At 61.1% G+C, this 53,330-nt stretch carries 65 protein-coding genes and 1 tRNA gene (2 of these 66 running past the window's edge); 42 read left to right on the top strand and 24 right to left on the bottom strand.

Features of this window, described 5'->3' with window-relative positions:
- Together V8J82_RS06585 and V8J82_RS06580 are read left to right on the top strand one after the other, a co-directional pair.
- On the top strand, nt 1-413 hold the 3' portion of the coding sequence (locus V8J82_RS06585; protein WP_339973380.1) for a DUF1643 domain-containing protein. It extends 109 nt beyond the left edge of the window; the window shows 413 of its 522 coding nt (coding positions 110-522); its start codon lies off the left edge, out of view; its stop codon occupies nt 411-413.
- The gene (locus V8J82_RS06580) at nt 403-1,293 is read left to right on the top strand and encodes an alpha/beta fold hydrolase (RefSeq protein ID WP_339973378.1); all 891 of its coding nucleotides are present in this window, start codon (nt 403-405) and stop codon (nt 1,291-1,293) included. Before V8J82_RS06585 ends, V8J82_RS06580 begins: the two co-directional genes overlap by 11 nt.
- Nucleotide 1,294: 1 nt before the next feature.
- Here the strand turns inward: V8J82_RS06580 and V8J82_RS06575 are convergent, their stop codons facing one another.
- Complete coding sequence (locus V8J82_RS06575) at nt 1,295-2,110, bottom strand: hypothetical protein (RefSeq protein WP_339973374.1); 816 nt, start codon at nt 2,108-2,110, stop codon at nt 1,295-1,297.
- A 364-nt stretch (nt 2,111-2,474) separates the two neighbouring features.
- Here V8J82_RS06575 and rpsO point away from each other — a divergent pair, with 364 nt between their 5' ends.
- The 7 genes from rpsO (at nt 2,475) to V8J82_RS06540 (ending at nt 8,055) form a co-directional block, all read left to right on the top strand.
- Complete coding sequence (rpsO, locus tag V8J82_RS06570; protein ID WP_339973372.1) at nt 2,475-2,744, top strand: 30S ribosomal protein S15; 270 nt, start codon at nt 2,475-2,477, stop codon at nt 2,742-2,744.
- Nucleotides 2,745-2,899: 155 nt separating this feature from the next.
- The gene (locus V8J82_RS06565) at nt 2,900-3,262 is read left to right on the top strand and encodes a hypothetical protein (protein ID WP_339973370.1); all 363 of its coding nucleotides are present in this window, start codon (nt 2,900-2,902) and stop codon (nt 3,260-3,262) included.
- Nucleotides 3,259-3,822, top strand: a complete 564-nt coding sequence (locus tag V8J82_RS06560; protein WP_339973368.1) for a TetR/AcrR family transcriptional regulator — start codon at nt 3,259-3,261, stop codon at nt 3,820-3,822. Before V8J82_RS06565 ends, V8J82_RS06560 begins: the two co-directional genes overlap by 4 nt.
- Nucleotides 3,819-4,190, top strand: a complete 372-nt coding sequence (locus tag V8J82_RS06555; RefSeq protein ID WP_339973365.1) for a hypothetical protein — start codon at nt 3,819-3,821, stop codon at nt 4,188-4,190. Before V8J82_RS06560 ends, V8J82_RS06555 begins: the two co-directional genes overlap by 4 nt.
- Nucleotides 4,191-4,222: 32 nt before the next feature.
- The gene (locus V8J82_RS06550; protein WP_339973362.1) at nt 4,223-4,906 is read left to right on the top strand and encodes a polysaccharide deacetylase family protein; all 684 of its coding nucleotides are present in this window, start codon (nt 4,223-4,225) and stop codon (nt 4,904-4,906) included.
- A 228-nt stretch (nt 4,907-5,134) separates the two neighbouring features.
- Entirely contained in the window at nt 5,135-7,264 is a 2,130-nt protein-coding gene (gene pnp / locus V8J82_RS06545) for a polyribonucleotide nucleotidyltransferase (RefSeq protein ID WP_339973360.1), read from the top strand.
- 167 nt (nt 7,265-7,431) lie between these two features.
- Complete coding sequence (locus V8J82_RS06540) at nt 7,432-8,055, top strand: L,D-transpeptidase (RefSeq protein ID WP_339973358.1); 624 nt, start codon at nt 7,432-7,434, stop codon at nt 8,053-8,055.
- A gap of 73 nt (nt 8,056-8,128) precedes the next feature.
- Here the strand turns inward: V8J82_RS06540 and V8J82_RS06535 are convergent, their stop codons facing one another.
- The gene (locus V8J82_RS06535; RefSeq protein ID WP_339973356.1) at nt 8,129-8,389 is read right to left on the bottom strand and encodes a hypothetical protein; all 261 of its coding nucleotides are present in this window, start codon (nt 8,387-8,389) and stop codon (nt 8,129-8,131) included.
- 72 nt (nt 8,390-8,461) lie between these two features.
- On the bottom strand, nt 8,462-9,115 hold the full coding sequence (locus tag V8J82_RS06530; RefSeq protein WP_339973354.1) for a peroxiredoxin: 654 nt from the start codon (nt 9,113-9,115) through the stop codon (nt 8,462-8,464).
- Nucleotides 9,116-9,335: 220 nt separating this feature from the next.
- Between V8J82_RS06530 and V8J82_RS06525 the strand changes: the two genes are divergently transcribed.
- The gene (locus V8J82_RS06525) at nt 9,336-10,769 is read left to right on the top strand and encodes an aldehyde dehydrogenase family protein (protein ID WP_339973351.1); all 1,434 of its coding nucleotides are present in this window, start codon (nt 9,336-9,338) and stop codon (nt 10,767-10,769) included.
- Nucleotides 10,770-10,936: 167 nt separating this feature from the next.
- Here the strand turns inward: V8J82_RS06525 and V8J82_RS06520 are convergent, their stop codons facing one another.
- The 4 genes from V8J82_RS06520 to V8J82_RS06505 all read right to left on the bottom strand — a co-directional run bounded on the left by V8J82_RS06520 (nt 10,937) and on the right by V8J82_RS06505 (nt 13,257).
- On the bottom strand, nt 10,937-11,590 hold the full coding sequence (locus V8J82_RS06520; protein ID WP_339973349.1) for an RluA family pseudouridine synthase: 654 nt from the start codon (nt 11,588-11,590) through the stop codon (nt 10,937-10,939).
- A 10-nt stretch (nt 11,591-11,600) separates the two neighbouring features.
- Nucleotides 11,601-11,867 (bottom strand): hypothetical protein, encoded by a 267-nt coding sequence (locus tag V8J82_RS06515; protein ID WP_339973347.1) that lies wholly within the window; start codon nt 11,865-11,867, stop codon nt 11,601-11,603.
- A 213-nt stretch (nt 11,868-12,080) separates the two neighbouring features.
- On the bottom strand, nt 12,081-12,722 hold the full coding sequence (locus V8J82_RS06510) for a ChrR family anti-sigma-E factor (RefSeq protein ID WP_339973345.1): 642 nt from the start codon (nt 12,720-12,722) through the stop codon (nt 12,081-12,083).
- 28 nt (nt 12,723-12,750) lie between these two features.
- Nucleotides 12,751-13,257 (bottom strand): sigma-70 family RNA polymerase sigma factor, encoded by a 507-nt coding sequence (locus V8J82_RS06505; protein ID WP_339974542.1) that lies wholly within the window; start codon nt 13,255-13,257, stop codon nt 12,751-12,753.
- Between V8J82_RS06505 and V8J82_RS06500 the strand changes: the two genes are divergently transcribed.
- The 6 genes from V8J82_RS06500 (at nt 13,201) to V8J82_RS06475 (ending at nt 17,957) form a co-directional block, all read left to right on the top strand.
- Complete coding sequence (locus V8J82_RS06500; RefSeq protein ID WP_339974579.1) at nt 13,201-13,497, top strand: hypothetical protein; 297 nt, start codon at nt 13,201-13,203, stop codon at nt 13,495-13,497. The two genes, V8J82_RS06505 and V8J82_RS06500, sit on opposite strands and share 57 nt — an antisense overlap.
- A gap of 61 nt (nt 13,498-13,558) precedes the next feature.
- Complete coding sequence (locus V8J82_RS06495; protein WP_339973343.1) at nt 13,559-14,851, top strand: NAD(P)/FAD-dependent oxidoreductase; 1,293 nt, start codon at nt 13,559-13,561, stop codon at nt 14,849-14,851.
- A complete protein-coding gene (locus V8J82_RS06490; RefSeq protein ID WP_339973341.1) occupies nt 14,848-15,612 on the top strand; it encodes a DUF1365 domain-containing protein in 765 nt (254 codons plus the stop codon). The genes V8J82_RS06495 and V8J82_RS06490 overlap by 4 nt, the downstream gene beginning before the upstream one ends.
- Nucleotides 15,609-16,835: an MFS transporter gene (locus tag V8J82_RS06485; protein ID WP_339973339.1), complete on the top strand. Its 1,227-nt coding sequence runs from the start codon at nt 15,609-15,611 to the stop codon at nt 16,833-16,835. Before V8J82_RS06490 ends, V8J82_RS06485 begins: the two co-directional genes overlap by 4 nt.
- The gene (locus tag V8J82_RS06480) at nt 16,835-17,572 is read left to right on the top strand and encodes an SDR family NAD(P)-dependent oxidoreductase (RefSeq protein WP_339973337.1); all 738 of its coding nucleotides are present in this window, start codon (nt 16,835-16,837) and stop codon (nt 17,570-17,572) included. The genes V8J82_RS06485 and V8J82_RS06480 overlap by 1 nt, the downstream gene beginning before the upstream one ends.
- A 67-nt stretch (nt 17,573-17,639) precedes the next feature.
- The gene (locus tag V8J82_RS06475) at nt 17,640-17,957 is read left to right on the top strand and encodes a DUF3775 domain-containing protein (RefSeq protein ID WP_339974540.1); all 318 of its coding nucleotides are present in this window, start codon (nt 17,640-17,642) and stop codon (nt 17,955-17,957) included.
- An 80-nt stretch (nt 17,958-18,037) separates the two neighbouring features.
- Here the strand turns inward: V8J82_RS06475 and V8J82_RS06470 are convergent, their stop codons facing one another.
- Nucleotides 18,038-18,739, bottom strand: a complete 702-nt coding sequence (locus V8J82_RS06470) for a response regulator transcription factor (RefSeq protein ID WP_339973335.1) — start codon at nt 18,737-18,739, stop codon at nt 18,038-18,040.
- Entirely contained in the window at nt 18,736-20,646 is a 1,911-nt protein-coding gene (locus V8J82_RS06465; protein ID WP_339973333.1) for a hybrid sensor histidine kinase/response regulator, read from the bottom strand. The genes V8J82_RS06470 and V8J82_RS06465 overlap by 4 nt, the downstream gene beginning before the upstream one ends.
- A 240-nt stretch (nt 20,647-20,886) precedes the next feature.
- Between V8J82_RS06465 and V8J82_RS06460 the strand changes: the two genes are divergently transcribed.
- The 4 genes from V8J82_RS06460 (at nt 20,887) to V8J82_RS06445 (ending at nt 24,482) form a co-directional block, all read left to right on the top strand.
- Nucleotides 20,887-22,830, top strand: a complete 1,944-nt coding sequence (locus V8J82_RS06460; protein WP_339973331.1) for an AMP-binding protein — start codon at nt 20,887-20,889, stop codon at nt 22,828-22,830.
- 73 nt (nt 22,831-22,903) lie between these two features.
- On the top strand, nt 22,904-23,158 hold the full coding sequence (locus V8J82_RS06455; protein WP_339973329.1) for a hypothetical protein: 255 nt from the start codon (nt 22,904-22,906) through the stop codon (nt 23,156-23,158).
- Complete coding sequence (locus V8J82_RS06450) at nt 23,159-23,980, top strand: ABC transporter ATP-binding protein (protein WP_339973326.1); 822 nt, start codon at nt 23,159-23,161, stop codon at nt 23,978-23,980.
- Nucleotides 23,973-24,482, top strand: a complete 510-nt coding sequence (locus V8J82_RS06445) for a hypothetical protein (RefSeq protein WP_339973324.1) — start codon at nt 23,973-23,975, stop codon at nt 24,480-24,482. Before V8J82_RS06450 ends, V8J82_RS06445 begins: the two co-directional genes overlap by 8 nt.
- On the opposite strand, the gene V8J82_RS06440 is transcribed toward V8J82_RS06445, so the two are convergent.
- Nucleotides 24,457-24,918 carry a hypothetical protein gene (locus tag V8J82_RS06440; protein ID WP_339973322.1) on the bottom strand — a complete coding sequence of 154 codons (462 nt, stop codon included), beginning with the start codon at nt 24,916-24,918 and terminating at the stop codon, nt 24,457-24,459. The two genes, V8J82_RS06445 and V8J82_RS06440, sit on opposite strands and share 26 nt — an antisense overlap.
- Nucleotides 24,919-25,068: 150 nt before the next feature.
- Between V8J82_RS06440 and V8J82_RS06435 the strand changes: the two genes are divergently transcribed.
- From V8J82_RS06435 to V8J82_RS06410, 6 genes are all read left to right on the top strand, one after another.
- Nucleotides 25,069-26,055: a branched-chain amino acid ABC transporter permease gene (locus V8J82_RS06435; RefSeq protein ID WP_339973320.1), complete on the top strand. Its 987-nt coding sequence runs from the start codon at nt 25,069-25,071 to the stop codon at nt 26,053-26,055.
- A 273-nt stretch (nt 26,056-26,328) separates the two neighbouring features.
- Nucleotides 26,329-27,414, top strand: a complete 1,086-nt coding sequence (locus tag V8J82_RS06430; protein ID WP_339973318.1) for a branched-chain amino acid ABC transporter permease — start codon at nt 26,329-26,331, stop codon at nt 27,412-27,414.
- 77 nt (nt 27,415-27,491) lie between these two features.
- Entirely contained in the window at nt 27,492-28,772 is a 1,281-nt protein-coding gene (locus V8J82_RS06425; protein WP_339973316.1) for an ABC transporter substrate-binding protein, read from the top strand.
- Between the two features lie 116 nt (nt 28,773-28,888).
- Entirely contained in the window at nt 28,889-29,725 is an 837-nt protein-coding gene (locus tag V8J82_RS06420) for an ABC transporter ATP-binding protein (protein WP_339973314.1), read from the top strand.
- A 39-nt stretch (nt 29,726-29,764) separates the two neighbouring features.
- Complete coding sequence (locus V8J82_RS06415; protein ID WP_339973312.1) at nt 29,765-30,145, top strand: cupin domain-containing protein; 381 nt, start codon at nt 29,765-29,767, stop codon at nt 30,143-30,145.
- A gap of 41 nt (nt 30,146-30,186) precedes the next feature.
- The gene (locus tag V8J82_RS06410; protein WP_339973309.1) at nt 30,187-31,395 is read left to right on the top strand and encodes a phenylacetate--CoA ligase family protein; all 1,209 of its coding nucleotides are present in this window, start codon (nt 30,187-30,189) and stop codon (nt 31,393-31,395) included.
- Nucleotides 31,396-31,404: 9 nt separating this feature from the next.
- Here the strand turns inward: V8J82_RS06410 and V8J82_RS06405 are convergent, their stop codons facing one another.
- Complete coding sequence (locus V8J82_RS06405; protein WP_339973307.1) at nt 31,405-31,716, bottom strand: EF-hand domain-containing protein; 312 nt, start codon at nt 31,714-31,716, stop codon at nt 31,405-31,407.
- Nucleotides 31,717-31,928: 212 nt separating this feature from the next.
- On the opposite strand from V8J82_RS06405, the gene V8J82_RS06400 reads away from it, so the two are divergent.
- Entirely contained in the window at nt 31,929-33,608 is a 1,680-nt protein-coding gene (locus V8J82_RS06400) for a peptidoglycan-binding protein (protein ID WP_339973305.1), read from the top strand.
- Nucleotides 33,605-34,144, top strand: coding sequence for a DUF4329 domain-containing protein (locus V8J82_RS06395; RefSeq protein WP_339973302.1), 540 nt, complete (start codon nt 33,605-33,607; stop codon nt 34,142-34,144). Before V8J82_RS06400 ends, V8J82_RS06395 begins: the two co-directional genes overlap by 4 nt.
- 65 nt (nt 34,145-34,209) lie before the next feature.
- Here V8J82_RS06395 and ykgO read toward each other — a convergent pair whose 3' ends face one another.
- On the bottom strand, nt 34,210-34,335 hold the full coding sequence (gene ykgO, locus V8J82_RS06390) for a type B 50S ribosomal protein L36 (protein WP_012177066.1): 126 nt from the start codon (nt 34,333-34,335) through the stop codon (nt 34,210-34,212).
- Nucleotides 34,336-34,497: 162 nt separating this feature from the next.
- A tRNA-Val gene (locus V8J82_RS06385) sits at nt 34,498-34,572 on the bottom strand.
- A 180-nt stretch (nt 34,573-34,752) separates the two neighbouring features.
- Here V8J82_RS06385 and V8J82_RS06380 point away from each other — a divergent pair.
- Entirely contained in the window at nt 34,753-35,610 is an 858-nt protein-coding gene (locus V8J82_RS06380; protein WP_339973300.1) for an N-formylglutamate amidohydrolase, read from the top strand.
- Between the two features lie 106 nt (nt 35,611-35,716).
- On the opposite strand, the gene V8J82_RS06375 is transcribed toward V8J82_RS06380, so the two are convergent.
- Entirely contained in the window at nt 35,717-36,970 is a 1,254-nt protein-coding gene (locus V8J82_RS06375) for a DNA polymerase IV (protein WP_339973298.1), read from the bottom strand.
- An 89-nt stretch (nt 36,971-37,059) separates the two neighbouring features.
- Between V8J82_RS06375 and V8J82_RS06370 the strand changes: the two genes are divergently transcribed.
- On the top strand, nt 37,060-37,371 hold the full coding sequence (locus tag V8J82_RS06370) for a DUF6958 family protein (protein WP_339973296.1): 312 nt from the start codon (nt 37,060-37,062) through the stop codon (nt 37,369-37,371).
- Here V8J82_RS06370 and V8J82_RS06365 read toward each other — a convergent pair.
- Nucleotides 37,351-37,827 carry a GNAT family N-acetyltransferase gene (locus V8J82_RS06365; protein ID WP_339973294.1) on the bottom strand — a complete coding sequence of 159 codons (477 nt, stop codon included), beginning with the start codon at nt 37,825-37,827 and terminating at the stop codon, nt 37,351-37,353. The genes V8J82_RS06370 and V8J82_RS06365 overlap by 21 nt on opposite strands.
- A gap of 85 nt (nt 37,828-37,912) precedes the next feature.
- Between V8J82_RS06365 and V8J82_RS06360 the strand changes: the two genes are divergently transcribed.
- From V8J82_RS06360 to V8J82_RS06350, 3 genes are read left to right on the top strand one after another with little or no spacing between them, the layout of a single operon-like run.
- Nucleotides 37,913-38,797, top strand: a complete 885-nt coding sequence (locus V8J82_RS06360) for an SPFH domain-containing protein (protein ID WP_339973292.1) — start codon at nt 37,913-37,915, stop codon at nt 38,795-38,797.
- Nucleotides 38,797-39,075 carry an NfeD family protein gene (locus V8J82_RS06355; protein WP_339973290.1) on the top strand — a complete coding sequence of 93 codons (279 nt, stop codon included), beginning with the start codon at nt 38,797-38,799 and terminating at the stop codon, nt 39,073-39,075. The genes V8J82_RS06360 and V8J82_RS06355 overlap by 1 nt, the downstream gene beginning before the upstream one ends.
- Nucleotides 39,068-39,859 carry a hypothetical protein gene (locus V8J82_RS06350; RefSeq protein WP_339973288.1) on the top strand — a complete coding sequence of 264 codons (792 nt, stop codon included), beginning with the start codon at nt 39,068-39,070 and terminating at the stop codon, nt 39,857-39,859. The genes V8J82_RS06355 and V8J82_RS06350 overlap by 8 nt, the downstream gene beginning before the upstream one ends.
- On the opposite strand, the gene pyrF is transcribed toward V8J82_RS06350, so the two are convergent.
- The 3 genes from pyrF to V8J82_RS06335 form a co-directional block, all read right to left on the bottom strand.
- Complete coding sequence (pyrF, locus tag V8J82_RS06345; protein WP_339973285.1) at nt 39,856-40,575, bottom strand: orotidine-5'-phosphate decarboxylase; 720 nt, start codon at nt 40,573-40,575, stop codon at nt 39,856-39,858. The genes V8J82_RS06350 and pyrF overlap by 4 nt on opposite strands.
- Nucleotides 40,576-40,630: 55 nt before the next feature.
- The gene (locus tag V8J82_RS06340) at nt 40,631-40,819 is read right to left on the bottom strand and encodes a hypothetical protein (protein ID WP_339973282.1); all 189 of its coding nucleotides are present in this window, start codon (nt 40,817-40,819) and stop codon (nt 40,631-40,633) included.
- A gap of 61 nt (nt 40,820-40,880) precedes the next feature.
- Complete coding sequence (locus V8J82_RS06335) at nt 40,881-41,537, bottom strand: helix-turn-helix transcriptional regulator (RefSeq protein ID WP_339973280.1); 657 nt, start codon at nt 41,535-41,537, stop codon at nt 40,881-40,883.
- Nucleotides 41,538-41,610: 73 nt separating this feature from the next.
- Between V8J82_RS06335 and V8J82_RS06330 the strand changes: the two genes are divergently transcribed.
- The 4 genes from V8J82_RS06330 (at nt 41,611) to clpB (ending at nt 45,669) form a co-directional block, all read left to right on the top strand.
- The gene (locus V8J82_RS06330; RefSeq protein ID WP_339973277.1) at nt 41,611-42,027 is read left to right on the top strand and encodes an SRPBCC family protein; all 417 of its coding nucleotides are present in this window, start codon (nt 41,611-41,613) and stop codon (nt 42,025-42,027) included.
- Nucleotides 42,024-42,428 (top strand): DUF6855 family protein, encoded by a 405-nt coding sequence (locus V8J82_RS06325; protein ID WP_339973275.1) that lies wholly within the window; start codon nt 42,024-42,026, stop codon nt 42,426-42,428. The genes V8J82_RS06330 and V8J82_RS06325 overlap by 4 nt, the downstream gene beginning before the upstream one ends.
- A 32-nt stretch (nt 42,429-42,460) precedes the next feature.
- On the top strand, nt 42,461-42,967 hold the full coding sequence (locus V8J82_RS06320) for a hypothetical protein (RefSeq protein WP_339973273.1): 507 nt from the start codon (nt 42,461-42,463) through the stop codon (nt 42,965-42,967).
- A gap of 86 nt (nt 42,968-43,053) precedes the next feature.
- Complete coding sequence (gene clpB, locus V8J82_RS06315) at nt 43,054-45,669, top strand: ATP-dependent chaperone ClpB (protein ID WP_339973271.1); 2,616 nt, start codon at nt 43,054-43,056, stop codon at nt 45,667-45,669.
- 72 nt (nt 45,670-45,741) lie between these two features.
- Here clpB and V8J82_RS06310 read toward each other — a convergent pair whose 3' ends face one another.
- The 4 genes from V8J82_RS06310 to V8J82_RS06295 form a co-directional block, all read right to left on the bottom strand.
- Nucleotides 45,742-46,068, bottom strand: coding sequence for a hypothetical protein (locus tag V8J82_RS06310; RefSeq protein ID WP_339973269.1), 327 nt, complete (start codon nt 46,066-46,068; stop codon nt 45,742-45,744).
- 2 nt (nt 46,069-46,070) lie between these two features.
- On the bottom strand, nt 46,071-46,229 hold the full coding sequence (locus V8J82_RS06305) for a hypothetical protein (RefSeq protein WP_339973267.1): 159 nt from the start codon (nt 46,227-46,229) through the stop codon (nt 46,071-46,073).
- A 137-nt stretch (nt 46,230-46,366) separates the two neighbouring features.
- The gene (locus tag V8J82_RS06300) at nt 46,367-47,113 is read right to left on the bottom strand and encodes an SDR family NAD(P)-dependent oxidoreductase (protein WP_339973265.1); all 747 of its coding nucleotides are present in this window, start codon (nt 47,111-47,113) and stop codon (nt 46,367-46,369) included.
- A 54-nt stretch (nt 47,114-47,167) separates the two neighbouring features.
- Nucleotides 47,168-47,998 (bottom strand): LysR family transcriptional regulator, encoded by an 831-nt coding sequence (locus tag V8J82_RS06295; protein ID WP_339973263.1) that lies wholly within the window; start codon nt 47,996-47,998, stop codon nt 47,168-47,170.
- 90 nt (nt 47,999-48,088) lie between these two features.
- Here V8J82_RS06295 and V8J82_RS06290 point away from each other — a divergent pair, with 90 nt between their 5' ends.
- Nucleotides 48,089-48,346, top strand: coding sequence for a hypothetical protein (locus tag V8J82_RS06290; RefSeq protein ID WP_339973261.1), 258 nt, complete (start codon nt 48,089-48,091; stop codon nt 48,344-48,346).
- Here the strand turns inward: V8J82_RS06290 and V8J82_RS06285 are convergent.
- Nucleotides 48,318-48,824: a fasciclin domain-containing protein gene (locus V8J82_RS06285; protein WP_339973259.1), complete on the bottom strand. Its 507-nt coding sequence runs from the start codon at nt 48,822-48,824 to the stop codon at nt 48,318-48,320. The two genes, V8J82_RS06290 and V8J82_RS06285, sit on opposite strands and share 29 nt — an antisense overlap.
- 84 nt (nt 48,825-48,908) lie before the next feature.
- Nucleotides 48,909-49,382 carry a fasciclin domain-containing protein gene (locus tag V8J82_RS06280; RefSeq protein WP_339973256.1) on the bottom strand — a complete coding sequence of 158 codons (474 nt, stop codon included), beginning with the start codon at nt 49,380-49,382 and terminating at the stop codon, nt 48,909-48,911.
- 319 nt (nt 49,383-49,701) lie between these two features.
- Between V8J82_RS06280 and V8J82_RS06275 the strand changes: the two genes are divergently transcribed.
- The 4 genes from V8J82_RS06275 to V8J82_RS06260 form a co-directional block, all read left to right on the top strand.
- Nucleotides 49,702-51,192, top strand: a complete 1,491-nt coding sequence (locus tag V8J82_RS06275; RefSeq protein ID WP_339974538.1) for an FMN-binding glutamate synthase family protein — start codon at nt 49,702-49,704, stop codon at nt 51,190-51,192.
- A 134-nt stretch (nt 51,193-51,326) separates the two neighbouring features.
- Nucleotides 51,327-52,247, top strand: coding sequence for a protein-methionine-sulfoxide reductase catalytic subunit MsrP (msrP, locus tag V8J82_RS06270; protein WP_339973254.1), 921 nt, complete (start codon nt 51,327-51,329; stop codon nt 52,245-52,247).
- A 6-nt stretch (nt 52,248-52,253) separates the two neighbouring features.
- On the top strand, nt 52,254-52,871 hold the full coding sequence (msrQ, locus tag V8J82_RS06265) for a protein-methionine-sulfoxide reductase heme-binding subunit MsrQ (RefSeq protein ID WP_339973252.1): 618 nt from the start codon (nt 52,254-52,256) through the stop codon (nt 52,869-52,871).
- A 9-nt stretch (nt 52,872-52,880) separates the two neighbouring features.
- On the top strand, nt 52,881-53,330 hold the beginning of the coding sequence (locus V8J82_RS06260; RefSeq protein ID WP_339973249.1) for an MFS transporter. The gene runs 702 nt beyond the window's last position; 450 of the gene's 1,152 nt are visible here — the first part of the coding sequence; the start codon lies at nt 52,881-52,883; its stop codon lies off the right edge, out of view.

The following is a 53,330-nucleotide window of genomic DNA, read 5'->3' as shown; positions in this document are numbered from 1 at the left end:
GGGTGGCGTTTGTCATGCTCAATCCCTCCACCGCGACCGAGGTACAGAATGACCCCACGGTTGAGCGTTGTGAGCGCCGCGCGCGCGCGTTGGGTTTTGGCGCGTTTCGGGTGCTGAACATCTTTGCCTGGCGTGCGACCGATCCGCGAGACATGCGCGCAGCCGCCGATCCTATCGGGTCAGAGAACGACGCGGCCATTCTCGCGGCCCCGGATTGGGCGGATCGCGTGATTTGTGCCTGGGGGACCCATGGCGCATTTTTAAATCGGGGTCCCGAGGTGGCCGGTTTGCTACACGCCACCGGAGTGCCACTCTATCATTTGGGGCTATCGAAAGGCGGCCATCCAAAACACCCGCTTTACATCGGTTATGCTGTGCAACCCGTGGAATGGAGGATATCCGATGGCGATTGAGGGCTTTACGCAGTCTTATGTGCGGACCAATGGGATCCAGTTGAGCCTGCATCGCGCCGGAACCGGTCCCGCGATGATCTTGCTGCACGGGTATCCGCAGAACCATCATACGTGGGAAAAGATCGCGCCCGCACTGTTGCAGGATTTCGATGTGATCGTGCCCGATCTACGCGGTTATGGCGATAGCCATGCACCGGAAGGGGTGGCTGCTTATGCCAAGCGCGAAATGGCACTGGATATCATTGGTGTAATGGACTCGCTTGGAATGGAGCGCGCGCATATTCTGGGCCATGACCGTGGCGCGCGGGTTACGTATCGCCTGGCGTTGGATCATCCGGATCGGGTTGATCGCCTAGGGATTATCGAAATCGTGCCCACAGGAGATTTTTGGGCGGCATGGAACGCGGATCTGGCCCTCGCGGCTTATCATTGGACGTTTCTGGCGCAGTCGGCTCCATTGCCGGAACGGATGATCCTGGCCGATGGGCCGGGCTATGTTGATTGGACCCTGTCCAAATGGACCCATAGGGGCAATTTGGGGCCGTTTTCGGAGGCTGCGCTTGCCAGCTACCGGGCACAGGGCGCAGACCCCGTCCGGGTAGCAGCTATGTGCAACGATTACCGCGCCGGTGCTACGATCGACAGAGAGATCGACCAGACCAGCCGTGCGACAGGCCAAAAGATTAAGGCGCCTTTGTTGTTTCTATGGGCGTCAAATGGGTTCCCGGCACGCACAGGCGATCCTTTGGGATGCTGGCGTGATTGGGCGGAAGACCTAACCGGTGTCGAACTTGAGGGGACCGGCCACTTCGCGATGGAAGAGGTGCCGGAACCGGTGTTGGAGGCTGTGCGTGCCCATTTCCTGCCGCGGCGGGTGTAGGTTACGCGCCAGGTCGCAACTCCGCGCCACCGCCATGTCCATTGGTCATCCACGGCATCGGCACGTCGCGATTGGGTTCGTCTGCGAAGATCATCTCATCCTCAAATGCAAAACCGGTCGCCGAAGCTGACACGCCACTGGCGAGCGCCCCAGGACTGGATCCGATTGGGCTTATTGACCCTTCCTCAAGATGGGTCCCGCCATCGCCGTTATCATCGTCGCCAAAGCTGCCGTCGCTGTCTTCAGACATAACGACACGCACATGGTCCGGCGTCATATCGGTGGCGCCCTCAACCAGCGTAATGGGAAGACCGTTTGCCAGCACGATGGCGGCGCCGGGCTCTGAATCGGTATCGATGCCGATTTCGGGCGCATCGCTGGCGCTACCGTCGAAATCGAGCACGAGCTGATCTGTGTCAGGCTCAAAATCATCGACGAAGGGCACTTCGGTCCCGTCGGCAAGAATAGTCAGGGATTCCACTTCGATCATGTCGTCCAGAGGAGCGTCCAACGAAGCGGCCAGCCAGTCAGAATCAGCAAGCGCCTCTTCGGAAGGGTAGTAGTCCTCGCCTAGAAAGCCCGTATCGGTGCCGACCGGTTCAACGATGGCCTCAGGCTGGACGCTGCTGTCCTCGACAACGTCTTCGGGAAACAGCAGATCCGACAGGACTGACGTGGTGCTGCCTGCAACGTCTTCGTAATCATCGTTGTCGATATCGTCTGGATCGCGGCCTGTTTCTTCGTCTTCAGGCGCGGCAAGGCCATCCACGGCCATACCTGCGAGTAAAAGGGCAACAACACTTCCAGCGACAAACATAGTATAATCCTCAAGCGGCGTCGGATTGGCGACGGGTCAGGGCAGGCTCGACCAGAATGGTGAGCAAGGGCGATATGATCAGCCTTCTGGCACTGATACCTGGCCATGAAACGCCCCTACGACGCCTGTTGAAGCCAACCCCAAACCACCATGAAGAGACGGGGTTTATCGAGTGTTAATCGGCGCGGTGATCTTGTCGCGGATTTGAGCAAAATCGGGATGGATAGTCGGGGGCTTTCCCTATGATCCGATTCGGTGTAGATGCCGCGTTCTGCGATGGCATATGCGCCTCCACACCTCCATGGGCCTTGCTGGACGACATCCCGGCTTGCGCCATAACCTTCAAATCTCAAAGGAGACCCCGATGTCGATCACAGCTGAAGAAAAGCAACGCCTGATGAAGGAATATGCAACCAAAGACGGCGATACCGGTTCGCCCGAAGTTCAGGTTGCGATTTTGACCAGCCGCATCACCACCCTGACCGAGCACTTCAAGACCCATAAGAAAGACAATCACGGTCGCCGTGGTTTGTTGAAGATGGTCGCGCAGCGTCGGAAATTGCTGGACTACGTGAAAGGCAAGGACGAGTCGCGCTATGCCGACTTGATCAAGCGCTTGGGCATTCGCCGCTAAATCGCGGCGCCAGATACATTGCGGAAGGGTCGCCATGGGCGGCCCTTTTTGTGTTTGAAGAGGTTTGTGTTTGGAAAGGATGAAAACATACCTCTTGGTATTGTTTCGAAAATGCGATACATACCTGATGGTATGTTAAAAGCGGAGCGCGCCTCATGATTGCTTTCAGCCTTGCCGCTGCCTTGGCCGCCATTTGGCTCGCCGTTCATCTTATCCTCGGCGGACGAGAAATCGCGCGCCCATTGATGACCAGCACGCTCGACCCGCTCGTGCGGGATGTACAATTCATGTGCTGGCACTTTACCAGCGCAGGCATTGGGGCGATGGCGCTATTTTTTGCATTGGCTGCCGCAACCGGCATGGACGCTTACGGCATCTCAGGCACAATTTTGGCCGCCGCGTTTTGGGTCATTGGCGTGGTCATGGCGCCCGCCCTCGGTCAAAGCTACGCGAAAATGCCTCAGGGCTGGCTGTTCCTGCCGGTTGCGGGCCTGGGCCTCTGGGGCCTGCTGGGATGACGCGCCGACTTGGTCGGGACGATTGGTTGGACCACGCTTTGGCGCAATTGGCCAAGGGCGGTGCCGAGGCGCTGAAGCTGGCCCCGATCTGTGCCTCCGCCGGGGTCACCCGAGGATCGTTCTACCATCACTTCAATGATCACACGGCCTTCCTGGTGGCTGTCGCCGAACGCTGGGTAAGTTTGTCGACCGACGCTCTGATCGAGCGGATGCCGCCAGATCTTGATGCCGCGGCGCGCGACGCCTTGCTGACGGAGTTCGCGATGGACATCGATTTCCATGCGGAGCTTGGTATTCGCGAATTAGCGCGACGAATACCGGCGGTGACCAAGGTGGTGCGAGCTGCCGACGCCAAGCGTTTGGCATTTCTTGCGCAGATTTATGCTGATCGGTTCAAGATCACCTCCGATCAAGCGATGATTGCGGCTAAGCTGGAATATGCCGCCTATACCGGTCTTATCCTGATCGATTCCGAAATCGACAAGACGGCTCAACTGAACATGTCAAAGACCTATGGCGAAATGATGCAGGCCTATTTTGGAAAAGGAGCGCTGGAATGATCGACTTTAGCCCGGCGATTTGGGACGCCGCTTTCCTATACCGTCTATCTTTGGCGGGCGCGCCACCGATCCGCTATCAGGCTTTGGCGACCGAGTTGGCCCATGCCAGTCGGCAAACGCCGCCGAATGCCGGGCATGCGGTTCGGATGGTTTTGGCCACCGCGACTTTGCTGGAACGCAGCCACGGTCTGGATCGCGGCACGGTCGTCGCCCTGCTGCATCGTGCACTGCAAAGTGCGGGTCCGGCGCCGTTCGGATCGGGCTGCACGGATCTGCTTTGGAATGCGGGACGCTCAGATCTGATGGGCGTTCTGGTCGCCAATGATAGGACGGTGACACGCCGCGCGGTCATGGGCCAAACGGTTTGAGGCGCGCCACGCGTGTCGCGGTCATCCTGCTGGTGGCATTGGGTCTCCTCGTGGGCGCCGCCTATCAGATCAGCCGTGCGCGTGACTTTCAGCTATTTGGCGAGATTATAACCCACGGCCCGCGCGATATGCCGCAGATCGCGCTTACCTTCGATGACGGCCCCACTGCGCGCCACACACCTGCTTTGTTGCAAGCTTTGGCTGATGGCGACGCGGTTGCCACGTTTTTCTTGGTCGGACGCGATATCGACGCCAATCCTGAGGCTGCAGCAGCGATTATCGAGGCAGGCCATGAGGTCGGTAATCATTCCTGGGATCACCCCCGCATGGTTCTGATGTCGCCTGCCGCAATCCGGGAACAGATCATACGAACCGACGCCACGATCCGTGATTTGGGGTATGAGGGACCGATTCAGTTTCGTCCGCCGTTTGGCAAGAAGCTGGTCGTGCTGCCTTGGATCCTGCGCGAGATGGGGCGTCCGACTGTGATGTGGTCGGTGGAGCCTGAAACGCTGTTGGGTGCCGACGCTGAGGCCAATGACATCGCCATCCATGTGGTTGAGCAAGCTGAAGCTGGGGATATCATTCTACTGCATGGCATGTTCAGCACCAATCAAGCGACACGCGATGCGTTGCCCGAGATCATTACCGGTCTGCGTGAGCGCGGCTTTGAGTTTGTCCGCGTATCGGATTTGATCGACCCGGCGGATGATTGAAACAACACGTGGCGAGCCCGACCTGACCAGCACAATGCGGCCTGCGTCGCGTTGACTGGCGCAATTGCTTTCCAAATCGCCCAAACTGCTATATGCGCCGCCTTATCTGTGACGAAGCGCTTTGACCCCGGCGTTCGCGAACCAAGGATTGGGGTCGGCGGCAATGGGGCCGCCATTTGGATGAGGGACGCGGCAGGGGCCGCGAGGGCCCTCGAATAGGAAACGATGATGTTCAATATCACCAAGAAAGAAATCCAGTGGGGGGAAGAAACCCTGACACTGGAAACGGGCCGCGTCGCCCGTCAGGCGGATGGATCCGTGATTGCCACGCTGGGCGAAACCAGCGTTATGGCGAACGTGACCTTCGCCAAGGAACCCAAGCCGGGCCAAGACTTCTTCCCGCTGACGGTTCATTACCAAGAGAAATACTATGCTGCGGGTAAAATCCCCGGTGGTTTCTTCAAGCGTGAGGCACGTCCTACCGAGAAGGAAACACTGACCGCGCGTCTGATCGACCGTCCGATCCGCCCGTTATTTGTGCCCGGCTTCAAAAACGAAGTCCTGGTCATGTGCACCGTTCTGTCGCACGATTTGGTCAACGATCCCGATATCGTGGCAATGATCGCGGCCTCTGCCGCGTTGACCATTTCGGGCGCCCCCTTCCGTGGCCCGATCGCGGGCTGCCGTGTGGGTTTTGAGGATGGCGAATACATCCTGAACCCTGAGATCGACGATATGCACGATCTGCGCAATAACCCCGAGCAGCGGCTCGATCTGGTTGTTGCGGGCACCAAAGATGCCGTCATGATGGTGGAATCGGAAGCCTACGAGCTGACCGAAGCCGAGATGCTGGGTGCCGTGACGTTTGCCCATGAGCAGATCCAACCGGTGATCGACCTGATCATCGATCTGGCTGAGGACGCCGCGAAAGAGCCCTTCGACTTCCAGGCGCCCGATTACAGCGAGCTCTACGCCGCTGTTGCCACCGCCGGTGAGCAGAAGATGCGTGACGCCTATGCGATCGGCGACAAGCTGGAGCGTCAGGCCGCCGTGGCCGCCGTAAAGGAAGAGGTCAAAGAGGGCCTGTCCGAAGAACAGCTGGAAGATCCGAACCTCGGATCGGCCCTGAAAAAGCTGGAATCGACCGTCCTGCGCTCGGACGTGGTGAAAAACGGCCGCCGGATCGATGGTCGTGCGCTTGACGAGGTTCGCGACATTGTTTGCGAGACCAAAGTCCTGCCGCGGACCCATGGTTCTGCGCTCTTCACCCGCGGTGAAACGCAAGGCTTGGTTGTCACCACTCTGGGCACCGGCGACGATGAGCAATTCATCGACGCGCTGCATGGCAACTTCAAATCCAACTTCCTACTGCACTACAACTTCCCGCCCTACTCGGTCGGCGAAGCGGGTCGCGTAGGCCCTCCCGGACGCCGCGAAATCGGTCACGGCAAGCTGGCATGGCGTGCCCTGCAAGCGGTTTTGCCTGCGGCGACGGATTTCCCCTACACGGTGCGTTTGGTCTCTGAGATCACCGAATCCAACGGCTCGTCGTCCATGGCGTCGGTCTGCGGCGGTTCGCTTTCGATGATGGATGCAGGCGTGCCGCTGAAAGCACCGGTGGCCGGTGTGGCCATGGGCCTGGTGCTGGAAGAGGACGGCTCTTACGGGATCCTGACCGATATCCTGGGCGACGAGGATCATCTGGGTGACATGGACTTCAAGGTCGCGGGTACCGAAGCCGGGATCACCTCGCTGCAGATGGACATCAAGGTTGCGGGCATCACGCCCGAAATCATGGAAAAGGCATTGGCCCAAGCGAAAGCCGGCCGTTTGCATATCCTGGGCGAGATGGGCAAAGCCGTATCTGAGGCTGGCGAATTCTCGATCCACGCGCCGCGTATCGAAACGATGCAGGTGCCCACCGACAAGATCCGTGAAGTGATCGGCTCGGGCGGTAAAGTGATCCGCGAAATCGTTGAAGTGTCTGGCGCGAAGGTCGATATCAACGACGATGGCGTGATCAAGATTGCCTCGCCCAACGGCGAAGCCATCCAGAAAGCCTATGACATGATCCATTCGATCGTGGCCGAGCCCGAGGAAGGCAAAGTCTACAAAGGCAAGGTTGTGAAGATCGTCGATTTCGGCGCCTTCGTGAACTTCTTCGGCAAGCGCGACGGCCTGGTTCACGTGTCTCAGATCGAAAACCGCCGCCTGAACCACCCCTCCGATGTCCTGAAAGAGGGCCAGGAAGTTTGGGTCAAGCTGCTGGGCTTCGATGACCGCGGCAAGGTTCGTTTGGCCATGAAGATGGTCAACCAGGAGACCGGTGAAGAAGTCGCCAAGGAAGACGCTGAATAAGCGTCACGCCTCAAAAAAGCCCAAAAAAAGCGGAACCCCGGCCAATAGGTCGGGGTTTCCTTACATAGATGTGATGGAAATTGGGGGTGCGCGGGACTTGTCCGTAGCATATTTGATTGTGAAAATAGCTCTGATGATTCCATCCGACGCTGCAAAGGATGTTTAACATGCTGACACGCCGACACTTTATCACCACGACAGCCACATTGTTTTCTGGCGCGGTTGCCGCTCCTGCGGCGTTTGCGCAAGATGCAGTTGGGATTGAGCTTGATGAGACAGTCGAGCGGGCCGCACCGAATGACAGCAACCCATGGGGTCTTCATCCGCGGTTCATGCCGACCCGCGTCGAACACAATCCTGGCCTGCGCGCGGGCGACGTCCATGTCGATCCGCAGGCGCGCTATCTGTACCATATCGGCAGCGATGGCAGCGCCATGCGCTACGGCGTCGCGATTGGTCGCGCGGGCCTGTATCAGCCCGGCAATTTCAGCATTGCTCGCGTGGCCGAGTGGCCGTCCTGGACACCCACAGCCAATATGATCCGCCGTGAGCCGCAGATCTACGCACAATTTGCTGGTGGCGTGCCTGGCGGTCCGGACAATCCACTTGGGGCGCGTGCGCTCTACCTCTATTCCGGCGGGCGTGACACGTTCCTGCGCATCCACGGAACGCCGCAGCCTTGGTCCATTGGCACCTCGGCCTCGTCCGGCTGCGTTCGTTTGGTCAATGACCACGTCATTCAATTGGCTGCGAATGTGCGGACGGGTAGCCGCGCAATCCTGCATAGCTAAGCCGTCAGCCTGTTTACAAACAGCAAAGCCCCGGAAATCTCCGGGGCTTTCTTCGTCCGAGCTTGCCTCTGCGCTAGATGGCCAGCGACAGGCCGTTATGGGCGGCGGCCGTCTCCAGGCAATGGGTGCAGACCATCCTTGGACCCGGCTCATCATCCGCGGGTGGCGTGGTCCAACATGTGTCACAAAAGGCTTGGTAGTCACCGGTATCGTCCATGAACCAGTTCACCCCACGCGGAATTTTGTCTTCGATCGTCTGGAACACATGCTCACAGGTAAACACGGCGGGCGTCTTGCCGTGTTTGTTGCAGGTGACGTTCAGCGCCATACTCATCCCCAATAGGTCAAACCGTGTCGGGGATGAACATGACTGTGCTTCTGGACCGAAATGCGGCTGGGGTGCGGTTTATCCCGGCAGTTTCGCCATCCGAAGGTAGGGCAGCTTCTTGTCGATGCTGCCGTATTTCGCGATGGCATCATCGTCGGAAACCGCAACGGGAACCACCACATCCTGCCCTGGCACCCAGTTTGCAGGTGTCGCCACGTTCTCCTTCGCGGCTGTTTGCAAGCCGTCGAGCGCGCGTAGAACTTCGGCAAAGTTACGACCCACATTCATCGGGTAGGTCATGGTCAGCTTGAGTTTCTTATCCGGTCCGATGATAAAGACCGAGCGCACCGTTGCGGTATCGTTCGGGGTACGACCGTCGGGCAGATAGGCCTCGGCGGGCAGCATGTCGAACGCCTTTGAGACCTCCAGCTCAGGGTCGGCGATGATCGGGAAAGTCGGCTTGGCGCCGCCCACCGTTTCGATGTCACCCTTCCATTTCACATGATCTTCGACACCATCGACGGAGACGCCGATCACTTTGGTGTTCCGCGCCTCCCACTCGGTAGCCAACTGTGCGACCGCCCCGAATTCTGTGGTGCAGACCGGTGTAAAATCCTTGGGATGGCTGAAAAGGATCGCCCAGCTATCCCCCACGAAATCATGCAGCGTGATGGTGCCGGTGTCGGTCTCGACGCTGAGGTTTGGGATCTCATCATTGATACGCAGAGCCATGTCTCTCTCCTTGCAAGGCGTTGGGCTGTTGCTGCCAACATAGGCAGCCGGGACCGCGCCGTGAAGCGGTTTGCGCGCCGATAAGGCGGGCTACCCGGCGTGGCGGCTTCTTGGCAGAACGTGCGTTTCGCAAAACTGCGCCGCCACGGACCGGCTGGGCCTTGCACCCCGGGCGCGGCAATGCCACCGTCCGCGCCGGATCAGGGCAAGGGAGGCCGCCATGAACAGCAGCAGACATTTCTACATTGATGGCGCTTGGGTTGCGCCCGCCACCGCGCGGGACATGGATGTGATCGACCCCTCAACCGAAGAGGTCTGCGCCACGATCTCGCTTGGTGATCAGGCCGATACCGACAAAGCCGTGGCGGCAGCCAAGCGTGCTTTCACCACATGGGGCATATCCGACCCGGCAGAGCGCATCGCCGTGGCCGAGCAACTGCTGGAGGTCTACAAAGCGCGCGCCGAGGACATGGCACAGGCGATCAGCCAGGAAATGGGCGCGCCCATCGAGTTGGCGAGGCAGCAGCAGGTCGGCGCCGGATCGTGGCATTTGGAAGGGTTTCTGCGGGCTGCGAAATCCTTTGAATGGGACCATCCCCTGGGCGATTGGGCACCGAATGAGCGCACGATCTACGAACCGGTTGGGGTTTGCGCGCTGATCACGCCATGGAACTGGCCGATGAACCAGATCGTTCTGAAGGTTGTGCCCGCCTTGCTGGCCGGGTGCACGATGATCCTGAAACCGTCGGAAATTGCACCGCTTTCGGGTGTTTTGTTCAGTGAATTTATGGACGAGGCGGGTGTGCCTGCCGGGGTCTATAATATGTTGAACGGGGACGGTGCGGGTGTGGGCTCGCAATTGTCGGCCCATAAAGATGTCGACATGGTCAGCTTCACCGGCTCGACCCGGGCGGGGCGGCTGATCTCGAAGGCCGGGGCCGAGACCATCAAACGTGTCGCGCTGGAACTCGGCGGGAAGGGTGCGAACATCATTTTTGCCGATGCCCACGAAAAAGCGGTCAAGCAGGGCGTGATCCGCTGTTTCCGCAATACCGGGCAAAGCTGCAACGCGCCGACCCGGATGTTGGTCGAGCGGTCACGATACGATCAAGCGGTCGAAGAGGCTGAGGCCGCGGCCAAGACGATTACCGTCGGTCCTGCCAGCGAAGAAGGTCGGCATGTCGGCCCAGCCGTCAGCGAGGTGCAGTTCGACAAGATCCAAGGCCTGATCCAGAAAGGCATCGATGAAGGGGCACGTCTGCTGGCTGGGGGACCCGGGCGACCCGAGAACCTGAATCGCGGCTACTACATCCGCCCAACGGTCTTTGCCGATGTGACGCCGGACATGACGATCTACCGCGAAGAGATCTTTGGGCCGGTGCTGTCGATCCTGCCGTTCGATGACGAAGACCACGCGGTCGCGATCGCAAACGATACCGAGTATGGCCTGACGAATTATGTGCAGACCGGCGATATCGAGAAGCTGCGCCGTGTCGCCCGGCGATTGCGTTCGGGTATGGTGGAAGGCAACGGCCAGGGCTTTGGCCAGGGCTCGCCGTTCGGGGGCTACAAGCAATCGGGCAATGGGCGCGAGGGTGGCCGGTTCGGCCTGCACGAGTTCTTGGAGGTGAAGGCCGTGAGCGGTTGGGGATAAGCGGTTTCGCCGCCTGACGGCGTCGACCGGGGCGAGGGGGAGGACCCCCTCGCGCTCCCCCCAATTCTGGATGCACCTTTGGGCGCGCCTTTTGCGGACGAAGTACGTGTGTCACAGCCGGATGCCTCCGGCGGGAGTTTTTTTGGCCAAGATGAAATAGGGCTCGGCTAAAACGGGACGGGCGCGCGGAAGAGCAGGCCTTTGCCGCCATCGGGGTGGCGCAGCTTCAGGCTTTCGGCATGCAGCATCAGCCGTGGAAAGTCGCGCGCGGCGCCGGTTGCGTAGAAGGGATCGCCCAGGATCGGGTGGCCAATTTCGCGCATATGAACGCGAAGCTGATGCGAGCGGCCGGTCAGTGGATGAAGGCGCAGGCGTGTTGTGCCATCCGCATCCACGCGCATCCGACGCCAATCGGTTTGAGCCGGTTTTCCGGTCTCATAGTCCACATGCTGCAGCGGGCGGTTGGGCCAGTCTACGATCAGGGGCAAATCGATATGACCTTGTTTCTCGGCAACCTCGCCCCAGACCCGCGCGACATAAGCTTTTTTCACATGGCGCTTTTCGAACTGCAGACCCAGGTGACGTTGCGCGGCGGGTGACCGGGCAAACACCATGACCCCCGATGTATCCATGTCCAGGCGATGGACCAACAGAGCCTCGGGGAAGGCCACTTGCAGGCGCGCGATCAGACAATCCGCCAGATGTTCGCCCTTACCCGGAACAGACAATAATCCGGCGGGTTTGTTGACCAGAAGCAATTCGTGATCTTCGTGGACCATGTCCAACGGCACGTCCGGGGGCGCGTAGTTAAAGTTGGACATTTTCGCGGTTTCAGGCCCCGGCAAACAGGATATTGGTCAGATTCATCGCAATCAGGACGAAGGTCAGGAAGAACAGCGTCTTGCGATCCATCCGGTCCTCGTCGCTTTTCAGCCAGTAGCCCAGCTGGGTCAGGAACGCGCCGGGTGAGGGAAACGTTCTACCGGTCTCTGCCTCACCGCGCTGGCGCAGCGTGAAGAGCGTTCTGAACATCATGATCGCCCAGACAATGAACACAAGCGTCTGGAGTGCCAGACGGATGATCTGCGGCGTCGTCATTCCGGGGGTCCTTTTCGCAAACACCAGGCCGACCAAAGCGCGGACCCACCGAAAAAGGCGCCGCCAAAGATCGCGATTTCAAGCGAAGCGATACCAGAGATCCCGCGGGAGGCATAGCCGCCGATCAGCAGTGCCAGGCCGATGAGGCTTATGAACAGCCTAAGCCGATACTCACTGCGGGTGGGCCTGAAACGGCTCAATTGTTCAAGGGGATTATATGCCCAGGAAGGGCTGGGCAATCCGAGGTAGGAGGCCGCGGAACTTCAGGCGTGCATCGGTTGCGACCAAGCAAATGCAATCTTCACCAGGCTCGGCGACTGGCGTGTGGTCGACATTTGCGTCAGCAACCTCGATATCACCCCGAGCGAATACCCCGTCTTCGTCACGGAACGCCCCTTTGAGCACCAATGTCATTTCCGTCCCATTGTGGCTATGGGCTGGCATCGACCGACCGGCGGGGATGCTCAGCAAACGGACTGTGCCATCCTCATCTGAATGAAGAATGCACTGCTTGACGCCACGGCCCACATTGCGCCAGCGCACGGCCTCTTCGTCGCCGCCAACGACTTGCTGCAGGGGGCTTGGGAAAACACCGACTTTCCACTGTGGCGCTTCAATCGGAGCCTCACCACCAATCTTTGCAAGTGTTTGGCTGAGGCTGTCTTCAGCGAGATCGACCATGTCGATATCTTCCAAAACAGCGCCACCAATGGCTTCGAGGCTTTCCAGCCGAGCGCGGGCGTCATCGCTCAAAGACACGTGGCTGGCAACGACCAAGTCGAAAGCCTGCGGCAGGGTGCCAGTGGCATAGCCCATGAGAATGTCATCGTGGGCGTGATGTTGAATATGTGTCATGTGCTTGTCTGCTTGGTCGTATTGTCGTTCAGCTCATCGAATGTCGCAATCGTTCCAACGCCAACCTAATCCGAGACTTGATCGTGCCAAGGGGCAGCCCGGTCTCGGCGGCGATCTCTGCATGGGTGAGATCGCCAAAGTAAGCGCGATGGATCAAATCGCGTTGTTTTTCCGGCAGGTTCCCAATCGCCTCTGCCAGACGTGTCGTATCTTGTTGCAGGGCGATCACATCCGCCTGGTCGGGCTCTGATTCAGGGCCCCAGGGCAGATCCTCCGGCTCGGGCCTGGCGTATCGCCGCAACAGATCGATCTTCCGGTTTCGGGCGATCGTGAAGATCCAAGTCCCCACCGAAGCACGAGACGGATCATACATATGTGCTTTGCGCCAGAGCGTCGCCATGACGTCCTGCATGCATTCTTCTGCGAGGCTTTCATCGGCCCCGGACTTCATCAAAAACGCCTTCACACGCGGTGCAAAATGCCGAAATATCTCGGCAAACGCCTTGCGATCTTGCGCCTGCGCAATGGCCGCCATTCTGGTGACCCACTGCGCATCTTTCTGTTCATGTACCGTCACGGTCTTTCCACGCAGCTTGGGCTGACGGGTTTGTGGATGCGCAAAAGATGCCCCATCCACGAGGTCAGCATTGGTGTTGGCGTGGTCGTTCGCGAACAGCATACCCGTATTACGCAAGATTCCCTAGAGCGGATCACATTAATCTCTCATCTGCAAAACTTTCATACGATCCCTTTGGGAATGATGATTTTTCTTTGATCTGCTTAGGGTTGCGCGGCGTATCAAACTCAATGAAGAAAGATCAACCGCAGGGGGAAGTATGCCGTTTGAAACTCCGGGGCTCGCGCCGAAGAGGATTGCCGTCATCGGCGCAGGGATTTCCGGTATGGCAGCGGCCTACCATCTATCCAGCGACTACAATGTCACATTGATCGAGGCGGCGCCACGCCTTGGCGGTCACGCCCATACGGTTCTGGCGGGCAAGAACGGGGATCAGCCCGTGGATATGGGATTTATCGTGTTCAACCACGTCAATTATCCCAATCTGGTCAAACTGTTCGCTGAGCTTGAGGTGCCGACGGCACTGTCTGATATGTCGTTCGCTGCCTCAATTGACGGCGGGCGTATCGAATACGGCCTCCGCAATCTGCGCGCCTTGACGGCCCAGCCAAGCAATCTGGCGCGACCCGGTTACCTGCGCATGATCCGTGATCTGATGCGGTTCAATGCACAGGCCGAACAGATTGCAACCGACAGCACCATTACCCTGGGCGCGTTGATGGACCAGATGCAGATGGGCCAATGGTTCCGCGACTATTATCTGACGCCCGTCTCGGGCGCGATCTGGTCAACCCCCAAAGAGGACATCATGGATTTCCCCGCCCAAGCCCTGGTGCGGTTCTTTCGCAACCATCATCTGTTGGCCGCGACGGGGCAGCATCAATGGTATACGGTCCAGGGTGGCTCGATTGAATATGTGACCCGGCTGGAGCGGGCGATGCGCAGCCGCGGCGTCGATATTCGCCTTGGCACTGCCGTTGAAGCCGTGCGCCGCACCATTACAGGGGCTGAGGTTAGGCAAGGCGGCGACTGGCAGGCCTTTGACGAGGTGGTGTTTGCGACCCATTCCGATGATACGCTGGCCATGCTGAGTGATCCTACGCAGGCCGAACAAGCTGCATTGGGCGCCGTCCGGTATCAGCCCAACACTGCCGTTCTCCATGCTGATGTCAGCGCGATGCCGAAGCGGCGGGCCACTTGGTCGAGTTGGAACTACACCGAGCGGGTTGGTTTTGAAGGCGGACCGATCGATTTGACCTATTGGATGAACTGCCTGCAGCCGATCCCGGAAAGCGATCCGATGTTCGTGACCTTGAATTCCCGCGCTCCGATCAACGAGGCGCTGATTTACGAAACCGCAGAATTCCGGCATCCGGTCTACGATCTGGCCGCCCTGGCCGCGCAATCGGCAATTCGCGAGCTGAATGGCACAAACGCCACCTGGTTCTGCGGCGCGTGGATGCGCAACGGGTTTCATGAGGATGGCTATGCCAGCGCTCTGGACGTGATCGAGGCGATGAAAGTCCGGCACCGGACGGCTCTGGCCGCTTGACCGCGCGGGTCGATCATATCGCGGGTGAAACGTTCCACGGCCGCCGTGGTGCGGTCGAAAACGCATTCCGCTATGGGATCGACTATGTGATTGTCGATGCCGAATCCTCTGCGCGCGCCCCGGCACTCTTCGGACGTAACCGGCGCGGATTCTTCTCACTCTGGGACAAGGATCATGGGGGCGCTCCCAAACATGGGACAGGCGCCGTCTGGGCGCGCGAGGTTTTGGCTGCGAATGGGTTGGCTGAGGTCACAGACGGCAAATTGTTGCTCTTGGCGCAACCGCGGGTCATCGGCCATGTGTTCAATCCGGTCGCATTTTGGCTGGCCTATGACACCGAGGGCGATCTGAGGGCGGTCATTGCCGAGGTCACGAATACGTTCGGCGATCGGCATTCCTATCTCTGCGCCCATGAGGATCACCGCCCGATTGGCCGCGAGGACACGATGCGCGCCACCAAGATCTTCCACGTCTCCCCATTTCAGCCCATTGAGGGGGGATATACGTTCCGCTTCGATATCCGGCCCGACCGCGTGGGTGTTTGGATCGATTTCAGCACGGGCAATGAAGGCGTCTATGCGACACTTACCGGTCCCCGCGCGCCATTGACCAACCGCGCGATCCTGCGTGCGGCGGTGCGGCGTCCCCTCGGGTCGCGCCGTGTGCTGGGCTTGATCCATTGGCAAGCGTTGAAACTGTGGTGGAAAGGTGCACGCTATCGGGTGCGCCCCGAACCGCCGGCGGAGGAGGTCAGCCGGTGACATTACCGGCCCCGTCGCTGCCGGGCTACGCGGTGCTTGCCGCCACATTGGCCTCTGCCGGTCTGCCGATCTACATCCACGCGCCAAAATTCTATGTCGACACCTATGGCGTCGGTCTGACTGCGCTCGCGAGCGTGTTGTTTGGCTTGCGCCTGCTCGACGTGGTGCAGGATCCTGTGCTGGGCTGGCTGGTCAGCCGCACCCGCGCCATGCGCCGCGGCGCCGTGGCGATTGCCAGTGCCGTTTTGGGTCTGTCGATGATCGGCCTATTCGCGACTCCACCGCCGATTGCGCCTCTGATCTGGTTCACGTTCACCATGGTTGGGCTGTTCTCTGCCTTCTCTTTCCTGTCAATCGCCATGTATGCCGAAGGCGTCAGCGCGGCGGCAGGGCTTGGCGCGGGTGGTCATCTGCGCCTCGCCGCTTGGCGCGAAACGGGGGCGCTTGTGGGTGTTTGCGCGGCCTCTATCGCGCCATTCATCTTCGGGTTCACCGGCTTTGCCATAACGTTTGTAATCCTTGTCGTTCTTGCCGCTTGGTTGATGCACGGCGACTGGGGCCGCGGCGTGGCGCCGAGCGCCGCCGGGTTCCTGCCCGTCTTTCGGGACGCGTTGGCGCGACGCCTTTTGCTGATCGCGCTGTTGAACGCGGCGCCTGTTGCGGTGTCGTCAACATTGTTCCTGTTCTACGTCGAAACCGTGTTGCAGGGACCGGGCTGGGAGGGTGCATTCCTGATCCTGTTCTTCATCATGGCCGCCATCTCCGCTCCGATCTGGACCCGTCTCGCCCGTCGCTATGGCAGTCGCCCGATGCTCTTCCTCGCCATGACATTGGCGATTGCGGGTTTTTCGACGGCATTGGCCCTGGGTCCGGGCGATCTGATCGCCTTTGGGCTGATCTGTGTGATCACCGGCTTCGCTCTGGGCGCGGATTTTGCAATCCTGCCTGCCGCCTTTGCCGCGCGCATGGAGCAGATCGCGCCTGCAGGCGGCGAGGCCTTTGGTCTTTGGGCGTTTGTGTCCAAGGCGACGCTTGCTTTGGCGGCGGTGACGCTACTTCCAGCATTGGATGCCGCAGGATTTCAGGCACCTGATGGACCCGAAGCGCGGGCTGTGACGTTACTGAGTTACCTTTATGCAGGCGTGCCCTGCATTTTGAAATTGGGGGCGATGGCCCTGTTGGCGGGAACGCGTTTGCCGGGCCCCGAAGGAAAGGACACGTGATGCGGGAATGGAGCGGGAAACGATACTGGCTGGTGGGCGCCTCGGAAGGGCTTGGCAGAAGTCTGGCGATGATCATGAGCCGCGCGGGGGTCGAGCTTGTTTTGTCGGCGCGTTCGGCTGATCGGCTTGAAGCACTGGCCGCTGACCTGCCGGGCGCGGCCCATGTGGTGACGATGGATGTGGCGGACAGCGCGTCCGTCGCAGCGGCGGCGGAACAGGTTGGCGAGGTCGACGGTGTCGTGTTCCTTGCAGGCATTGCAAATCTGATCAAAACCCAGGATTGGGATGCCGACAAGGTTGAACAGATGTTCGACGTCAACCTGACCGGTGCGGCGCGTGTGATCGGGCAGGTGATTGGGCCCATGGTCGACCGCGATGCAGGGCATATCATGGTGATCGGATCGCTGTCCGCCTATCGCGGCTTGCCCGGCGCGATCGGCTATTCGGCCTCGAAGGCGGGGCTGATGTCCCTGGCGGAATCGATGCATGGCGATTTGCGGCATACGAATGTTCACGTGCAGATCAGCAATCCGGGCTATATTCAAACCCGGATGCAGGATGACAACCCGCACCCAAAACCTGCTATCATGACACCTGACAAGGCGGCGCAGGAGGTGTTTGAGCATATGAATACCGATGCTTTTCACAAAGCCTTTCCCTTTGCGTTCAGCTTGGTGTTCCGCCTCTCGCGGCTGTTGCCCACGGGTCTTTACGAGTCGATCTTTTTCCGGCGCTGAATTTGCCCTGAATCAAAGACCATGCCGGGTGGGTATGTTTGGCTGAGCTTCAAATCGAGGAGGATCAATCATGGACATTACCCCCAGCGCCATCGCGCAGGTCATTCTGATGGGCCGCGAAATGGGCCGTGCAGAGGCTGAACTGCGCCCGTTCATCGACCGGTTGGGTGAACAAGAGCAGGCCGAATTGGCAGCCGTTTTCTGGGTCGGCCGCGGCAGCTTCGAACCCGAGGATTTCGACGAAGCCGTTGAAACCGCAAAGGCCGAGGCGACGATCCCAACCGCAGATTACCTGTTTGGAAGCCCGCATTTCTCAGACCATTTGGAAGCCGGGGCCGAAGCGATGGGAATTGATATTCTGAACGACGAGGGCGACCTTCTGTAACCCGTTCTGCGCGCGGGGCGCACCGGACCAGTACCCCCGGTTGAAGGGCGGTGCCGTCGAAGCGGGCGCGGGGCGCCGCGCTATTCCCAGGTGACATCCCCGAGAAAGATATAGCCTGCGCCGTAGATCGTCTTGATCAAACGCGGGTTTTTCGGGTCTTCGCCGAGCTTGGTGCGCAGGCGCGAAATGCGCACATCCATTGCCCTGTCAAAGCTTTCCGCCGCAGCGCCGCCCAGGCGTTCTTGCATCTGCTGACGAGAGATCAGGCGTTTGGGGGCCTCAAGAAACAGGCGCAGAACTTCGCCCTCGGCATGGGAAAACGTGCTTTCCTCACCCTGATCCGACACCAGAATGTAGCGATCAAAAAACGCCGTCCAGCCATTGAAATGGGCTGTCGCGCTATCGATTTCGGGGGATTTCGGTGTGCGCAATCGGGCACGAATGCGGGCGACGACCTCGGCGGGATCAAAGGGTTTGATGATGTAGTCATCGGCGCCAAGCTCCAGCCCGGTCACCCGGTCCTGCACCTGGGCCCGTCCAGAGATGATGATGATCGCCGCCCCGGATTCCAAGGCCAGACGATGAACCAGCGCCAGGCCATCTTTGTCCGGCAGTCCCAGATCCACCAGGCAGACATCGGGCGTGGTGTGGCGCAACGCGGCCTCGAACTCTGTGGCGCGGGCAAAACTGGCGGTGCGAAACCCCGCATCGGTCAGCGCATCGGCCAACATCGCGCGGATCTGCGGCTCGTCATCCAGGATGGTCACAAGCGGCGCTGTCATGCGGCCACCTCGGGTGAGAGCAGGCGATGCAGCATCCCGGGCGCCAGCGGTTTGGGCAGAACGGGCCATCGGGCGGCCCCAGCGCTGTGGCGCGGGTCGGCGGGCGGAAGCGAGGTCATCAGGGCCAATCCGATCTGCGGATGTCGTCCTGCAATGTCTGACAGAAGCGCCACACCATCCTCCTCACCCAGGTTGATATCCGATAAAATCCAGTCGAGCCCGGGCAGATCGGCCAAGGCGGCGGCTTCTTCGGCGCTGCCCGCCTCGATCACCCGGTGGCCCAGATCAGTGAGCATATCGCGCACAGCGGCGCGGATCTCGGCCACATCGTCGACCACCAAGACCAACCGTGGCCGCGGCTCGGCCTTCGCGGGTTTCAACGGTAGCCGCAGGGTCACGCAAGCGCCGATATCATTGTTGGCCAATCGCATCGTGCCGCCGACAAGCTTCACCAGATCGTAAACCATCGTCAGGCCGAGGCCGGAGCCCTCATTGCCTTTGGTGGTGAAAAACGGATTCAGACCCTGGTCCAAAGCCTCGGCAGAGAACCCGCATCCCGAGTCGGTCACGGTGATCTCAAGCCAGGTATCCGTCACATCGCGCAGGTGAACGGCCACCTCGCCGGACGCGCTGCCAATCGCATCGCGGGCATTCAAGACCAAGTTGAGCAGACCGTCCTGTAGCGTGCCCGCATCCAGCATCAGGGCGGGATGCGTCACCTCTGCGGTCAAACGCAGCGTGATATCGTCGGGTAGCGTCGCCCGGGCCAAAGGCGCGAAGCTGGCGATGAAGTCTTCGATCACGACAGGCGCCAGCGACGCGTCCCGCGCACCGGTCATATTCGCGATCTTATCCAGCAAACGCCCCCCGCGCCGCACGGCAAGCCGGGTCGCCGCGGTCAATTCATGGGCACCCTGGGGCAAGGGCAGACGTTCCAATTGCGTCTGCAGGCCCAGAATGATGGTCAGCAGATTGGCGAAATCATGGGCCAATCCACTGGTCAACTGCGCCGCCATTTCGCGCTTATGCGTATGTTCCAAGGCGGCGCGGGCCTGCGCCTCGGCGGTGACATCGGTGGAGAGCAGATAGACCCCGCCATCTCCGCGATCATCGGGCGTGAACGCGGTGCGCACGCGGCGCCCGCTGATCGGTTCGGTGAATTCCAGAACCGCCGCCTCGCCCGCCGCCGCTTTTGCCAGCGTGGGTTCCAGCAATGATGCGACCTCTGTTCCCAAGGCCTGCACGAACGAGAGCCCGACAATGTCGCTTGGCCGTTCCGGCAGCAAAGACGACAAGCGCCGATTGGTATAGGTATAGACGCCGTCCCCATCCACATGGGCGATGTGCGCGGGGGTCATCTCGGTCACCAGGCGCGTGCGTGCGGCCATCTCCGTCAGTTCGGCCTGGGCCTCTTGCAATTGCGCAATGCTCGCCTCAAGGCGCCGATTGGTCAGCGCCAATTCCTCGGAATGATCCAGCAATTGATCGGAGAGTTCTTCGGACCGCATGCGCAGCAGGCTTTCCTGCCGTTTGACCGAGGTGATGTCGGTGTAGACCGTCACCCAACCGCCATCGGGCAGCGGGCTGCCCTCGACGCTGATCGTCTGGCCATTCGCCCTTACGCGCTCCATGTAGTGGGGCACGAAGGCGCGGGCCTGATCCAGGCGCTCCTGCACAAAGGCGTCGCGGTCGGTCACGGCGCCGTATTCCCCGGCCTCCACCAGAAACCGGATCGTGTCGCCAAAGTCGGCACCCGGCGTTACCAAACTGCGCGGAAGACCGAACATGGTCTGGAACGGGCGGTTGCAAACAGCCAGTTTCAGATCGGCATCATAAATCGACAGCGCCTGTTTGATCAGGTTCAGACCGGCGCGTGTGAAGCTGTCGGTGATCCGTTCGCGTGGCATATACGCCTCCCTCCACCCCTATGGCTAGCGGGTGTTCTGCGCGCCGCCAAGGCCGTGCGGTCGCCTGTTACAATTCGTTAAATTTGGGAAAAAGTCAGGTAACGCTTGACCGACAACCCTCCTGTGTCACGGTATGGATCTGCGGAGTTCGGCCCAACAGATCGAGCCCGTGACCGCCGGAAGGGAGTCCGGCGTTTGGGAGGATAAAGCTTGGCAAATACGCAACCGTCTTCGGACGTCATGGAATCCGTGCCCGCCCTACTGCGCCGTAACGCGACGCAGTTTTCATCCCGTACCGCCTATCGCGAGAAAGAGTTCGGCATCTGGCAAAGCTGGACCTGGGCGGAAACCGCCGTCGAAATCGAAGCGATGGCATTGGGTCTTTTGGATCTGGGTCTGAACCGGGGCGACTATGTTGCGATCATCGGGCGGAACCGCCCGGCGCTCTATTGGTCGATGGTTGCGGTGCAAATGGCAGGCGGTATTCCGGTGCCGTTGTACCAGGACGCCGTGGCCGAAGAGATGGCCTATGTGTTGGAGCATTGCGGCGCGCGTTTTGTGATCGTTGGCGATCAGGAGCAGGTCGACAAGGTGATCGACGCCCAAGCCGGTCTGCCGGGCATAGAGCAGATCCTGTATCTCGATCCGCGGGGCATGCGCAAATATGACCATACAAGGCTGCATTTGCTGGAAGACGTGAAAAATAAGGGCCGCGCCGCCAAGGATCGCCTGCTGACCCAACTCCATACACGCGAGGCCGAGCTTGTCTACGACAGCACCTGCGTGATGCTCTATACGTCCGGGACCACAGGCAAGCCCAAGGGCGTTGTCCTGTCGAACCGGAATATCATCGAGGCCTCGAAATCTTCATCTGAGTTCGATGATTTGCGCCTGGAAGATGAGGTTTTGGCTTATCTGCCCCTGGCTTGGGTCGGTGATTTCATCTTTTCCATCGGGCAGGCCTATTGGACGGGCTTTTGCGTCAATTGCCCCGAATCCGCCGACACGATGATGACCGATCTGCGAGAGATCGGCCCCACCTATTTCTTTGCGCCGCCGCGGGTATTCGAGACCCTGCTGACCAGCGTGATGATCCGCATGGAAGATGCGGGCCCTCTGAAAAAACGGATGTTTCATGGGGCCATGGCGCGGGCAAAAAAGGTGGGTCCCAAGATCCTGGATGGCAAGCCTGTCTCGGGAGGCGAAAAGCTGGCCTATGCCTGGGATAATCTGACGGTGATCGGACCGCTAAAAAACACGCTCGGCATGAGCCGCGTGCGTGTCGGCTACACCGCGGGTGAGGCGATCGGGCCGGAGATCTTCGATTTCTACCGCGCGCTCGGGATCAACCTGAAACAGCTTTACGGGCAGACCGAGGCGAGCGTGTTCATCACGCAGCAACCCGATAGCGAAGTGCGCCCCGATACGGTCGGGGTTCCTTCGCCGGGCGTCGAGTTGAAAATCGGCGAAAGCGGTGAGGTGTTCTATAGGTCGCCGGGCACATTCGTGGAGTATTACAAGAACCCCGAAAGCACGGCCTCGACCAAGGATCCCGAAGGCTGGGTGGCCACGGGGGATGCGGGCTTCATCGAAGAAGATAGCGGGCATCTCCGCATTCTGGATCGCGCCAAGGATGTGGGTAAAACGGCTTCGGGTGGGTTGTTCGCGCCGAAATATGTCGAAAACAAACTGAAGTTTTACCCAGATATTCTGGAAGCTGTCGTGTTCGGGAATGAGCGGGATTATTGCACCGCCTTCATCAATATCGACCTGAGCGCGGTGGGCAATTGGGCGGAACGCAACAACATTGCCTATGCATCTTATCAAGAGCTTGCGGGCCATCCGGCGGTGCTCGCCTCGATCCAAAACCACGTGGAAGAGGTCAACCGGTCCGTCGTCGAAGACCCGATGCTGGCCCATTGCCAGATCGCGCGGTTCCTGGTGTTGCATAAAGAATTGGATGCCGATGACGGAGAGCTGACACGCACCCGCAAGGTGCGGCGGCGGATCATTGAGGAGAAATTCGCCGACCTGATCGATGCGCTTTATTCTGATAAATCAGAGCAATACACCGAGACGGAAGTCACCTATGAAGATGGCCGCAAGGGGAAGATCTCGGCGACGCTTCAGATCCGCGATGCGGCGACTTTGGCAGTGTCCGAAGACCGGATGGCGGCGGAATGATGGCTGGGTTTGCTGCGCAAATACGCTCGGCTGACGCCGTCGCCCCACCCACCTTCCCACATTGGGCCGCGCCATGACGTTGACTGCGGTGGGCCTGTTTCTGTTGGGCTTTGCGGCCTCTTGGGTCGCGGGGCGATATGTTGAAAAGGGTGCCTCTCTGGTGCAGGGCGGCGCGATTGGGATTTGCGGCGTGGCCGCCTTGTTCATCGGAATGGCCGAGGTGGTGGAAACCAACTTCGTTTGGGCGTTGATCGCATTGCTGATCTACGGATTGATCGGAGCGTTGATCTTTAAGGGCGGTCAGGCCGCGCGGGAGAGGGCGGAGTAAATGCTTGATAATGCGCAGGAAAGCTATGTCACCGCTGACGGTCGCACCATTGGCGGCGTGGTCATGGAGATGAAGGACATCACGTTGCGGTTCGGCGGCGTGGAGGCGATCAAGAACATCTCGTTCGACGTGCGGGAGGGCGAGATCCGCGCGATCATCGGCCCGAACGGCGCCGGCAAATCCTCGATGCTGAATGTCATCAGCGGGTTCTACAATCCGCAGGAGGGTGAGGTGTTCTATCGAGGCGCCAAGCGCCCGCCGATGAAACCCTATCAGGTGGCCCGCCAAGGCATTGCGCGGACATTTCAGAACATCGCCCTGTTCGAGGGGATGAGCGTTCTGGACAACGTGATGACCGGGCGGTTGAACCACATGAAGGCGAGCTTTCTGAGCCAGGCCTTTTGGTGGGGAAAAGCCCAGGATGAGGAAGTGGCCAACCGGGCTAAAGCGGAGGAAATCATTGATTTCCTTGAGATTCAGAGCATCCGGAAAACGCCGGTGGGGCGACTGCCCTATGGCTTGAAAAAGCGCGTGGAACTGGCCCGCGCCTTGGCGGCGGAGCCGCAGATCCTGCTGCTCGACGAGCCGATGGCGGGGATGAATGTGGAGGAGAAGGAAGACATGTCGCGCTTCATCCTCGACGTGAACGACGAATTCGGCACGACCATCGTTTTGATTGAGCATGACATGGGCGTTGTGATGGACCTGTCCGACCGTGTGGTCGTGATGGATTACGGCAAGAAGATCGGCGACGGGACGCCCGATGAGGTGCGCAACAATCAAGAGGTCATCGACGCCTATCTGGGGGTCTCGCATGACTGACACCGGCGTAAAGACCCTGTCGTTTTCCTGTAGTGAATCTGTCGTTACAGATTTGCGCACGGAAAAGCGGCGCGTGGGCTCTTTCGGTGCGCTTGCCTTCGGGGCAGCGATGCTCTCCACCCCTGCTGTCGCGGGCACGATGTCCGAGTTCGAGGCCCGCTGCCTGACACCGATGGTCGAGGTGCGCGAGACGATCGTGGACGGCTTGGAGCGCATCCCCCATCGCGCCTCTTGGGAAAGCTGGGTGCCGGAGAGCGGCGATTGGGAATTGCGCCGGGCGCTGCCAGAGGCGGTCGTTCAGTATTGCGCGATCATCGGGGAATACACGCATGCGGAAAGCGGCGACTGGGCCGAGGCGGCGGTGTCCTCGGGCGATTACGAGGTGATCGAGACCGAGCCGCTGCGTTTGCTGTCGACGTTCCTGCGCGAGCCTCGGATCGAGGTCGAGTTCGATAGGTTGGTGCCGAGCGTGACCGTCATCGAGACGAATTTGGAGAGTTGAGCGGATGGCGAAGGCAGGCAAACTGGCGAGCTTCGTTTTGGGCGGCATTCTTGCGACCTTCATGTCTCCGGTCGTGGCGGCACAGCAGCCATCGCGCAGTGACATTGTGGATGCGTTTTCTGACGGGTTTGATCTTTGCCTGGCTGCTTTGCGGGCAAACGATGCAAGTGGCTTGGGTGAGCAAGTGGATAACCCAACACCGCTTGCAGGCGTTTTTCCTGCACAATGGTATCTGGTCGGCGACGATGTCGGCGTTGCGATCCAACTGCTCTATCAACGTGATCGAAGCGCGGGGACGCGCAGCTTTTTCGCGTGCCAAGTGGTCTCCGTTGAGGGTCAGGGCCCGCTTGTCCGCCGCGATTTGCTCGATTGGGCACAGCGTATGCAAGCGGGTTTCGATCGGCTTGCCGGGGTAGACGTACGGCCAGCGACGCATGACGAAGCCTACGCGGTCTCTGTATGGTGCGAGAACGGAACTCAGCCCTTTTCGGCGTCGATTGGTGCTCTCCGAGCGGGGGCCCCTGTTATGGCAAATGTAAATTCGAGCGCCGGCATAATCCCCAACCCTTGCGAGCAGGAGTGATCCATGCCTGACCAGTTAATCTTCGCCATGGAAGTCACGGCCAATGGGCTGCTGAATGGCGTTATGTATGCGCTTGTTGCTCTGGGCTTCGTGCTGATCTTCAAGGCGTCGGGGATCTTCAACTACGCCCAAGGCGTGATGGCCCTGTTCGCGGCGATGACGCTGGTGGGCATTCAGCAGGGGCGGGTGCCGTTCGGGCATCTGATCAATGCGATTTTCGGGACCGATATCCACTATTTTGGGTGGGAGGTTCCGGCGATTGCAGCGATCCTGCTCACTGTTCTGATCATGATTGGCTTCGCCTATCTGGTGCAGCGTTTCGTGTTCAAACATCTGGTCGGGCAGGAGCCGATCATCCTGTTCATGGCGACGATTGGGCTCGCCTATTTCTTGGAGGGCGTGTCCGATCTGATGTGGGGGTCTGAGATCCGCAATCTCGATGTGGGCCTGCCGCAGGGGATCAACGACTGGATCGACACGACCACGTTCGAGATATTTGGCTACGGGTTCTTCATCGACAATCTGGATATCGCGGCTGCGATTATTGCGGCGATCCTGGTGATGGGGCTGGTGGCCTATTCGCAATACACTAAGAACGGGCGCGCCATGCGGGCCGTGGCCGATGATCACCAGGCCGCGCTGAGTGTGGGCATTTCGCTGAATTATGTGTGGATCCTGGTCTGGTCGCTGGCGGGTATGGTCGCGCTGGTGGCGGGGATCATGTGGGGCTCGAAGTCGGGCGTGCAATTCTCGCTCAGCCTGATCGCGCTAAAGGCGTTGCCGGTGCTGATGCTGGGCGGGTTCACCTCGATCCCCGGCGCGATTGTGGGCGGTTTGATCATCGGGGTCGGTGAGGCTTTGTTCGAGTTTGCCGTCGGCCCCCTGATCGGCGGCGCGACCGAGAACTGGTTCGCCTATGTGCTGGCGCTGGTCTTCCTGGTGTTCCGCCCGCAGGGCCTGTTCGGGGAGAAGATCATTGAGCGGGTTTGAGGCAGTGTTTCGGAAACGGGTGGAGCCGTCACAACTGTGTGGCTGTTTAGCTGCGAGCACCGGTTCCGGTGGGATGAGACGCGCATTGATGGGCCGCGGTGCGGCGATCCAACGGTCGTTCCATGGTGTTTTATTGTTGCAAGGTCATCGCTTGGTTCGAGCGCGTCACCAAGGCCAGCCAAATCGCCGTGCCGGGGGGCGGCCCGGCGATGCGCGGCGGCTTCGCCTTGATTCTGCGCGAGCGTCTCGTTCTGCCATTGGGAGAGATATCTGATGTTTTACCGTGAAGCGGGTGATTTCTCGACCACCTATGCCGAGGACAACCAGACCTTTCCGATCAAGTTCGATCGATATCGCTACTATGTTGTCCTGTTTGTCGGGGCGGTGGTCATTCCACTCCTGATCAACGATTACTGGGCGAACTCTCTGCTGATCCCGTTCCTGATCTACGCGATTGCGGCGATTGGGCTGAACATTCTGACGGGGTATTGCGGGCAGGTCTCGCTGGGCACGGGCGGGTTCATGGCGGTGGGGGCCTATACCTCGTACAAGTTGATGACGGCATTCCCGGGCATGGACATGATCACGCTGACGCTGCTCTCGGGCGCGATGACGGCGATGGTGGGCGTGGCCTTCGGCTTGCCGAGCCTGAGGATCAAAGGCTTCTATCTGGCGGTGGCCACGCTGGCGGCGCAGTTCTTCCTGGTGTGGCTGTTTAACAAGGTGCCGTGGTTCTACAATTACTCGGCCTCAGGCCAGATCAGCGCACCGGCGCGGGACTTCTTCTACTTCATCAACGTTCCCGTCACGGGCCCGAATGCGGAGGCCTGGGCGAAGTATCTGTTCTGCTTCCTGTTTGTCTTCGTCCTGTCCTGGGTGGCACGGAACCTGACGCGCGGCTCGGTTGGGCGGCAATGGATGGCGATCCGCGATATGGATATCGCCGCCGAGATCATCGGGGTGAACCCGTTGAAGGCCAAGCTGACGGCCTTTGCGGTGTCGAGCTTCTATGTGGGGATTTCCGGCGCGCTGCTGTTCACCGTCTATCTGGGCGCGGTTGAAGTGGGCGAGGTCTATGGCATCCAAAAATCGTTCCTGGTGCTCTTCATGATCATCATTGGCGGGCTGGGCAGCATCTTTGGCAGCTTTGCGGGCGCGGCCTTTATGGTGCTGCTGCCGGTGTTTCTGAAGCTGTTGCTGGTCGACGGGATGGGCTTGGATACGGCGCTGTCGGCGCATTTCCAGTTCGTCATCGTCGGCGCGCTGATCATGTTCTTCTTGATTGTGGAGCCGCACGGATTGGCGCGGCTCTGGGCGCTCGCGAAAGAAAAACTGAGATTGTGGCCGTTCCCCCATTGAGGGGCGCCATGACATCCCCGGGTTGGGAGGCCCGGGCAAACCTGAAATCGGACAAAATCCAAGGGAGGAATGACCCGATGAAGAAACTGGCACTTTTGGCGCTGAGCACGGCAATTGCCGCAGGCAGCCCGGCGGCGGCGGACCTTGTGTTCCCCAGCCTCAGCTACCGGACCGGCCCCTATGCGGCGGGCGGGATTCCGTTTGCGGATGGCTATGCGGATTATTTCACGCTGTTGAACCAACGCGATGGTGGCATCGGTGGCGTGATGACCCGCGTGCCGGAATGTGAGACCGCCTATAACACCGAGCGCGGGGTGGAATGCTATGAGAGCACCCGCGGCGAAGGCGCGCTGGTCTATCAGCCCCTGTCGACGGGCATCACCTATCAGTTGATCCCACGCACCACGGCCGATGGCATCCCGCTGCACACGATGGGCTATGGCCGGACCTCGGCGACGAATGGCAATGTGTTCAGCCACACCTTCAACTATCCGGCCAATTATTGGGACGCGGCCAGCGTGATCGTGAACCAATTGCTGGAGGAAAATGATGGCAGTCTGGAAGGCAAGACCATCGCGCTGCTCTACCACAATTCCGCCTATGGTCGGGAGCCGATCCGCACGCTGGAGACGCTGTCGGCGCAGCATGGCTTTGAGCTGAGCCAATTGGCCGTGGATCACCCGGGCCAGGAGCAGGGCAACCAATGGCTGCAGATCCGCCGCGAACGTCCCGATTACGTTGTGATGTGGGGCTGGGGCGTGATGAACCAGGTCGCGATCCAGGAAGCCATCAACACCCGGTTCCCGATGGAGAATTTCATCGGCAATTGGTGGGCCGGGGCCGACCATGACGTCGAATCCGCGGGCGCCGATGCGGCGGGCTACCGGTCGCTGAACATGAACCGTCTGGGCGATATGCCGGTCTTTGCCGAAATCCAGGAACATGTGATCGATGCGGGCCTGGCGGCCGGTGACGGATCGAACCTGGGCAACGTTCTGTATACGCGCGGCATGTATGCGGCGTTCCTGGCGGCCGAGGCCGCGGCCCTGGCGCAGGAAATGAGCGGTGTGGCCGAGATCGACGCGTCGATGATGCGCGATGCGATGGCGGCGTTGGAGATCACCAACGAGACCATGGAAGCGGCAGGTATGCCGGGCATCGGGCCGGAATTCGCGGTGACCTGTGAAGACCATGGCGGCACCGGCATGGCGATCATGCAGCAATGGGACGGCGAGCAGTGGGTGACGCTGACGGATTTCATCGCGCCCGATGATTCCGTGACCCAGCCCTTGGTCGAGGAAGACTCCGCCCAATATGCCGCTGAAAACGGCATCGAGCCCCAGTGCACAGGCGGCTGATCTGACATGTCCGGCGGCGGTGCGGGACGCTGCCGCCGGATTTTTGGGTATTTGGAGCCAATGGAAGACAGGCGCGCGCCGCTCTGGCGCGGCGTTAACCTTAACCGGGGATGAAAATGCTGGATCAAGCCGTTGAAACCGAGGTTCAGACCGAGACGCTGTTGGAGGTCAACAATGTCGAGGTGATCTATAACCACGTCATCCTTGTGCTGAAGGGGGTGAGCCTGAAGGTGCCGAAAGGCGGGATCACGGCCTTGCTGGGCGGCAATGGCGCGGGCAAGACGACCACGCTGAAGGCGATTTCCAACCTGCTGCATTCCGAGCGCGGCGAAGTCACCAAGGGCTCGATCGAGTATCGCGGGGAGCGCGTTCAGGATCTGTCGCCCTCGGATCTGGTGGATCGCGGTGTGATCCAGGTGATGGAAGGGCGCCATTGTTTCGAGCATTTGACGGTCGAGGAAAACCTTCTGACCGGCAGCTACACGCGCAAGGATGGCCGCGCGGCGATCGCGGCTGATCTGGATCTGGTCTATGAATATTTCCCGCGTTTGAAAGAGCGGCGGACAAGCCAGGCGGGCTACACGTCGGGTGGGGAACAACAGATGTGTGCGATTGGCCGGGCCCTGATGTCCCGGCCCGAAACGATCCTGCTGGATGAGCCGAGCATGGGGCTTGCCCCGCAATTGGTCGAACAGATTTTCGGGATCGTGAAGCGGCTGAATGAAGAGCAGGGGGTGACGTTCCTGTTGGCCGAACAGAACACCAATGTGGCGCTGCGGTTTGCGCATTACGGCTACATTCTGGAAAGCGGGCGTGTGGTGATGGACGGCCCCGCCGATGAATTGCGCGAAAACCCGGATGTGAAGGAATTCTACCTCGGGATGTCCGAAGAGGGGCGCAAGAGTTTTCGTGATGTCCGGTCTTATCGCCGCCGCAAACGGTGGCTGAGCTGAGCCATGGACCGGACCCTTTTCTGGCACGGAGGAGCGTTGATGAAATTCGTATATGCGGCCGCGATTCTGGCGGCGATGAGTGTGAGCGCCGCGGCGCAAGAGATCGAACGCGAAGAGATCCGGCGCAGCGCGGTGCCGGGATCTGAGACTATGGAGGTTGTTGTCAGCCGTCTGACCGTGCCGCCTGGTGCGACCGTGCCACTGCATACGCATCCGGGCGATGAACACGCGGTTGTGGTGACGCCCGCCACGGCAGAAGCGCCCAATGGCAATGTGATCGAGTTTGCCGTGGGCACGCCGCTGTACTTCGCGGAGGGTGAGGTTCACGGCGGCCTGACCAATGTCGGTGACAGCGACATGGTGGCGATCACCACCCATGTGTTGCGTGTGGGTGAACCATTTATGGCACTGGCGGAGTAAGCGCCGCCACGTTTGGGCTGCAAACGCAGAGGAGCACTAGGATGCTGGATCAAGATAACGGCCCGTTCGATGCACTGGAGCGGCGCAGCGCCGATCAACGGACGGCGGAGCAATTGGCCGCGTTGAACGCGCAACTGACCCGTGTGGCGGAGGCGCAGGACAGCTGTCTGACCGCCGACCCGCTGAACGATCTGTCGGGATTGGCGGTGCTGCCGGTGTTGCGCAAATCCGATCTGGTCGCCTGGCAGGCGGAGAAGCCGCCCTTTGGGGGGATGGCGGTCAGCAATGTGGCGCATGTGTTTCAAAGTCCCGGTCCGATTTATGAACCCGGCGGGATCACACATGATTGGTGGCGGATGGGGCGGTTTCTACATGCGGTGGGGATCGGATCGGACGACATCGTGCAGAATTGCTTTGGCTATCATCTGACGCCGGCGGGCATGATCTTTGAATCCGGCGCGCGGGCCGTAGGGGCCGCCGTGTTGCCAGCGGGTGTGGGGCAGACGGAATTACAGGTGCGGGCGGCCAAGGATATCGGCTGCACCGCCTATGCGGGGACGCCGGACTACCTGAAGGTGATCCTGGACAAAGCGGCTGAGATGGGGGTGGAGCTGGGCTTTACCCGGGCGGCGGTCGGGGGTGGGGCGCTGTTCCCCTCGCTACGGGCGGATTATGCCGAGCGGGGAATTTCCTGTCTGCAATGCTATGCGACGGCCGATCTGGGCAATATCGCTTATGAAAGTGCCGCGATGGAGGGGATGATCCTGGATGAAGGTGTGATCGTGGAAATCGTGTGCCCCGGCACGGGCGATCCGGTGCCCGAGGGCGAGGTGGGCGAGGTTGTGGTGACCACCTTGAACCCCGATTATCCGCTGATCCGGTTTGCGACCGGTGATTTGAGCGCGGTTTTACCAGGCCAAAGCCCCTGTGGGCGGACCAATACGCGGATCAACGGGTGGATGGGGCGCGCGGATCAGACCACCAAGATCAAGGGCATGTTCGTGCGCCCCGAACAGGTGGCCGAACTGGTCGCGAAGACCGGCGTCACAAAAGCGCGGGTCACGGCGCTGCGGGACGGCGAAATGGATGTGATGCGGGTTCAGGTCGAGGGTGATGCCGCGATGGACGCGTCGGTTCTGGCCCAAAACGTGGCCGCCACCTTGAAGCTGAAAGGTCAGGTCGAGATCGTGGCGCCTGGCAGTTTGCCCAATGACGGCAAGGTCATCGACGACCAGCGCAGCTACGATTAAGCCGCGCGCTCAGCGCCCTCGGGCATTGGCGGCCTCTGCCGCGCGCAGTTCTTCGGGTGATATCACGCCGTCCCCATTCAGATCGGCGCGCCGAAACGCGATGTTATAGGCGCCGAAGGTGCGGATGCGGATCGACATCGGGGCACCTGCATCGGCCATGTAACGGATGAAACTGCGAAATTCCTGCTGGGTCAGCAGCTCATCCCCGTTTTGATCCGCGGCCAGAAACGATTGGACGCCGGTTTCCTCATATTGCGCGAGGGCGGGGCTCGCGGCGGATATTGCAAGGGCGCAGATCAGACAGGTGGTTTGGCGGCGCATCTGGGCGGCTCCCTCAGGATCGGAATGGTGCGTTCGATATAGGAACCCGCAGAGCCATGTCCTGGTTCCCCCCGTTCCATCGGCGGGGCTTTGCCAAAAACCGGCCTTTGTCATCCGATGACAGGCGCGATCGGGGGCCTGCGTCATCCGGTAACCAATAGATGCCATGCTATCGGCTGAGCATTACGCGAATCGTTAAGGGAGTTTTCGCCATGCGAGCCAGGTTTTTTGCCATCTCTGTCTGGGCGGGCGCATTTTTGGGCGGCCTGTCTTCCAGCGTCAGTGCGGATACCGCGCTGCTGATCGTCAATGATCGCTATTCCGCCGCCCAAAACCTGCGCGAAGGGCGTGAGATCGAGGCGCTGCGCCGCCCCCTGGAAGAGGCGGGGTTCGACGTGATCCTGACGCGCGATGCCGATGGGGACGACATGCGGGACGCCCTTGCGGAACTGTTGGACATCGCCGATGAGGACCGCGTTCTGATCGCTGCAATCGGCCATTTCGCCCGATCATCCGGCGGCAATTGGCTGTTGGGCAGCGACGCGCGGCGCACCAATCTGGCGCAGGTCGGCGGCGATGGCTTGGACCTGGACGTGATGATGGAGGTTGCCGCGCGTGTGCCGGGCCGGTCGATTGTGTTGCTGGGGCAGGAACGCCGTCGCATCGATCTGGGCGCCGGGTTGAATGCGGGTCTGGGTCAGATCGCACCGCCCCAAGGGGTGACGGCAGTGGTCGGCGCGCCATCGGATTTGGCGGATTTGGTTTCAGATGTTTTGCTTGTGCCGGGCGCCAATCTGCCCGGCGCGATCAACGGGTCGCGCGGATTGCGGGGCTACGGATTTTTGTCGGCCTCGGTCCCGTTCCTGGGCAGTGAAGGCTCGGATACGCCGCAGGTTCTGCCACCGGCTCCGATCTTGCCGCAGGCGAGCGGTGACGAGCTTGCGCTGTGGAACGCCGCGGTGGAGCTTGCCAATGCCGCCGCCTATCGCCGCTATCTTGAGCGCTATCCGAACGGCGCCTATGCCGCCCAAGCCCGCGCGGAAATCGCAGCGCTTGAGGCGGATCCGACATCCCTGGCGGAGGCCGCCGAAGAGGTGTTGCAACTGGATCGCGAGGCGCGCCGGGAGATCCAGCGCGATCTGGCGATCCTGGGCCATTATGATCGCGGCATTGACGGCGTTCTGGGCGATGGCAGCCGCGCCGCCATCGTCGCTTGGCAAGCCTCGGCGGGCTATGATCAGACCGGATATCTGGATGCTGGGCAGATCACGGCCCTGTCCAGTCAAGCCGATATCCGCGCCGCCGAGATCGAAGCGCAAGAGGTTGCCGCGCTGGCCGAGGCCGAACGGGCCGACCGTGCCTATTGGCAGGTGACGGGCCAGGGCGCCACCGAACGCGGGTTGCGCCAATATTTGGACCGCTATCCCAACGGCCAATTTGCCGGTGAGGCCGCGCGCCGTCTGGTTGAATATGATGAACTGGCCTGGAATGACGCCTCGGCGGCCGACAATGTGCCCGGCTACGAGGCCTATCTGCGGGACTATCCGCAGGGCGAATATGCCAATGCCGCGCGCCACCGGATCGCACAATTGACCGGTCAGGTGCAGCCTTGGCCAAACGCACCGACGCCCTCCAGCCCCTTCGCACAGCAAGAGACGGCGTTGAACCTGCCGCCGGTCACACGGTCGATCCTGGAACAGCGTTTGGCTGCGTTGGGCCTGAATCCGGGGCGGATCGATGGCCGCTTTGACAATCAGACCCGCAGCGCCATCGCGAATTTCCAGCAATCCCGCGGGCTGCAAGTGACCGGTTTTTTCGACTCGCCAACCGTTGCGCAGCTTTTGGAAAACGCCTTTGGTGGCATTATCCAACTGGAGGGCGTGTTTCGGTGATCTGCAAATGGCTGTTTCATGCGACCATCGCTGTGGCGCTGTCCCTCGGGATAGCGCCCGCGCTGGCGCAAGACCCGGAGGAACGGGCCGTCGCGCAGGAGGCTTTGATGGGGCTGCAGGCGCGGAGTTTCGCGGAGAACGTGGAGTATTGCGGCTATATCGGGCGGATGCCGGACGGGCAGCTTATGGCCACGGAGGTCACCCGCGGCGATGCCTGGGGCTGTCTGAGCCGTGGGGATGAAAGCCGGTTTGTCGAGATCGTCGCCAGTTTCCACACCCATGCCGCCTTCGACAGTGCCGCCGATAGCGAGGTGCCGTCCTCAGACGATGTGCAGGGCGATATGGAAGAGGGTGTGAACGGCTATGTCGCCACGCCCGGCGGTCGGCTGTGGTACATTGACGGTGATCGCGGGGTCGCCACGCAGATCTGCGGATTGGGATGTATGGGCCAGGACCCCGATTTCATCCCGGGCGATAGTGGCCCGATCGCCGACAGGTACACCTGGCAGGATCTGCGACGCCGCGAAGGTCTCTGATTCTCTGCCCTCAAACGAAAAAAGCCGCCCCGGGGGCGGCTAATCTCTGAATGTTGCGCGGTTGATCAGCCCTGGCGGGCTTTGAACCGACGCTGGGTCTTGTTGATCACGTAAACCCGGCCCTTACGGCGCACGACGCGGCAATCGCGGTGGCGCTGCTTGAGCGAGCGGAGCGAGTTCTTGACCTTCATGGGTCTTCTCCTTCGTCGCGGCGCGGCGATGCGCCTGTCATGGTTTTGGCCGCGCGAGGTTGCGGGCCGGCGAATATGTCGCCCTTTTCAAGGCGTTTGCAGCGGACTTTGCGAACAAAATCCAAACTCTGTCTGCCATTCCCTTGCGTGCAAAGGACGGCATGGTGGGCGATACTGGGATCGAACCAGTGACCCCTTCGATGTCAACGAAGTGCTCTACCGCTGAGCTAATCGCCCGATCTATGCCCCGTTATGGTCACGAAGCACCGGTATGCCGCGCATCAGCCACGGCCCCGGGCGCGAGGACCGTCTGGGTGAGCGGTCGTATAAAAGGAGTCCTCGCGCCGCGCAAGGGCTTTTGGCTTCGTATAAAAACCGTCTATATCGGTGAGAGTAACCTAGTTGTTGGATGCGAAGATGCACCCTGCCTTCCGCCTTGATCTGCCCAGTGAAGTGACAAGTTGCGTCGTGGTGGCGTCTCCGCATTCCGGTCGGCATTATTCCCCCACATTTCTGCGCGCCTCGGTTCTGGATGAGCGGACGATTCGGTCATCTGAAGATGCGTTCATGGACCAGTTGGTCGGCGCCGCCCCGTCCTTGGGCGCCCCGCTTTTGGCGGCGGAATGGCCGCGCGCCTATCTGGACCTGAACCGCAGTGCGGATGAGCTGGATCCGGGGGTGATCGATGGTGTGGGTCGCGTGGTGCAAACGCCGCGGATCAATTCCGGCCTGGGTGTGGTGCCCCGCGTTGTCGCCAATGGCCGCGCGATTTACCGCGGAAAGCTGTCGCGTGCCGAAGCCGAGGCGCGGATCGCGCAGATTTGGCAACCCTATCATTCGGAGCTGGATGGTTTGCTGTCGACTGCCAAGGAGAGCTTTGGCCGCGCGGTCTTGATGGATTTCCATTCGATGCCCCATGAGGCGCTGGACAGCGTGGCCCGACCCGGCACGCGGCGGCCCGAAGTGGTGTTGGGGGACCGGTTCGGGGCCTCGGCAGGCAGCGAGATCGTGGATGTGCTGGAGCAGGGCTTTTTGGATGCCGGTCTGGTGGTGAGCCGCAACGCACCCTTTGCGGGCGCCTATATAACGCAGCGCTATGGGCGTCCGACGCGCGGCTTTCATGCCGTGCAGGTTGAGATTGACCGCGCGCTCTACATGGATGAGCGTGCGATCCGCCCCAATACCAGCTTCACCGCGACGAAAGATCTGATCAGTCAGGTGTTGGCCCGTGTGATCGGGGTGCTTCCGGGGCGTGTGCCGCTGGCGGCGGAATAGGCGGGCTCGGCGCACGGCCCGCCCACCCACCCCCGCGCGCCGAGCCCGCCGCTTGGGCCGGATGGCGGCGCGGATCTGTCGAACATTCGGAAAGACGGCTTGGCGATCAGCGCAGCGAGCGGCCCTTGAGGATCGCATCCTTGCCGAACCGGGCCCGGATGGCGTCGGTGGCTTTCTCGGCCTCGATGCGCTGCGCCTCTTGCGGATCGAGCAGATTGCCCGCGCGGTCGGCCTGTGCCTCGGGTGTCAGGTCGGAGACGCCGACCCCGAGCAGCCGATAGGGCAGGCTATGCTCCATCCGGTCGTAAAGCGCGCGCGCCGTGTGGTAGATGCGGTCGGCGGTCTGGGTGCCATCGGGCAGACTGATGCGGCGCGTCAGCAATTTGAAATCGCTGCGTTTCAGCTTCAGGGTTACGGTGCGCCCGGCAATGCCCTTCGCCTTTAGCCGACCCGCCACCTTTTCGGACATGCGCCAGATATGGCCATCCAGCAGATCCGGGTCGGCGATATCGTCGGAAAAGGTGGTTTCATTCGAGATCCCCTTCACCGCCCGATCCCGCTTGACGACGCGGTGATCCTGTCCGCGCGCCAGGTGCCACAGCCGGTCGCCCATGGCGCCGAAGCGATCCTGCAGCGCTTGCCGATCCCACCGCGCGAGATCGGCAAAGGTCTGGATGCCCGCCTTGTTCAGGCTGTTCTGGCCCGCCTCGCCAATGCCCCAGATCAGGCGGACGGGTTTGTCGGAGAGGAACTCCATCGTCTCGGCCACACCGATCACGGAAAATCCGCGCGGCTTGTCGAGATCCGAGGCGATCTTGGCGAGAAACTTGTTATGCGACAGCCCGATGGAGCCGGTGATCCCCAATTCCTCGCGCATACGGCGCACCAGACGCGCCAGCATCACGGCGGGCGGCGCGCCATGGGCGCGGGCGGTGCCGGTCAGATCGAGGAAGGCTTCGTCGAGCGACAGGGGCTCGATCGCGGGCGTCATCTCTTCCATCATGGCGCGGATCTGCCGCGAGACCTCGACATACAAATCCATCCGTCCGCGCACCACCACGGCTTCGGGGCAAAGCTTGAGCGCCTGGAACATCGGCATGGCCGAGCGCACGCCCTTGATCCGCGCGATGTAGCAGGCGGTCGAGACGACACCGCGCCGTCCGCCGCCGATGATCACCGGCTTGTCGCGCAGATCGGGATTGTCGCGTTTTTCGACCGAGGCATAGAAGGCATCGCAATCCATATGGGCAATCGACAGGTCAAACAACTCGGGATGGGCGGTCACACGGGGCGACCGGCAGGCCGGGCATCGGCGACCGGCGTCGAAGGTTTCCAGACAATCGCGGCAAAGGGCGGGCATGGCCGCAGGATAGGCTGCTTTGCACAAAGGCGAAAGCATGGGCTAAGCTGGCAGATGTTCTATGGGTGTGCAGCTGGAGGGGTTGCCCCGTGCCAAAACAGATCGAAGACCGTGTCGCTTGCCGCACCCCGGCGGAGGGGCGCGATGGCACGACCAACATTCCGGTTTGGAAATTCGATCTGCTGCGGGGCGCGATCCTGGATGTCCTGCGGCGAGCCGGTAAGGACGGCGTGTTGAACAAGGATCTGCGCGATGCAGTGGCTGCCGAACTGAGCAATGATGACCTGACCCGACTTGGTAAGCTGGGGTGGCATGTGGTTACGGTAAAGCTGGAACTGGAGGTGCGCGGAGAGATCACGCGGATGCCTGTCAAAGGCCCGCTACGTATCGCGCTGGCCTAGCGGTTTTTCCATGTAGATCCTGTCGAGGCCCCGCTCTGTCACGCGCCGCGTCTGGGCAAATCCGAGCTTGCGATAGAGCGCGATGTTCGACGTCATATGCGCATGCGTGTAAAGACGCAGGCGGTCGAACCCGGCATCGCGCGCGCGGTTCTCCGCCAGTTTGATCAGCCGCCCGCCATGTCCCCGGCCCTGGGCGGCGGGCAAAACGGCCACATTGTCGAGCAGCATCGCATCGGATTGCGGCACCAAGACCAGGATGGCTTCAACGCCCAAGGCGCCTTCGACAAGTGTGATCTGATCTGTCGCGATGGCGCCCGCATAATCATCGAAAAGCGGCCCAGGTTCGACGCCGATCTTGGCCACCCACGGGCGGTAGGCGGCCTCGACCAAGGCCAGGATCGCGGGGAGATCGGCGGCACTGGCCCTGCGTATTGCTGCTTTGTCCGCCGGTTTCATTTGCGATTTCACTGGCATCGTCATGATTTCGTAAGCATATCGTCGGGGTATGAAGCTGGAAGATCAATTCAGAGGTGTAATTGCCATGCTCGAAGATTTCATCGGCGGGGGGCCGGCCCTATTCTGGCTGGTTCTTGCTGTCGCGCTGATATTCGTCATATCGCGCGCGGTCCGGATCGTGCCGCAATCGCAGAAATATGTGGTGGAAGAGTTCGGTCGGTTTCGGAAGGAACTCGGGCCGGGCCTGAACTTCATTGTCCCGTTTCTGCAGCGGGTGGCGCACAAAGTCTCGGTTCTGGAGCGGCAATTGCCGACGGCAAGCCAGGATGCCATCACGTCGGACAACGTGCTGTTGGTGGTGGAAACCAGCGTGTTCTACCGGGTTCTGGAACCGGGCAAGACGGTCTACCGGATCCGCGATGTGGATGCGGCGATTGCAACGACGGTGGCCGGGATCGTGCGCGCGCAGATCGGTAAGATGGAACTTGACGAGGTGCAGGCAAACCGCGCCGCCTTGATCTCCCAGATCAAGGAGCAGGTCGAAAGCGCCGTGGATGATTGGGGGATCGAGGTGACGCGGGCGGAGATCCTGGATGTGGGTCTGGATCAGGCGACCCGCGATGCGATGTTGCAGCAATTGAACGCCGAACGGGAACGGCGTGCTGCGGTGACCCGGGCCGAGGGGGAACGCCGCGCGGTCGAGCTTGCCGCCGACGCCCAGCTTTACGCCGCCCGGCAGGAGGCCGAGGCGCGCCGGGTCGAAGCCGATGCCGAGGCCTATGCAACCGGCGTGGTGGCTGAAGCGATCCAGAAGGGCGGTCTTGAGGCCGTGCAATACAATATCGCCTTGGAGCAGGTGAAGGGCCTTGCCACCTTGTCCGCAGGACAGGGCAATTCCACCGTGATCGTGCCAGCGGATGCGGCCGATGCCTTTGGCAAGGCGTTCCAGATGTTGAAAGGGCGGGGCTGATGGATCCGATTTGGAGCCAATGGTGGGTTTGGGGCGTCGCCGCGGTCACCCTCGCGGTGGGGGAGGTGCTGTTGCCCTCCTACGTGCTGCTGGGCTTTGGCATCGGCGCCGGGATCGTGGCCTTGCTGCTGTTGATCGGCGTGCCTCTTGCGGTGTCCTGGCCGATCCTCGTGCTTGTCTTCGCGGTGCTGTCGTTGATCTCCTGGCTCGCGCTGCGGCGGTGGCTGGGTGTCTATACCGGGCAGGTGAAGACCTTCGACCACGACATCAATGACTGATCTTTCGGCCTATGGCGCGCTCGCGGATCGTGTGGCGCGCTTGGGCGAGGAAGATGATCTGACCATCACCGCATCGGACTTTCCCGACGGCCTGCCGGAGGTGCAGCGGTTTGGTCGGCTGATCTTGGATACCGATTACCGGCGGTTCATCGGTTCAGCCGGACCTGGCGCGGACAGGCCCTTTGAGATTTTGGACCGGTCACAGGGCTTTAATGCCTATATCGAGGCCGGGCCGCTGCGCCATCTGGGCCTATGGCTGCTGCATATCCTGTTCTCGGGGCGCGAGTGGGCGGGGCTGGATCTGACCCATCCGACGAGCCGTGTGCGTTGGCTTTATGTCCAGATCAGCAGCCCGGAGCCCTACCGATCGTTCCTCAAGACAGAAGGGTCTCAGCGCTATGTGTCCTACGCGCATTGGCCGCGGGCCGTCAGCCGACACGCTTTTGCGGATTTGGCGATGGCGGGCACCGACAGGGTCGCGCCGGAAGATCGCCCGTTGTTTGCGTTGGGCTGGAGTAAACCCGATGAAAGCTGGACCTTGCCGATCCGCGATGCCGATCAGATCATCTGGGATCTGACGCCAGAGGGCCTTTGCGCCCTTGCCAGCTTGTTTTTCGATATGGGCCATGCCTCTTTCGGGCTGAATGAGGTCAATATGGAGCCGCCCTATCTGGGATTTGCCGCCACCCAGCCGCGTTCGATCGAAGCCCGTTTCTGGCTGCCGGGATCGATGGGGTTTTACTGCGACCGGTTGGATGACCTGACGTTGCCGCCGCGGCGCTAGGCGTGGTTGGGGCTCAGAGCCTGCGGGCTGGACAATTCCGCAAGGATCGCTTCTGCGGCGGCGCGCGGATCCACGTGGCGGTGGATCGGGCGCCCGACCACCACATGGTCGGCCCCTGCCGCGATCGCCTGAGCGGGCGTCATCACGCGCTTCTGGTCGCCCAGATCCGCTCCTGCCGGGCGGACACCGGGGGTGACGATCAGGCGGCCCTCGGCCTCGGGCAGCGAGCGGATGGCCGCGGCTTCCTGCGGGGAGGCGATGACACCATCGGCTCCGGCCTCGAACGCGCGGGCGGCGCGGTCTGTCACCAGATCGGGGATCGCGCCGGCGCGGATCAGACATTCATCCAGATCCACGCGGTCGAGTGAGGTCAGGATCGTCACGGCCATGATCTTCAGGCCGGACCCCGCCGCACCCTCTTTCGCGGCGCGCACCACATGGGGATCACCATGGACGGTGAGAAAATCCAGATCGAATTGCGCCAGTCCCCGGACCGCCGCCTCGATCGTGGCGCCGATATCGAACAGCTTCATATCCAGGAAAATGCGCTTACCCTGCTCGGCCTTCAGCTCATTGGCCAGGGCCAAGCCGCCGCCGGTCAGCATGCCAAGGCCGATCTTGTAAAAACTGACGCTGTCGCCCAGTTTTTCGGTCAGAGCGAGCCCTTGCACCACGTTGGGCACGTCCAGTGCCACGATCAGCCGATCATCCGACATGCTTCCCCCGACATTTGCCTGAGGCGTGCTTAGGGTGCGGACGGCGTATTGTAAATCATGCTGCCGATAGTGCGGCATCCCGCAGCCCGCTGGCGATCCGTTGGAATTCCGCCGTAACGGGGCCGCGCCACGTGATGCGGCGGCGTCTGACGCCGGTCGTGTCGAGGAATTGCGCTTCGGCCAGAAAAGCCAGCGCGACGGGATCATAGGCGATGCGGTGCAAGCTGAGGCAAGGCGTGGGCATGGCAGGCTCCATCTTCAAAACACGTCCCTCCCAAGATGTGGGTGTTATCGCTCCGCTCAATTCAAGATGTCGAGATCAGGGTTCCCTTACCCATCGCCGCCGATCCCGCATATCTGCGGGACGAGATGTTCAGATCGCCCCAATCGGGTTGCGGCACAGGCGCGATCCCGATGCGCGCGTCGTGCAGGATCCAGCCCCCGCTATCGAACGACAGACGCGCGGGATGAGAGTCAAGTGGCGTGGCAGAGCGTGCGCGCAATCTGACGATCCGGCGTTCTCGGATCGCCTCGGCCAGGGCCATGACATAGGCGTCCGGGCTGATGTGAGGCGGTGCAACCGTGATATCTTGCGCCGTGCGGTCGCAGACATGGCGCGTCTTGTCGGGGAAACTCTCAATCAGCTTGGTACATGCGACCTGTAATGTGGCATCCATCCCCAAGGCCAAGACCGCCGGGTTCGGTGCGCTCAATTGAACGGCCAGGGCGCGGGCCTCATCCTCGGTCAGGCCGGTCAGGCGAGTGCGGTAATTGAAGCCCAGCTCGATCCCGCCCTGATTGCCCTGATGCACGATGATCGGCAGGCCAGCCTCGGTCATTGCATCGACGTCCCGCAGAATGGTGCGCGGGGCGCATTCCAGATCCTCCGCCAATTGCCGCGCTGTCTGGCGCCCGCGGTTTTGCAGGATCAATAGAATTCGAAGTAATCGAGATGCACGCATGGCGCCATTCAAACATGACAGAAGATGTCATGTAAGGGGGAATAGGCAGGGCCCGTTACAAACAGGAGCCCCCATGAGATTTTACGAGGCAACCCGAATGATTGCGGCCCGGCCCGACCAGATTTGGCCAATACTGATTGATGCGGCCAAGCTGCAGGATGGCGGCTTCGGCATTGCCAAGATCGACGGCCAAATCGCTGAAGGCGCGAAGATCAAAGTGTGGTCCGAGGTCGATCCGAGCCGTGCGTTCACGATCCGGGTGACCAAGCTTGAAGCGCCGCATGAGATGATTTGGTCGTCCGGGATGCCGCTGGGCCTGTTCCGCGGCACGCGCCGGTTTCGCTTGACGCCGACGGATGCAGGCACCGAATTTCATCTGCGCGAGGAATATACGGGGCCGATGGCAGGCATGATATTCAGGCATATTCCAGACCTGACCGCGTCGATGGAGATCTTCGCGGCGGCATTGGCGCGGGAGGCAGAGGCATGATCACATATGGCGAAGGCAGCGCAGAGGATCCCTGGCGTCTGAAAACGCCACCTGGGTCGAGCGAGTATCAGGCCTGGCGGGATGGCGATGCGTTGATGGTGCAGGTGGGCAAAACGCAATTGAGCTACCAATGGCGCGCGATCGCGGATGCGGCGCAGATGCTTGCCGCTCATGGCGATTGGATGGAGCTTGGCAATGCCGATGAGGGCAAGCCGGTGAAAGAGGGCTCGTTCGAGGCTTGGGCGCGCGACGCGGCCAATCCGGTCGGCGGCTATTATGGTCTACGCAAAGGGTATCGCGGGCGTTTTGCAAATTATGTGAGCCCGGTTCTGGAGCTGCTCGGCCACGCGGAACTGGAACACAAACCCCGGGGCAACCGGATCCGCGTGCGGGAGCGCTAGGCGTTGCCTGCAATTCGCGCCAAGATGCATCCATGCGAGACCCGCGCGACATCATTACAGCCTTGGCGGCGTTCGACGGTACACGAACCGCACCGCTGAAAACCCTGTTGGCCGACGATTTCTCGGCCGACGCGGAAGCGGCTTTGATGGCAGAAATCCCGAGCCCGCATGAGGTTGCGGCGACCTGGGTGGTGAAGGCCTTGGTCGAGGCCAAGCGCCTGGGCGTGGGACAGCTGGCGGTTTTGTTTGAGCAAATCCCGGATCTGACGGAGCCCGACGCGGCGCTGCATCTGTTGCAATGTGCGCAATATGTGTCCGACGCGGCGCCAATCCTGCGCCCGCATCTATCCGCTTTCTATGGCCACCCCAAAATCCTGCTGCGCGTCTGGGCTTTCGATGCCTATTGCCGTGGCGCGCCGGAGACGGAGGATCTGTCCGAACGGATCCGGCAGGGATTGACCAGCCGGTCCGCCGCGATGCGGGCAAGGGCAAGATCCTTGGCGAAAGCGTTCGATATTGATCTTGAGAACGGCGTCTAGCCTCCCCATTTATCGTACAAGGCCCACAGCGTGGCGTGCCGCAAAGCGGGCGTTGTCGATCCGGGCGCTTATAGAAGGAGAAGGCTATGAACTTGGAAAAGTTCACTGACCGCGCACGCGGTTTTTTGCAGGCCGCGCAGACCATTGCGCAGCGTGAAGATCACCAGAAATTGGTGCCTGAGCACCTGCTGAAGGCCCTGATGGATGACGACCAGGGTCTGGCCAGCAATCTGATTGGCCAAGCGGGGGGCTCTGCTGCGCGGGTGCGTGAGAGCCTGGATGCGACGATGGCAAAGCTGCCGAAGGTCACCGGCGACGGTGCGCAGGTTTATCTGGATAAGCAAACCAGCAAGGTGTTGGACGAAGCCGAAAAGCTCGCTGAAAAGGCGGGCGACAGCTATGTCGCGGTCGAACGCCTGCTGACGGCTCTGGCGATGGTGAAATCCGGTGCCAAGGATGCGCTGGATGCGGGTGCGGTCAACGCGCAGGCGCTGAACGCCGCGATCAATGATCTGCGCAAAGGCAAGACGGCGGACAGCGCCAATGCCGAGGACAATTACGACGCGCTCAACAAATATGCCCGCGACCTGACGGAGGCCGCGCGGGAAGGCAAGATCGATCCGATCATCGGCCGCGACGAAGAAATTCGCCGCGCGATGCAGGTTCTATCGCGCCGCACCAAGAACAACCCGGTTCTGATCGGGGAGCCCGGCGTCGGTAAAACCGCAATTGCCGAAGGGCTTGCCTTGCGGATCGTCAATGGCGACGTGCCCGAAAGCCTGCGCAACAAGACGTTGATGTCGCTGGATATGGGCGCGCTGATCGCCGGTGCGAAATATCGCGGCGAATTCGAGGAACGCCTGAAGGCAGTCTTGGGCGAGATCGCCAATGCCGCCGGTGAGATCATTCTGTTCATCGACGAGATGCACACGCTGGTCGGCGCAGGCAAAACCGACGGCGCGATGGATGCGGCTAATCTGATCAAGCCAGCCCTTGCCCGTGGTGAGTTGCATTGCATCGGGGCCACCACGCTGGATGAATACCGCAAATATGTGGAGAAGGACGCTGCCCTGGCGCGGCGCTTCCAGCCATTGGTGGTGGAAGAGCCGACCGTGGAAGACACGATCAGCATCTTGCGCGGCATCAAAGAGAAATACGAACTCCACCACGGTGTGCGGATCAGCGATAGCGCCTTGGTTGCGGCCTCAACGCTGAGCCATCGGTATATCACGGACCGGTTCCTGCCGGACAAAGCCATCGATCTGGTCGATGAGGCTGCCAGCCGGTTGCGGATGGAGGTGGATTCGAAACCCGAGGAGCTGGACGCGCTCGACCGGCAGATCCTGCAGATGCAAATCGAAGCCGAAGCCTTGCGGCGCGAGGATGATGCTGCGTCGAAGGACCGGTTGGACAAGCTGGAAAAAGAACTGGGCGGATTGCAGGAGCAAAGCGCCGAGATGACCGCCAAGTGGCAGGCCGAGCGAGACAAGCTCGAATCCGCCCGCGGGTTGAAGGAAAAGCTGGACCATGCCCGCGCGGAACTGGACCAAGCCAAACGCAACGGCGATCTCGCGAAGGCGGGGGAGCTGTCCTACGGCGTGATCCCGGATCTGGAAAAGCAACTGGCGCAAGCCGAAGAGCAGCCCGACGATGTGATGGTCGAAGAGGCCGTGTTGCCTGAACAGATCGCCGCGGTGGTCGAACGTTGGACCGGCGTGCCGGTGGCCAAGATGCTGGAAGGCGAACGCGAAAAGCTGCTGCGCATGGAAGAGGCGCTTGGCAAGCGTGTGATCGGTCAGCATCAGGCCGTCGGCGCGGTGTCGCGTGCCGTTCGCCGCGCGCGGGCGGGGCTTCAGGATGAAAACCGACCGCTGGGCTCGTTCCTGTTCCTCGGGCCGACCGGTGTGGGGAAGACCGAACTGACCAAGGCGCTGGCCGAATACCTCTTCGATGACGATCAGGCGATGGTCCGCATCGACATGTCCGAGTTCATGGAAAAGCATTCGGTGGCCCGCCTGATCGGCGCCCCGCCGGGATATGTGGGCTATGACGAAGGCGGCGTGTTGACCGAAGCGGTGCGGCGGCGACCCTATCAGGTGATCCTGTTCGACGAGGTCGAAAAGGCCCATCCCGAAGTGTTCAACGTGCTGTTGCAGGTGCTTGACGACGGCATCCTGACCGATGGTCAGGGGCGCCAGGTGGACTTCAAGCAAACGCTGATCGTGTTGACGTCAAACCTTGGCTCCCAGGCGCTCAGCCATCTGCCCGAAGATGCGGATGCAGGTCAGGCCCGGTCCGATGTGATGGATGCGGTGCGGGCACATTTCCGGCCCGAATTCCTGAACCGGCTGGATGACATGATCGTCTTCGACCGCCTGACGCGCGCGGATATGGATGGGATTGTGCGGATCCAGTTGGGCCGGTTGGAGCGCCGGTTGGCGGATCGCAACATTGTCCTTTCGATGGACGACAGCGCGATGACATGGCTTGCCGATGAGGGCTACGACCCGGTTTTCGGGGCGCGTCCGCTGAAGCGGGTTATCCAGCGATCGCTGCAAGATCAGTTGGCTGAGATGATCCTGGCAGGCGACGTCATGGACGGTGCGGATATCAGCATTGCGGCTGGGCCGGACGGCTTGATCGTGGGGGATCGCGTGGCCCCGTCGAACCGCCCGAAACCCGATGACGCCGTTGTGCATTAGGGCGGATAAAGCACGGATGGAATTGGAATGCCCCGTCGACAACCGGCGGGGCATTTTGCTGTCCGCGACCGTTCAATAACCGCGGCTGAGGGTAACGGTCTGGCCGTCGGCAAAGACGATTTGCCTGGCGTAGAATTCCGGCGCCAAGCCGTCATCAAGCACGCCGCTGACATGGACCTGGTCGCCAACGGCGACCGGCATCTCATTGGCGCCGATATAGATATGAACGCTGCCACTTTGATCGGCGAGTACAAATTCGTCGTAGCTGACAATCTGCTCCACGGTGCCGACTATGGTGGCGTTTTGTTCGGGGCGTAGATCGGCGATTGGCACGCTGTTCGCGGTTGCCGCAGCCGGGGCGGCAATGGCAAGCGTCAGGCCGAATAGAATTGTGCGCATCGTCAATCCAACGCCGCCAGCAGAAGGACAAGCGCGAATGCGCCTGCGGTGGCATAGGCCCATCCCGGAAGGATCAGGGTATGTGTGCGTTGCAACCAATTGCCCGCGCGGGTCAGGGTCGGCTCGTCAGGCTGAGTGCGGTTGTCGTCTGGGTGGTCCATCGTCGCATCTCCTATTGCTGTCACACTGAACAGATCGGCGCTTGGCAGCGATGCAACAAGTTGGCGATCACATGCAGTTCAATAGCTTTTGACAATGAGATATCGAAATCGGAGAGGTTTATCCAATCGGCGAATGGCTACGATCTGAGCGCTGGCAGACCAATCGCCGTTGCCTCGAACCCGCCATCCACCGACAACGTCTGGCCGGAGATGTAGCTTGCCTTGTCTGAGCAGAGAAACACGATGGCTTCGGCGAGTTCGGCTTCGGTGCCATAGCGGTTCAGTGGGATGGCATCGTGATAGGCGGCGATGATCTCGGGCGTGTGGACGGCTATGGCGAGTTTCGTGCGCACCGGGCCTGGGGCGATGCAATTGGCGCGGATGCCATATTCGCCCAACTCCACCGCTTGCTGTTGGGTCAGCGCGATGACCGCAGCCTTCGACGTGCCATAAGCCACCCGCAGGGTCGAGGCGCGCAGACCCGAGATCGAAGCGATATTCACAATCGCCCCCTGGCTTTGCTTCAAGGCCGGTGTCGCAGCCTGGCTCATCAGAAAAGTCCCGTCCAGGTTCACCGACATGACGTTGCGCCAGCGCTCGAAATCCGTCAGCTCGATGGGTCCGAAATCGGCGATCCCCGCATTGTTCACCAACGCATCGATGCCGCCAAACGCCGCGCAGGTCTCAGATACGATGCGCGCTGCGTCGTCGGGCTTCGAGATATCGGCATCTATCGCAAGCACTTGGTCGCGATCCGCAGTCGCTTTGGCCAGCTCCTCCGTGTCCCAATCGACCATGGCGACGCGCCAGCCTTCAGCGCGGAACAGGTCGGTCGCGGCCAGCCCAATTCCGCGGGCGGCGCCGGTGACAAGTGCGGTTTTCATTCAGGGGATCTCCTTCACACGTTCGGCGCAGTGAAGGCGAAGCGTCGGCCGGGTTCAAGCACCCGTTGGCACGAAGAGCGCATAGAGACGCGTGAGCGCGCGCCGCACTTCGGGAAAATGGCGGTCATCCTGATGGCTGACGATCCATTGATCGTGGGACAGGTCCGGGATCGTGTCGCCACGCCGCTGCAATGCGGGCTGAGCATCGCCAATGAAGGTGGGCAAAAGCGCCATACCATGGCCTGCCAGGGCCAGATCGAGGCTGTTGCGGGGGCTGGTCACCTCCACGCAGGCATCGCCGCCAACGTGGCGGTTCAGCCATTGGGCCGAGGGTGTGGTGCCGATCACCTTGATCCAACGATCCGGCGCCTTGGCGATGGCATAGGGGGCGAACTCATTGCGCCCGGCCCGACGCGCGGCGAGGGTATCCTCGGTCGGACGCCGGTTGCGCAGGCCGATCACGGCCTCGCGCCGAGAGATATCGAGAGTTGCTTCGGCCGAGATAAAGCGCAGGCGCAGGTCACGATCCTCGCCTTCAAGCCCGTTCAGGTGGGTCAGCATGTAAAGCGTCGTCCAACTGCCAGCCGAGATCTTCACAATCGGGGCCTTGCTCGTGATCGGTTGGCTCAGACGGTCCAGCCGCGTCTCGACCCCACCCAGATCCGTAAGAAGGGCGCGGCCGTCCGAGGTGAGCGCATAGCCGCGGTCATGGCGCACGAACAGATCGCGCCCCAATGCGCGCTCCAGTCCCAGCATTCGCCGCCCCAGGGTCGCCGGACTGCGCCCGGTGCGGCGGGCGGCCGGTGACAAGCCGCCATCGCGGGCCACTGCCAGGAACAATTGCAGATCCGCCCAATCGACATCATTCGGCGTCTTTTCATCCATGAAACGACCCGTTCAAAACGTTTTATTCTGTGAGGTCATTGAGAGCCCTAATCTCGGCGCAGGTCAAGGCTCAACCCAGGAGGATCGGCCATGGATCACCTACTTGCGCATCACCGCTTCCCATCGGAAAGCCCGAGCAAGGCCATGCAAGATGCCGATGCATTCTACGAGGCCCATGGCGGGCGCGGCCCGCAGATCATTTACGCCTCTGTCGAGGCGTGCCGTTGCCTGTTGTCGGGGGAGGTTTTTAAACGGAACGCCCCTGCGCGGGACAGATGTCGCGCAGGGGCGGAGACGCGGTCGCCTGTGGGGCCGCTGATCAATGAGGCAACAGCACCGCATCGATGATGTGGACCACGCCGTTGGAGGCGAACACATCTGCGGTCGACACGGCGACATTGCCATTCAAGTTCACGCCATTGCGGCCATCGACGCGGATAAATCCGCCTTGGACCGTCGGCACGCGGCCACGGGCGCCGGAAAGCGCGGAGGCCGGATAGTAATCGCCCGACACGTGATAGGTCAGGACATTGGTCAACGCGTCTGTATCTGCCAACAACCCGTCAAGCACGCCGGGGGGCAGATGCTCAAAAGCGCGGTTGGTGGGCGCAAAGACGGTAAAGTTGCCGGGACTCGACAAGGTATCGACCAGGCCCGCCGCCTGGACTGCGGTGACCAGCGTGCTCAGATCGGGGGTCGCGACGGCAAGCTCGACAATATTGCTCGATCCGGTCACGGCGCGGGCGGGCAGGGCGCCTGCGAGACCGGCAAAGGGCAATGCGGCGGCCAGACCTGCGGTTTTGGTCAAGAAATTACGACGGTCCATAAAAAGCTCTCCTTCTTTTTCTTGGATGGGGCAGATTTGAAATTGCGCCCGACCCGGGATGCGGGCCGAGCGCAGGTTTTTTGCTTACATCGGCGGGATCAGAACGGTGTCGATCACGTGGATGACGCCGTTCGATGCTTCGATATCGGGCGTGACAACCGTGGCTTCGTTCACCATGACGCTGTCGCCCAGGCTGATCGTGACATCAGCCCCGTTCACGGTGGTTGCGGTCATCCCGTCGCTCAGGTCACCCGACATCACGGCGCCCGGCACCACGTGATAGGTCAGGATGGCGGCCAATGCCTCCGTGTCTTCCAAAAGGCCCTCTACAGTACCTTCGGGCAGGGCAGCGAAGGCCTCATCGGTGGGGGCGAAGACGGTCAACGGACCTTCACCCGACAGTGTTTCCACAAGGCCCGCAGCTTCGGCGGCGGCGAGTAGCGTGGTAAAGCTGCCCGCGTCGTCGGCGGTTTCCACGATATTGGAGGCATGGCCATCTGCAAAGGCCGGGCTGGCCAGGGCGGTGGTGGCGGCAAGGGCAAGAAGAGTATTACGCATGAATGTCTCTCTTTCATTCCAGCTGTCAGTTGCAGGCCACGAAGATCCGCAGCCCACGTCCGGGATGTGTCCCGTGACGCGAAGCGAGATGCGCTCGACTGTGATCGTTTCAAGTGAAGCGGCTTGCCGCCGACGGACTTGAAGAGGCGGCGCGCAGGCCTAAGCCACGCGGTTTTCGCCATTCCAGTCACAGATGCGTGACACGGTGTGAAACGAGTTTACGAAATGTGTCATTCACGGCCTCGTCGCTTGCGCCGCGCCGCATGGTTTGGTGAGGATACGCCACCAGCCATCAAGCAAGGATCTGCGCCAAATGGATATGCCCACAATGGAGAGCGTCAGCGTCTTTCTGGAAGCCATGGCCATCGTGTTCTGGTTGGTGATCGGGTTGGCGGCCTTGGCGGTGGTTGTGCTGTTCTTCTTGGATCGGTGGCAAACTTCGGACGCGATCCGGCGGAACTATCCGGTCCTGGGGCGCTTTCGGGGGCTGTTTTCCGCGTTGGGCGAGTTTTTCCGGCAATACTTCTTCGCCATGGACCGGGAGGAACTGCCTTTCAACCGTGCGCAACGGGAATGGGTGAAGCACGCGGCAGAGGGCAAAAGCTCGACCCTGCCGTTTGGCAGCACGCGCAACATCACCGTGGTCGGCACGCCGCTTTTCGTTCCGGCGGCGTTTCCGCCCTTGGATGATCAGTTTGCCAGCAGTGAACCGCTCCAGATCGGGCCTTACGCACGCACACCTTATAATGCGGGATCTTTTTTCAACCTGTCGGGCATGAGCTACGGCGCCATTTCCAAGCCCGCGGTGCGCGCCCTGTCGCGCGGCTGCAACATGGCGGGCGCTTGGATGAATACCGGGGAAGGCGGGCTCAGCCCTTATCACCTGGAAGGGGGGTGCGACATCGTCTTTCAGATCGGCACGGCGAAGTATGGAGTGCGCGATGCCGATGGAAATCTGAGCGACGAGAAGCTGCGCGAAATAGCGGCGTATAATAATGTGCGCATGTTCGAGCTGAAATTGGCCCAGGGCGCCAAGCCGGGCAAGGGCGGCATTCTGCCCGCCGCCAAGATCACAGACGAGATCGCCGAGATCCGCGGCCTGCCCAAAGGCCGCGACGGGATCAGCCCGAACCGCCACCGCGAGGCGGCGAATGCGGGCGAGTTGCTCGATCTGATCAGCCATATCCGCGAGGTCACCGGCAAGCCCGTCGGGATCAAGACGGTGATGGGCGATCCGCAGGTCTTCGCGGATCTGTTCGCGGCCATCGCCGCGCGGGGCGAGGAACACGCGCCGGATTTCATCACCCTCGATGGGGGTGAGGGCGGCACCGGCGCGGCCCCGATGCCGCTGATGGATCTGGTGGGCATGTCGATCCGCGAGGCGCTGCCGATCCTGACCGATATGCGCAATCGAGCGGGCCTGAAGGACCGCATCCGCATTGTCGCGTCGGGCAAGCTGGTCAATCCCGGTGATGTGGCCTGGGCCTTGGCGGCGGGGGCCGATTTCGTGGTCAGCGCACGCGGCTTCATGTTCGCCCTTGGCTGCATCCAAGCACTGAAGTGCCACCAGAATACCTGCCCCACCGGCATCACCACCCACGATCCACGCTTCCAAGAGGGCCTGGTGGTCGAGGATAAGGACATGCGCGTGGCGAACTACGCCAAGAACATCGTGAAAGAGGTCGAGGTGATCGCCCATTCCGTCGGCGTCAGTGAACCGCGCAAGATGCGCCGATCCCATGTGCGCCTTGTGCAACCCGACGGCAGCAGCTTGCCCATGGATCGGTTGTTTCCGGTGGCGGCGGAATAGACCAGCCTTGGCGGATGGCGTGCCCCCGGAACTCTCACGACCGCTTAACCGTTCCGTGATAATAGATGTCAGCACTTGGGCGAGCGCCTAGTTTTAGGGCATCAAGGCCTGAAGCCCGTATGAGGAGACCCGCAATGGCGCGCCGCTATACATCAAAACTGACTTGGGATGATGTGACGCCCGAACACCTATACCTCAATCGCCGCCAGATCATGGCCGGCATGGGGGGCGTGTTGGGCGCTGGTCTGCTTGGGGCCGGGGCAGCGCAGGCGCAGGGCGATCCGCGGCTGGCCTTGATCCCCAACGAATGGGACGAGATCACCGGCTACAACAACTTCTACGAATTCGGCACCGGCAAAGACGACCCCGCCCGCAATGCCCATATGATGACGACCGAGCCCTGGTCGATCGAGATCGATGGGCTCGTCGACAATCCCGGCACCTATTCCTTGGAAGACATTCTAAGCGAGGTCGAGATCGAAGAACGCATCTATCGGCTGCGCTGTGTTGAGCGGTGGTCGATGGTGGTGCCGTGGAACGGGTTTGAGCTGGCCGATCTGCTGAACCGCGTCGGCGTGCAGGAGGGCGCGCGCTATGTGGCCTTTGAAACGCTCGCGCGGCCCGAAGAAATGCCGGGCCTGCGCGTGCCGGTCATCGATTGGCCCTACCGCGAAGGCCTGCGCCTGGACGAGGCGATGCACCCGCTGACCATCATGGCGACCGGCATCTATGGCCGTGATATCCCCAACCAGAACGGCGCACCGATCCGCTTGGTCGTGCCGTGGAAATATGGCTACAAAAGCATCAAGTCGATTGTGCGGATCAGCCTGGTCGAAGAACAGCCCGTGACGGCGTGGAACACCTATGCCCCGAATGAATACGGCTTCTATTCCAACGTGAACCCCGAACGGGATCATCCGCGGTGGAGCCAGGCCGAAGAACGGCGCATCGGGGGCGGGTTGTTTTCGCGTAATTTCCCGACGCTGATGTTCAACGGATATGAAGAAGAGGTCGCAAGCCTGTATGAGGGCATGGACCTGATCGAATTTCACTGACCCGCGATGCAGCTTGTCCAGACCATAAACACCGGCATCCGGCGCATCCCCTCCTGGCTGCTCTATATAGTCGGGGCCGCCTATGGCGGGTGGCTGTTCTTTCTGGCGTTGACGGGCGGCTTGGGGTTTGACCCCATCGAAGCGCTGGAGCACCGCTATGGCAAGATCGCGTTTCAGTTGTTGCTGGTCGGTCTGGCGGTGACGCCGCTGCGGCAATATTTGGGTCTGAACCTGATGTCGTGGCGCCGCGCGATTGGCGTGTTGGCCTTCTTCTTTCTTCTCGCGCATTTCACCGTTTGGGCGGTGCTGGATGTGCAGCGCCTTGATGCGATCTGGGCCGATATCGTCAAACGCCCTTATGTGACCATCGGGATGGCGGGCTTCTTGCTGCTGATCCCGCTGGGCCTGACATCGAACAATCTCAGCGTTCGCAAGATGGGCGCGGCGGCATGGCGGAGGCTACACAAGCTGGTCTATCCCGCTGCTCTGCTGGGCGCGCTGCATTGGGTGTGGCTGGCGAAAGGCTTTCAGATCGAGCCATTGATCTACATGGCCATCACGCTTTGCCTCTTGGCAACGCGCCTGAACATGCCGCGCTTGCGCCCACAGCCCAGGCGCGCCTAACGTGTCGACATGGCCCCCGCACGGCGCAATCTGTTTCTGACATTCGCCGTGTTCGCGCTGGAGCCGATGCCGTTCGGCGCGTGGCTTGCTCTGATCCCCGAAGTGAAAACCGCCCTTGGCCTGAGCAAGGCGGATCTTGCGCTGGCTCTGTTGGGGATGCCGATGGGCGTTTTCCTGATGCTGCAATGGAGCGGTCGGCTGGTGTCCCGCATCGGGCCGCGTCGCTTGCTGGCCATTGCATTGCCGGTTCAGGCGCTACTGGTCTTTCTGCCGCTACTGGCAGGATCCCTCGTTCAGCTTTGGGCCGGGTTGTTCTTGCTGGGCATGTGCATCGCCGTGCTTCAGGTCGGGCTGAACGTCTATGCCGGGCGCCTGGAAAAGGCGCGTGGCGCGGCGATCATGAATCGGTGTCACGGATTTTGGGCCCTTGGTGTCACCATCGGGTCATTCTTCGTGGCG

Origin of the sequence: Gymnodinialimonas mytili (assembly GCF_037544085.1) — a bacterium.
GTDB classification, from domain to species: domain Bacteria; phylum Pseudomonadota; class Alphaproteobacteria; order Rhodobacterales; family Rhodobacteraceae; genus Gymnodinialimonas; species Gymnodinialimonas mytili.
Note: the sequence above shows the minus strand (reverse complement) of the source record. Positions and strands in the feature narration are given on the sequence as shown.

Coding starts and splice junctions, on each gene's coding strand:
- rpsO (WP_339973372.1), top strand. CDS start 2,475: ATGTCGATCACAGCTGAAGAAAAGCAACGCCTGATGAAGGAATATGCA.
- V8J82_RS06445 (WP_339973324.1), top strand. CDS start 23,973: ATGACTGACACCGGCGTAAAGACCCTGTCGTTTTCCTGTAGTGAATCT.
- V8J82_RS06465 (WP_339973333.1), bottom strand. CDS start 20,646: ATGCCACGCGAACGGATCACCGACAGCTTCACACGCGCCGGTCTGAAC.
- pnp (WP_339973360.1), top strand. CDS start 5,135: ATGTTCAATATCACCAAGAAAGAAATCCAGTGGGGGGAAGAAACCCTG.
- V8J82_RS06515 (WP_339973347.1), bottom strand. CDS start 11,867: ATGACGACGCCGCAGATCATCCGTCTGGCACTCCAGACGCTTGTGTTC.
- V8J82_RS06320 (WP_339973273.1), top strand. CDS start 42,461: ATGCGAGACCCGCGCGACATCATTACAGCCTTGGCGGCGTTCGACGGT.
- V8J82_RS06285 (WP_339973259.1), bottom strand. CDS start 48,824: ATGGACCGTCGTAATTTCTTGACCAAAACCGCAGGTCTGGCCGCCGCA.
- V8J82_RS06480 (WP_339973337.1), top strand. CDS start 16,835: ATGCGGGAATGGAGCGGGAAACGATACTGGCTGGTGGGCGCCTCGGAA.
- msrP (WP_339973254.1), top strand. CDS start 51,327: ATGGCGCGCCGCTATACATCAAAACTGACTTGGGATGATGTGACGCCC.
- V8J82_RS06280 (WP_339973256.1), bottom strand. CDS start 49,382: ATGCGTAATACTCTTCTTGCCCTTGCCGCCACCACCGCCCTGGCCAGC.
- V8J82_RS06505 (WP_339974542.1), bottom strand. CDS start 13,257: ATGGCGGCCATTGCGCAGGCGCAAGATCGCAAGGCGTTTGCCGAGATA.
- V8J82_RS06360 (WP_339973292.1), top strand. CDS start 37,913: ATGCTCGAAGATTTCATCGGCGGGGGGCCGGCCCTATTCTGGCTGGTT.
- V8J82_RS06380 (WP_339973300.1), top strand. CDS start 34,753: ATGCACCCTGCCTTCCGCCTTGATCTGCCCAGTGAAGTGACAAGTTGC.
- V8J82_RS06305 (WP_339973267.1), bottom strand. CDS start 46,229: ATGGACCACCCAGACGACAACCGCACTCAGCCTGACGAGCCGACCCTG.
- V8J82_RS06405 (WP_339973307.1), bottom strand. CDS start 31,716: ATGCGCCGCCAAACCACCTGTCTGATCTGCGCCCTTGCAATATCCGCC.
- V8J82_RS06470 (WP_339973335.1), bottom strand. CDS start 18,739: ATGACAGCGCCGCTTGTGACCATCCTGGATGACGAGCCGCAGATCCGC.
- V8J82_RS06500 (WP_339974579.1), top strand. CDS start 13,201: ATGCCGAAATATCTCGGCAAACGCCTTGCGATCTTGCGCCTGCGCAAT.
- V8J82_RS06420 (WP_339973314.1), top strand. CDS start 28,889: ATGCTGGATCAAGCCGTTGAAACCGAGGTTCAGACCGAGACGCTGTTG.
- V8J82_RS06430 (WP_339973318.1), top strand. CDS start 26,329: ATGTTTTACCGTGAAGCGGGTGATTTCTCGACCACCTATGCCGAGGAC.
- V8J82_RS06365 (WP_339973294.1), bottom strand. CDS start 37,827: ATGAAACCGGCGGACAAAGCAGCAATACGCAGGGCCAGTGCCGCCGAT.
- V8J82_RS06325 (WP_339973275.1), top strand. CDS start 42,024: ATGATCACATATGGCGAAGGCAGCGCAGAGGATCCCTGGCGTCTGAAA.
- V8J82_RS06455 (WP_339973329.1), top strand. CDS start 22,904: ATGACGTTGACTGCGGTGGGCCTGTTTCTGTTGGGCTTTGCGGCCTCT.
- V8J82_RS06565 (WP_339973370.1), top strand. CDS start 2,900: ATGATTGCTTTCAGCCTTGCCGCTGCCTTGGCCGCCATTTGGCTCGCC.
- ykgO (WP_012177066.1), bottom strand. CDS start 34,335: ATGAAGGTCAAGAACTCGCTCCGCTCGCTCAAGCAGCGCCACCGCGAT.
- msrQ (WP_339973252.1), top strand. CDS start 52,254: ATGCAGCTTGTCCAGACCATAAACACCGGCATCCGGCGCATCCCCTCC.
- V8J82_RS06450 (WP_339973326.1), top strand. CDS start 23,159: ATGCTTGATAATGCGCAGGAAAGCTATGTCACCGCTGACGGTCGCACC.
- V8J82_RS06310 (WP_339973269.1), bottom strand. CDS start 46,068: ATGCGCACAATTCTATTCGGCCTGACGCTTGCCATTGCCGCCCCGGCT.
- V8J82_RS06290 (WP_339973261.1), top strand. CDS start 48,089: ATGGATCACCTACTTGCGCATCACCGCTTCCCATCGGAAAGCCCGAGC.
- V8J82_RS06355 (WP_339973290.1), top strand. CDS start 38,797: ATGGATCCGATTTGGAGCCAATGGTGGGTTTGGGGCGTCGCCGCGGTC.
- V8J82_RS06440 (WP_339973322.1), bottom strand. CDS start 24,918: ATGCGTCGCTGGCCGTACGTCTACCCCGGCAAGCCGATCGAAACCCGC.
- V8J82_RS06350 (WP_339973288.1), top strand. CDS start 39,068: ATGACTGATCTTTCGGCCTATGGCGCGCTCGCGGATCGTGTGGCGCGC.
- V8J82_RS06295 (WP_339973263.1), bottom strand. CDS start 47,998: ATGGATGAAAAGACGCCGAATGATGTCGATTGGGCGGATCTGCAATTG.
- V8J82_RS06400 (WP_339973305.1), top strand. CDS start 31,929: ATGCGAGCCAGGTTTTTTGCCATCTCTGTCTGGGCGGGCGCATTTTTG.
- V8J82_RS06410 (WP_339973309.1), top strand. CDS start 30,187: ATGCTGGATCAAGATAACGGCCCGTTCGATGCACTGGAGCGGCGCAGC.
- V8J82_RS06335 (WP_339973280.1), bottom strand. CDS start 41,537: ATGCGTGCATCTCGATTACTTCGAATTCTATTGATCCTGCAAAACCGC.
- V8J82_RS06275 (WP_339974538.1), top strand. CDS start 49,702: ATGCCCACAATGGAGAGCGTCAGCGTCTTTCTGGAAGCCATGGCCATC.
- V8J82_RS06330 (WP_339973277.1), top strand. CDS start 41,611: ATGAGATTTTACGAGGCAACCCGAATGATTGCGGCCCGGCCCGACCAG.
- V8J82_RS06340 (WP_339973282.1), bottom strand. CDS start 40,819: ATGCCCACGCCTTGCCTCAGCTTGCACCGCATCGCCTATGATCCCGTC.
- V8J82_RS06495 (WP_339973343.1), top strand. CDS start 13,559: ATGCCGTTTGAAACTCCGGGGCTCGCGCCGAAGAGGATTGCCGTCATC.
- V8J82_RS06555 (WP_339973365.1), top strand. CDS start 3,819: ATGATCGACTTTAGCCCGGCGATTTGGGACGCCGCTTTCCTATACCGT.
- V8J82_RS06540 (WP_339973358.1), top strand. CDS start 7,432: ATGCTGACACGCCGACACTTTATCACCACGACAGCCACATTGTTTTCT.
- V8J82_RS06460 (WP_339973331.1), top strand. CDS start 20,887: ATGGAATCCGTGCCCGCCCTACTGCGCCGTAACGCGACGCAGTTTTCA.
- V8J82_RS06375 (WP_339973298.1), bottom strand. CDS start 36,970: ATGCCCGCCCTTTGCCGCGATTGTCTGGAAACCTTCGACGCCGGTCGC.
- V8J82_RS06425 (WP_339973316.1), top strand. CDS start 27,492: ATGAAGAAACTGGCACTTTTGGCGCTGAGCACGGCAATTGCCGCAGGC.
- V8J82_RS06435 (WP_339973320.1), top strand. CDS start 25,069: ATGCCTGACCAGTTAATCTTCGCCATGGAAGTCACGGCCAATGGGCTG.
- clpB (WP_339973271.1), top strand. CDS start 43,054: ATGAACTTGGAAAAGTTCACTGACCGCGCACGCGGTTTTTTGCAGGCC.
- pyrF (WP_339973285.1), bottom strand. CDS start 40,575: ATGTCGGATGATCGGCTGATCGTGGCACTGGACGTGCCCAACGTGGTG.
- V8J82_RS06535 (WP_339973356.1), bottom strand. CDS start 8,389: ATGAGTATGGCGCTGAACGTCACCTGCAACAAACACGGCAAGACGCCC.
- V8J82_RS06300 (WP_339973265.1), bottom strand. CDS start 47,113: ATGAAAACCGCACTTGTCACCGGCGCCGCCCGCGGAATTGGGCTGGCC.
- V8J82_RS06560 (WP_339973368.1), top strand. CDS start 3,259: ATGACGCGCCGACTTGGTCGGGACGATTGGTTGGACCACGCTTTGGCG.
- V8J82_RS06575 (WP_339973374.1), bottom strand. CDS start 2,110: ATGTTTGTCGCTGGAAGTGTTGTTGCCCTTTTACTCGCAGGTATGGCC.
- V8J82_RS06530 (WP_339973354.1), bottom strand. CDS start 9,115: ATGGCTCTGCGTATCAATGATGAGATCCCAAACCTCAGCGTCGAGACC.
- V8J82_RS06580 (WP_339973378.1), top strand. CDS start 403: ATGGCGATTGAGGGCTTTACGCAGTCTTATGTGCGGACCAATGGGATC.
- V8J82_RS06415 (WP_339973312.1), top strand. CDS start 29,765: ATGAAATTCGTATATGCGGCCGCGATTCTGGCGGCGATGAGTGTGAGC.
- V8J82_RS06510 (WP_339973345.1), bottom strand. CDS start 12,722: ATGACACATATTCAACATCACGCCCACGATGACATTCTCATGGGCTAT.
- V8J82_RS06525 (WP_339973351.1), top strand. CDS start 9,336: ATGAACAGCAGCAGACATTTCTACATTGATGGCGCTTGGGTTGCGCCC.
- V8J82_RS06520 (WP_339973349.1), bottom strand. CDS start 11,590: ATGTCCAACTTTAACTACGCGCCCCCGGACGTGCCGTTGGACATGGTC.